This window comes from Haloarcula limicola (assembly GCF_010119205.1).
In the GTDB taxonomy this organism is placed as follows: Archaea; Halobacteriota; Halobacteria; order Halobacteriales; family Haloarculaceae; genus Haloarcula; species Haloarcula limicola.
This window is the reverse complement of record NZ_WRXM01000004.1, coordinates 221,481-266,620: the sequence shown is the minus strand read 5'-3', so window position 1 is coordinate 266,620 and position 45,140 is coordinate 221,481. Positions and strand designations below refer to the sequence as shown.

Here is a 45,140-nt window from a genome sequence, read left to right as displayed (position 1 = left end):
GAGGTGAAGTCGCGCTTGTCGATGTGATAGCGGTCGTCAGCCGGTGTGAGCACTTCGCTCTCGTCGATCATGTCGACACCCGTGGCTTCGAGAATCTGGGCCTCCTTCGTGTGGCCGATGCGGGACTTGCCCATCACGGGGATCGACACCTCGTCGATGATCTGCTCGACTTCCGCGGGGTCGGCCATTCGGGCGACGCCCCCTCGTTTCCGGATGTCGGCCGGGACGGCCTCTAAGGACATCACCGCAACTGCGCCGACGTCCTCGGCGATGCGGGCCTGTTCGCGCGTGACGACGTCCATGATGACGCCGCCCTTCTGCATCTTCGCGAAGCCGCGCTTGACGAGATCCGTTCCGCGGCGCAGCTCCTCTAGATCGGTAGCTTCGGGCATTGTCAGCGGCTTGGAACTGGATTTACCTAACGGTTGTCCTTGGCCGGAACTGAGAGACGGGACCGGCGTGAACCGGAGCGAAGCGTGACGGACTGCGGCGAACGCGGCGTGGCTACCCCTGTAGTCTTTTATAACATGATGCGCATACTGTGCGCAATGGGCACGGGCACGAAGTGGTCGCCGGTGGAGCGCGAGGAGCGCGCGCGAGTTTTGCACGTCGACGACAACGCCGACTTCCTGGACGTGTCGTCGGCGATGTTGGCACGCCAGTCCGACGCCCTCGAGATCGACACGCTCAGCGATCCCACGCAGGTCACGGAGCGACTGGCGACCACCGAGGTCGACTGCGTCGTCTCGGACTACGACATGGAGCCGATCGACGGGCTCGAACTCCTCCGAACCGTTCGAGCGGACCGCCCCGACCTCCCCTTCGTCCTCTTCACCGGGAAGGGCAGCGAGGAGGTGGCGAGTGCGGCGATCTCCGCGGGCGTCACGGATTACGTCCAGAAGAGCGGCGACAGCGAGACCTTCGAGATGCTGACGAATCGCATCGAGAACGCCGTGGACCTCGCTCGGACGGAGCGGGAACTCGCGTACAAGAGCTCGCTGCTCGATACGATCTTCGGAACAGATACCCCACCACATGTACGTCAAGGACAGCGAGGGCCGCCACCTCCGGGTGAGTCACGCTCACATCGACGACCCGGACGCCGCCGTCGGGAAGACCGACCGGGAACTGTACCCGGCGACTCACGCCGACGAGACGTACGCCGACGACATGCAAGTTATCCGGGACGGCGACCCGATCATCCACAAGGAGGAACAGACCATCGAGGAGGTCGGCGAGACGTACAGCTTCGATCACCTCCTCGACAACTACGAACAGGACGTCGTCACCACCAAGCGGCGATACAACGAGTGGGCGCTCACCTCGAAGGTCCCGTGGCGCGACGAGAACGGCGACATCGTCGGTCTCATCGGCCTCACCTTCGACATCAGCGACCGGAAGCACTACGAGCAGTCCCTGGAGCGACACACGGAACGGCTCGAACAGTTCCTCGCCGAGGTCGCACACGACCTCCGGTCGCCGCTGCAGGTAGCCGACGCCAACACCGAGCTACTCCGGGAGACCATCGGTGAGAACGAGCGACTGGACGCGATCGAACGCAGCCACGACCGCATCGCGGGGCTGGCCGAGGAGTTGGGGAGTTTCGCCCGCCACGGCGACCTCGAACCGGACCCCGAAGCGGTCGACCTCACCGACGCTGTCAGGGACGTCTGGACCAGCCACGCCGTCGGCGAGGCGACGCTCTCGGTGGACGACCTCCCGACCGTCGAAGCGGACCCGACGGAACTGACTCGGCTGTTGGACAACCTCGTCGACAACGCGATCGACCACGCCGGGCCGGAGGTGGCGGTCACCGTCGGACCGCTCGCTGACCGGACGGGCATCTACGTGGCCGACGACGGCCCCGGCGTCCCGGCCGCGGAGCGCGAGACGGTGTTCGCCACCGGTTACACGACCGCTTCCGACGGGACCGGGCTCGGCCTCGCCATCGTCGAGACCATCGCCGACCGACACGACTGGTCGGTGACCGTCACCGAGAGCGAGAGCGGCGGCGCGCGCTTCGAGATCCGGTTCTGAGTTCCCGACCGCTAGCGTTTTGCCGCCGCCTCCCTACCGCCCGGTATGGCAACGGAGCAGGGCGTCGGCGGGCGCATCGAGGCAGTCGTCGCGCGGTTCTTCGGCGGGCCGCTCCCCGACAGCGAGGGCCTTCCGCGCTACGTGGCCCCGCTCCCGACGTGGCTCGAGAACGTCGGCCTCCGGTTGGCGTGGCCCGTCGCCCTCGTCAACCTCGTCGGGACGCTCTTCGGCTTCTGGTACTACGCGGGCCGCCCGCTGAACCTCGCGCCGCCGCTGGTCGAGGGGCAACTCGGCGCGGCCCCGCTACTGGCGTATCCGCTCATCCCCGACTCGCCCGCCGCGACGATGTTCATCGGCCTCTCGCTGGTCGCGTGGAAGCGCGGCTGGAACGCCGAGTGGCTCCACGCGCTGGCCTTCTTCGGCTGTATCAAGCTCGGCCTCTGGACGCCGTTCGTCCAGTTGGTCGTCAACGGCCCCGGCGGCATCGCGGCGTGGCTCTACTGGTTCCTGATTCTGAGCCATCTCGCGATGGCGCTGGAGGCGTTTCTCATCCATCGCTACGCGAGCTTTTCCGTGCCCGCGGTCGCCGTCGCCGTCTTCTGGTACGGCTTCAACGACGTGGTGGATTACTTCGTCGCGGTGCTGGGCGGCCCGCACCACACGATTCTCCGGGCCGAGGTCGTCACGGGAGGGCTGGACCACACGCTCCCCGCCCACGACCTCGCGGCCGGGTGGGCGGTCGTCCTGACGATCCTGGCGACGTTTCTGGCGCTCGCGACTCGCATCGAGAAACTGAAGCGGCGGCGGGCGACCGCGTAGTCGCGTCGGCCGCGTCGGTCGTCTCAGTCTCGTCGGCCTCGCTTCCCTCCGTCTGCCGTCAGATGGTGAACGAATCGTCGTCGTCGCGCTCCTCGAGGACCCACTCCAGTTCCTCGATGGCGCGTAGGATCGCCACCTCCGCTTCGTCCTCCAGTCCGGAGGTCGGCGGGTCGTGGCTGTCGTACTCGTCTTGCAGCGCCTCGATGCGGTCGCGTATCTCTGCCTCCGATTGCATGCGCGGAGATACCGCGCCCCCCACATTGATGCTACTGGTCCCGGCGACGGCGGCGGGGTTCCTCGAAACGCAGTCGCTCGCCCGGCTCTCCCGCCGCGTTACCGCACCACGACGACGGCGTTCTCCGTCTCGGTCATCTCGCCCTCGCCGGAGTAGGTGCGGGACTCCTCGACCTCGAACATCTCGGCGGCGAGTTCGAACTCGCCGCCCGACACGACGAGCGTCCCGTCCTCGATCTCGTAGTCGCCCTGCGCGATCGCGCCCTCGATGGCACCCACGTCGTTGCCGAACTGCGGGCCGACGACGGAGTAATCGAGGTCGATGTCGCTGATCTCGGTCGTGATGTCGGGGGCGTCGTCGAACGTCTCCAGGGTCTCGACGTGCATCGCCTCGGCGACCGCGTCGGCGAAGCCCTCGACGTGGCCGTACACCTCGACGTGTTCGAGGTCGGCGTTCAGCGGCAGGCCGTTCTCGGTCTTGTATCGGCGGAGCGCGGAGACGACCTCCATCGCCGTCTCGCCCGCCGCTAAGTCCGCCTCGTAGCCGCCCGCGACGGGCCAGTCGGTCGTGTGGACCGACCCGTCCTCATCCACCGGGTCGGCTGTGTCTGCCGACCCGCCGGCCCGATACATCCGGTCCCACAGCTCCTCCGTGATGTGGGGGAGGAACGGCGCGAACAGCTGGAGGAACGTGCGGTGGGCGGTCAACAGCGTGTACTCCGTCGAGGCGTCGCCGCCGTCGCTGAGCCGCTGTTTGGCGATTTCGAGGTAGTCATCGCAGAACGTGTTCCAGAAGAACGACCGCAGTTCGTTGCGGGCCTTCGAGAACGCGTAGTCCTCGAACTTCGCCGTGACGGAGTCGATGGTCGCGTCGAGTTCCGCGAGCATCCAGCGGTCGACCGCGGCCAGTTCGTCCTCGGGGACGTCCTCGACGGACGTCTCCGCCGGCGTCAGCTGGTCGACCAGCCGCGAGGCGTTCCAGAGCTTCTGGAGCAGGCGCTCGCCCGCCTCCAGATCGCCCTCCTTGTACGGGAAGTCGTCGCCGATGGAGGTCCCGGCGGCCCAGTAGCGGGCGGCGTCGACCGGGAAGTTCTCCAGGACTTCGCTCGGCGGGATGACGTTGCCCTTGGACTTGGACATCGCCTCGCGGTTCTCGTCTAGGACCATCCCGTTGACCATCACGCTCTCGAAGGGCACCTCGCCGGTGTGCTCGTAGCACTTCACGACGGTGTGGAACAGCCAGAACGAGATGATGTCGTGGCCCTGCGGCCGGAGGTCGAAGGGGTACAGCTCGTCCATCGCCATCTCGAAGGACTCGCTGCCGGCGTTCCAGTCCCACTCGGCGTTGATGAGCGGCGTGAGCGAGGAGGTCGCCCACGTGTCGAAGACGTCCTCCTCGGGCGTGAACGTGTCGTGACCGCAGTGGCTACACTCGCCGACCGGCGGATCGTCCGAGAGGGGGTCGACCGGTAGCTGCTCGCGGTCGGCGAAGGTGGGCTCGCCGCACTCGTCGCAGTACCACACCGGGATCGGGATGCCGGAGTCGCGCTGGCGGGAGATACACCAGTCCCACTCCAGCCCCTCGATCCAGTGCTGGTAGCGGCTGTACATCTTCTCGGGGAACCACTCCATGTCCCGGCCCGCCTGCAGGTACTCGTCTTTCTTATCGAGGAGCTTGATGTACCACTGCTCGGTGACGAGGTACTCGACCTCGACGCCGCAGCGCTCGTGGACCTGCACGGTGTGTTCGTGGTCGCGCGATTCGAGCAGGGAGCCCTCGACGTCTAAGTCCTCGATGATGGCCGCGCGGGCCTGCGTGGTGCTCATGCCCTCGTACTGCTCGGCGAGTTCGGTCATCGTCGCCGACTCGTCGATGGCCAGCCGTAGGTCGAGGTCGTGGGCCTGGTACCACTCGATGTCGTTCTGGTCGCCGAACGTACAGCACATGACGAGGCCGCTGCCGGTCTCCATGTCGACGCGCTCGTCGGCGATGATGGGCACTTCCTGCTCGAACAGCGGCACCTTCGCCGTGCCGCCGACGAGGTGCTGGTTCTCGTCGTCGTCGGGGTGGACGAAGACGGAGACGCACGCGGGGAGCAGTTCCGGGCGCGTCGTCGAGATGGTGAACGTCTCCTCGGCGTCGCCCTCGCCGGGGGCGTCCCCGTTGCCGTCCTCGACCAGCTCGAAGGCGATGTCGTTGAACTTCGTGTGCTTGTCCTCGTCCTCCTGTTCGACCTGCGAGATGGCGGTCTCGCAGTCGGGACACCAGATGGTCGGCGCGCGCTGGCGGTACTCCCGGCCCTGCTCGTAGAGATCGAGGAACGAGAGCTGGGAGATGCGCTGGACGCGCGGCTCGATGGTCTTGTAGGTGTTGTCCCAGTCGACGGAGATGGCCAGCGACTGGACGTCCTGCGTGAACTCGTCCTCGTACGTCGCGCAGACGTCGCGGCACTTCTCCTGGAACACCCGCCGCTCGAAGTCCTGATGACGGATGTCCAGTTCGCGCTCGGTCAGGCGCTCGGAGGCGATGCCGTTGTCGTCGTAGCCGAAGGGGAAGTACACCGTGTCGTCGGCCATCCGATGGTAGCGGGCGACGAAGTCCTGTAGCGTGAACTGATAGAGGTGGCCCATGTGGAGGTTCCCCGACACCGTCGGCGGCGGCGTGTCGATGGTGAAGCGGGTGTCGGCGTCCCCGTCGTAGGCGTAGGTGTCCTCGGTCACCCAGTGGTCCTGCCACTTGGGCTCGATCTCGCCGGGGTCGTACTCCCCGTCGAGACTCTCTCGCTGGTCTGCTGTCGATTCCTCGGTCGGTGGGTCCTGTGTGTCACTCATGTCGAATCTGTGAACTCGCAGTCGGTCGAAAACGGTGCGGGCGTCGAGAGGTGGAGTTAGTGGGGCGTGGAGACCCCTACTACGGGTACGAGAACGGAGCGGGAGGCTGCTCGACGCGCCATTACGTGTACGTGGGCGAAGCGGGGGATTAACGACTTCGGTTTTCTGGTGCTGGATTCGTCGATGAGAGAACTACGACGGTGACCGGCTCGAACAGCCAGAAAGCCCCGCTAGCGATAGTCGAGCCGCCTGTTATCGGAGAAAAAGAGAGGACCGCGAACAGCCAGAAAGCCCCCGAGCGCTCGATTGCCGGGACTCGCTGTGCGCGCTCGCTTCGCTCGCGTGCTTGCGTCGTCCGGGCTAATCGAGCGCTCGGCCCCTTTCAGTCCCACCTGTGTCGACTGATTGATCATCTACGAGGTGGGGCTTTCTGGCTCTGCCGACCCATAGTGTCATACAAATTATCAATGGCGTTTCAAAGCAGGTCGTGTTCGCGTTCGTCCGCCGAGTGCGAGCGGACCCACAGCTCGCCGATGCGCGAGAGGCGCGTTCGATACGACTTGCCGTGTTCCTCCTGTTCGATGTAGCCTTTCCCGCCGGGGCCGAGGCGGTCGACGTTGTAGATGACCTTCGAGCGGAACGAGTCGGTGTACTCCTCGCCGAGTTCGCGGGCCAGTTCCTGTGCGAGTTCCGAGACCGACTCGAACTCGCCGTGTTCGCCGAGGAGAAAGAGGATGACCTCCTCGAAGGGCTTGACGTTCGAGAAGGAGGCGACGGGGAGTTCGACGATGTGCGAGCCGTCGATCTCCTTCGCGCCGATGGTCGTCCCGCGCTCGTCGAACTCGTCTAGGAGGTCGAGGGCGGTCTCCAGTCGCTCGTCGACGTCGGCGGCCACGTCCTCGCCGTCCTTGAGGCTCTCTAAGAGGGCGACCTGTTTTCGCAGTTCCTCGGCCAGTTCCGTCTCCAGGTACTTCTCGGGGACCGTGTAGTAGGTGTGGATGCGGTCGCGCTCGCCCTCGCGCTCGACCATGATCGAGTGGGCGGCAGTGGCGAACGCGAAGGAGACCGTGCGGGGCATCGCGGAGACGTTGACCCACACCTCGTTGCCGGCGTCGAGCTCGTCGTTGATGAGCTCGAACGCCTGCTCGAACGCCTCGTCGTAGGCGTAGACGTCGTCGACGACGAAGCTCTCGGTTTCGGCCCCGAGCAGGTTCCGGTAGTCCTTCTCCAACTTCTCGGCGAGGTGACGCGAGTACTCGACGTTGGCCTCGGAGCCGACCGCCCCCTCCAGGAGGATGACGCGGTCCACGTCGAGCTGCTCGCGCACCAGCGGCGCGATGAGCCGGTCGTAGTCGAAGCCGACCGGGACGATGTGGGTCTGCATACGTACTACACCTCCCGGCGGCTATAAAAGCGAACAGACTCGGTACGCGAGTCGTCGTCAGTTACAGGTCTCGTGGACGATGTCGCCGCTCTCGTTCGGGCCGCGCGCCTCGCCGGTGACGATGTCGTTACCGCAGGCGGCACAGGTCAGCGTCCAGCCCCGCTCCTTCTTCGAGCCGGCGATCGACTCTTCGTCGCTGCTCGCGTCGCCTTCGTCGCTCTCGCTGATGGAGACGACCGTTTCCTCGTCCTCGCTCTCGCCGCCGGCGGTGTCTCGGCCCAGCACGTCGTTCACGCCGCAGTAGCCGCTGGTCGCGTTGAAGCCGAACACGAGCGCGCCGATCCCGGCGAGCAGTCCGCGCAGGCGCTTTCCGTTCCGGAGCGAGCGAACCGCCGCGACGGTCAGTACGACGGCCAGCGCTGCGCGTGCGAGTCGGTCGCGGCCACCAACGTTCTCGTTGAGGTCCATACCGAACCGTCGGACTGCACGTCCTTGTAGGTTCACCTATCCGGACGGCCTGCCGGAAACGGGCGGGGCGGCCGGCCGCCGAAAACCGGCCGAGAGACGGCCCCGCTCACTCGCCGTACGGGTCCTCGTACCCGTTGCGGATGAAGTACCGAACGAAGTTCCCGTAGGTGCGGTCGGCGGCGTTGTCCGCGACCTGTTCGTACTGGACGGTCCCCTCCTCGTCGACGACGTACGTCCCGGCGATGCCGGTCAGGCCGTGGCTCGTCTCCTCGGTCCCGCTGTACTGCTCGGCCACCTCGCCGTCGGGGTCGGCGAGCAGCTGGATGTCGAGGTCGTAACGGTCCCGCATCTCGGTCACCTTCGGGAGCGGTGAGGTCACGACCGGGAGGACGTCCACGTTGTCGTGGAACCAGAGGTCGTAGGACACTTCGCTGAACGTCTGGAGGTGCTCCGCGCAGAAACTGCACCAGTGGCCGCGGTTGACGAGGATCACGGCGGGGCCGTCTTCGAGGTGTTCGGAGAGCGAGACCGTCCCACCGGCGGTGCTTTCGAGCGAGAAGTCGGGTGCCGCTGACTGTTCTAAGCTCATACGGGGGCCGTTCGCCGCTCCGCGTCATAACGGGCCTCCGGTTGTGGCGATCGGACGCACAGTCGGTCGCTCTCTCGACGGTGAACCGAGCCGCCGTCTCAGTCGGCCTCGACGCCGTCGACCTGATAGGCCGCGCGGTTCTCCCCGGGGGCGGCGCTGGTCGCGAGCGAGACGGCGACGGTCAAGACGGCTCCCAGCAGAATGCCGATGATACCCGGCGTCCAGCCGAGATAGGCGGTCGGGAGCGAGACGGCGAGCCCCGCGAGGCCGGCGAGCGTCTCGACGACGGGAAAGACGTGCAGGACGTAGAACAGCTGGCTCCCCACGACGCCGGCGTACATCCCGTCGCGGGTGGTCCCGCGCCAGTAGAGCGCGAGCGCGACGGGCAGGGTGAGCTGGGCGAACCCGCTGAACGCGGTGTCGCCGATCTGGACGAGCGTGCCCGGCGAGTAAAGGCTGGCGACGAAGGAGAGCGCGGCGAAGGCGACGACGCCCGCGCGGGCGACGAGCGTCTCCCGGGCGTCGTCCGTCTCGCCGCTTCCGAACGCGCGCTTCAGCGGCCGGTAGACGTCGCGGGTGAGATACGACGACCCCGACAGCAGCATCGAGTCGCTGGAGGACATCATCGCCGCCATCGCGCCGGCGATGACCAGCGCGGCGAACCACGCCGGCGTATATTCGCCCAGCAGCGCGGGGACGACGTTGCCGCCCTCCGGCACCGTCACGCCGAGCCCGGCGGCCCACGACCCCAGCATGAACGCCGGGACGAACAGGAGGAGGACGAGAATCGGCCACAGGGCGAACGTCCGCTTGAACACCGTCTTCGACCCGGCGGCGAAGAAGCGCTGGTTTATCTGCGGGAACATCGTCACGCCGAAGGCGATGCTCACGGCCGTCGAGACGATATACTGCCGCGTGTAGAGGCCGCCGCCGAGCGCGAGGAACTCCGGGTCGCTCTCGGCGACTGCGGCGGTTGCCGCGCCAGCGCCGCCGACGGACGTGAGAATCCACGCGACGGCGGCCCACACGAGTGACAGCATGAACAGGCCCTGAATCGTGTCGGTCCAGGCGACGCCGCGCATCCCCGAGACGGCGACGTACAGGATCATGAACAGCGTGATGCCGCCCGCGCCGACCCAGAAGGGGATCTGCCCGTCCGTCAGGCCGACGATGGCCTGTCCGGCTCCCTTCTGCTGGAGCATCACGTACGGGAACAGCCAGACGAGGCTCACGCCGGCGACGAGGACGCGAAGTCGCGTCGAGCCGAAGCGGTCGCCCAGCATCTCCCCGAGCGTGACGTAGCCGTGGCGCTTGCCGACGAGCCACTGCTTGTAGCCCAACACGTACCAGAGGACGGCGAAGACGATGCCGTCCATCAGTCCCATCACCAGAATCCACTCAGGGCCGGCGCTGAAGGCGAGGTTCGGTCCGCCGAAGAACGTGAAGGCCGAAAGCAGGGTCGCGAAGGTCGTGAAGAGCAGGACGACGGTGCCCAGCGTGCGACTGGCGAGGTAGTAGTCCTCGGCGTTCCGCTCGGTCAGGCGGTAGGCGACGACGCCGACGGCCAGCGCGACGACCATGTACGCGCCGACGATGCCCAACTGGAGCGCAGTGTCGGCCATCTCAGCGCACCTCCTCGACGCCGAGACCCCAGTCGGTTCGGGCGAAGACGGCGAAGACGATACTCGCCAGCACCATCCAGCCGACGTGCCACCAGAGCCACACCGGCAGGCCGAACGCGACGCTCGCGTTTCGCCAGAGGAACCACGGGACGGCAAGCGCCATCAGCACGAGCGCGACGGCGGCCCAGCCGGCGGTTCGAGCGGACGTCATGATTGGGTTTCGTATCCGCTGGCGATACTAATAGGTTTCGAACCTTCACACGGCGGATGTGAAGAAAATTCCTTTTCAGTAGACGCGCGTTCCGGGCTCGACGTCGCGTTCGGTCGTCAGGTGGACGACGCCGTCCTCGCCGTCGACGCCCGTGACCAGACACTCGCTCTCGAACCCGGCGACGGTGACCGTCCCCAGGTTCACGACGGCGACGACCTGCGCCCCCAGTAAGTCCTCGGGGTCGTAGACGTCGGTGAGCCTGGCCGCAGACTGCAACGTCTCCTCGCCGAAGTCCACGTCGAGTTTGTACACGTCCTTTCGCGCTTCGGGGAACGGTTCGACGTCGACGACCTCGCCGACGCGCATCTCGACGTCTTCGAGGAACCGCGTCGGATCGATCTCGGCTTCGGTGAACGTCATGGGTGCTTCTTGTGCACGGTTATTTATCAATCGCGGCCACAGGACCCGGCATGCGCACGGCAATCCAACTGTGGACGCTTCGGAACGTCGACGCACCTCTCTCCGCTCTCTTCCACCGTCTCGCGACCGCCGGGTACGAGGGCGTCGAGTTCGCCGGGCTCGGCGACTCGTCCGAGCGAACGCAGTTGCTCGACGCCGCCGGCCTGTTGCCCGTCGGCGTCCACGTCGACGCCGACGAACTCCGGGCGGACCCGGCGGCTATCAACGGCGATCTGGAGACGCTGGACGCCCCTTACGCCGTCGTTCCCTACCTCGACGACGACCACTTCGCCGACGCGGCGGCCGTCGACGAGACGGCGGCGACGCTCGACCGCATCGCCCGCGACCTCGACCGCCCGCTCCTCTATCACAACCACGTCCACGAGTTCGTCCCGGTCGGCGACGAGACGGCGTTCGACCGGCTCATCGAGCGGACGACGGTGGGTTTCGAACTCGACGCCGGGTGGGCGCAGGCCGCCGGACGAGACCCGGTCTCTCTCCTCCGGAAACTCGACGGACGCGCCCCGGTCGTCCACCTGAAAGACGTCACCGTCGACGGCGACCCCACCGACCTCGGCGAGGGCGTCGTGGACCTCCCGGCCGTCGTGGCCGCCGCCCGCGAGGCCGGGACGGACTGGCTCGTCTTCGAGTACGACGATCCGGACGACCCGCTCGCCGCGATGGAACGGGGCATCGAGGCGATGGACCGGTTACTGGCCGAGGCGTGAAGCGACGGCGACGCGGGCGCTGTCGGGTGGTAGACAGTCACGGACGCGGCGGCGACGCCAAGCTTATTTAGAGCGGCGTCGCGTACCCCGGCGTAGTGACAGCAGTCCGTCGCGTGGGCGAGCGACGGACAGGAACGGAGCTATGCACGATACAGCGAAATATCTCATTCACGCGGACATCACCGCCGCCGGGGTCGTCGAGCGGAGCGACGTCGTCGGCGCGGTGTTCGGGCAGACCGAGGGGTTACTGGGCGAGGAGATGGACTTGCGGGACCTACAGGAGTCGAAGAAGGTCGGACGGATCGACGTCGAGATCCGGTCCGAGGGCGGGCAGTCGTTCGGCCAGATAACGGTCGCCAGCGGGCTCGACCGGGTCGAGACCGCCATCCTCGCCGCGGCGCTCGAAACCATCGAACAGGTCGGTCCCTGCAGGGCGCAGATAGAGGTCTCGGACATCGAGGACGTCCGGAGCGCCAAGCGGCGCGAAGTGGTCGACCGGGCGACGGAGCTACTGGCCTCCTTCGAGGCGGACTCCATCCAGACTGAGGACATCGTCGAGACGGTGCGCCAGCGCGCCCGCGTCGACGACATCACGGAGTACGAGGGGCTGCCCGCCGGCCCGCGGGTGGCCGACTCCGACGCCATCGTCGTCGTCGAGGGGCGGGCCGACGTGCTCCAACTGCTGAAGTACGGCGTCAAGAACGCCATCGCCGTCGAGGGCACCGACGTCCCCGAAGCGGTCGCGGACCTGACGACCCGTCGGACCGTCACCGCCTTCCTCGACGGCGACCGCGGCGGCGACCTCATCCTCAAGGAGCTGGCACAGGTCGGTGATGTGGACTACGTCGCCATCGCCCCGCGCGGCCGCTCCGTCGAGGAACTCTCCCGCAGCGAGGCGATGAAATCGCTCCGCGATAAGGTCCCATACGACGCCGTCGCCGACGCCGACTCCCCCGCCGCTGCGATCGAGGAGAACGAAGCACGCGACGACGCGACCGCCGTCGACAGCGACCGAGGGCCGGTCACGGACGAAGACGGTGGCGAAGCCGCGGCCGTCGCCGGCGTCGACGGGGGAACGGCGGCGAGCGAGGCCGACTCGACGGAAACGGCGTCGACCGCCGGACCGAGCGGCGACGGCGACGCGACGACCGACGCGACGGCGGCCGACGAGGCGGACCGCGAGCGCCCGACGCTCTCGGACCACGTCGACGCCGTCATCCGCGCCGACAGCGGGACCGTCCGGCTACTCGATGACGACCTGCGGGTCCTCGCGGAGGGGGACGCAGACGAGGTGGTCTCGATGGTGGGCGACTGCGACGAGACGCCCCGAACCGTCGTCGTCGACGCCGACTGTTCGCAGAAGATTCTCGATGTCGCCGCCCAGCGCGGCGTCGGCACGGTCGTCGCCACCGGCGACGGCGAGTACGTCAAGCAACCGACGAGCGTGCAGGTCAGGACCGTCTCCTAGAGGTCACGCGACAGCAGGACGCCGTCGCCGTCCTCGTAGTGGTCGTCGATCCGCTCGACCATCTCGAAGTCGAACGTATCGTAGAACGAGCGCGCCCGCTCGTCGTCCTCGCGGGCGGTGAGTCGAACCGTCTCGAACCCATCGTTTCGGAGGCGGACGAGCAGCGCTCGCATCAGCCGAGTTCCGTAGCCTCGGCCCTGCATTCCCGGCGCGACGGCGAACTCCGCGACGTAGGCGACCGGCGAGTCCGGGACGACCAGCGCGTACGCGATCGGGCCGTTCTCGTCGAGGACGACCACGATCGGCGGGCCGGTGATGGCGACGTCCAACAGCCCCGGCCACGGCTCGTCGAGGGCGGCCGTCTGAATGGCGCTGAGTCGGTCGCTGTCCTCCGAACGCGCCTCGCGGATCATACGAGCCCGACCGCGAGCGCGACGCCGCTGCCAGCCAGCGCCGCCGCGAGCGTCGCCAGCATGTTGACGCCCTGATTGCCGACGACGGTTCCCTCGACGGTCGCGCCCAGCAGGCTGTCGACGGTCATCCCGACGAGCCCGCAGCCGACGACGACGACGGCCCCGACCGGGCCGACCGTTTCCAGCGTCGCGGCGGCGATCCCGGCGATGATGGCCGCGCCGGCCAACCCGGCGACGACTCCCTGCCATGTGACGCCGCCGTCGGTGCCGGGCTCGACCCGCCGGAGAGTGGTGATGAGCCGCGGGTTGTCGTAGAGGCCGCCGAACTCGCTGGAGAAGGTGTCGGTCATCGCCGCGGCCACCGCCCCGGCGAAGGCATAGAGGAACAGCCCCGGTTCGACGGCGATGTGGCTCGGACTGGCGACCCACGCGATGACCGCTACCAGCGCGACGATGGAGTTGGCGAGGACGTTCCCGCTCCCCCGCGCGCCCTCGTCCTCCTGTGCGATGCCGCGCTCCAGTTTCTCGTCGTAGCGGAACTTCGACGAGAGGCCGCCCAGCCCGAAGAACGTGATGAGCATGGCGAACCAGCCGTACCCGCCGAGCACGATTGTCAGCAGCGAGAGGAGGACGCCGGTGAGCATCCCCGGGAGCGAGGCGGTGTCGAGCGCGTAGGCGACGTAGCCGAGGACCGCCGAGACGCCGAGCGCGATGAAGACCCGCTGGGTGCCGACGGTCGGATCGAGTTCGAAGAAGAGCCACAACAGTAAGCCGACCGACAGCATCACCAGCGGGTCGTCGCGCTCGAACAGCACCGACCGGAGCAGCGCCGCGACGAGCGCGCCGGTCCCGGCGAGGAACAGCGCTTCGGCCGAGTCGATGGCGACGCCCTGAATCCGGGCGGCCACCAGCTGCGCGACGACGCCGGCGGCGAACCCGACGACGACGAACCCGGCGGCGGCGACCACCTCGTCGCTGTGGACACGGTGGGCGAGTCGCTGCCCGAGGTTGCCGTAGGAGACGAGGACGACCGTCGCGACGAACACCCGCACCGGGAGCCCGAACTGCACCGCGAGCAGGGCCAGCCCGGCCGCGGCCAGCGCGAACGCCGCCAGCCCGTAGAGCTTCCCGTCCTCGTAATCGCCGGGGCGGGCGAACAGTTCGAACAGCGCGGTCCCTTGGCCAACGGCGGTCATGGCGAGCAACGCGACCAGCGCGAACGGGCCGGTCGCGGCGACAGTCGCGAGCGCGGGCGAATCCAGGCCGGTGGCGACCGGGACGGCGAACGCGAGGGTCCCGACCGCGGCGAACGCGCCGGCACGCCGGACTGTCGAAGGCACGTCCCACCGGTATCCCCGAGAGCCACTTACCCTTTCCGAACTGACCGGGTCGCCGTCGGGCGCTCCGTTCGGGGATTCGGCGTCGTTGGTCCGCGTACCGTGGCTTTTAGGCGAACGCTCGATATACTCCCTCTCGTGGGTCTCTACGACCGCTATCTCGCCGCCCGCCTCCGCCGGAGCGACGCCACCTTACCGGAGACCGTCGCGCTCGTCATCACCGAACGGGACCTGCTGACCGACGGCGCGTACGCCACCCTAGAGCAGTTCTTCGAGTGGGCGGTCCAGTACGGAGCCGAGACCGTCGTCGTCTACGTCAGCGTCTTGGACGAGGAAGCCGTCCCGACGCTGCGCCGGGAACTCGCGGACCTCCGCACGCCTGAACCCGTCGCCGTCCGCGGCCCTGACGACGCGGCGGCCGTCGACGCGCCGATACAGATCTCCATCGGACTGGGCGGCCAATCCGAGTTCGCCACCGCCGTCCGGAAACTCGCCGAGGACGTCGATAGCGGTGACCTCTCCCCCGAGGAGATCGACGAGGCCGCCGTCGAAGAACACCTCGTCTTCCCGACGGTCCCGGACCTCGTCATCAAGACCGGGGCCGAGCGCCTCTCCGATTTCATGATCTGGCAGTCGGTCTACTCCGAACTGTACTTCACCGACGTGAACTGGCGGAACTTCCGCCAGCGAGACTACCTGCGGGCGCTGCGGGACTATCAGGAACGGCAGCGGCGGTTCGGCCGATAGGCCGAATCATGTCGGGCTTCGCTCGACAGCGGTTCGAACGGGAAGCGAACGGCCGACTATGGTTTGATTACCCCGTAGCGAGTATCGATGGTGTGACCGTTATCGCGGAGTTCACTATCGATTCGGACGAGTTCATCCTCGGACAGGTACTCGCTCGGAGCCCGAACACACACGTAGAGATGGAGCGAGTAGTACCGGCTTCCGGAAAGGTGATGCCCTACGTCTGGGTCCACGGCGGCGGGTTCGAGGAGTTCGAACAGTCCGTCCGGTCGAGTAAGTACGTCGAGCACCTCCATGCCCTCGACACTGTCGGCGAAAGCGCCCTCTATCGGGTGGAGTGGACCGACGACATCGAGAGCCTCGTCTACGGGATGGCGGAGACCGACGCGACGATCCTCGAAGCGCGTGGGAACGAAAAGTGGTTCTTCCGAATTCGATTCGACTCTCATCAGGGTCTGACCGATTTCCACAACTTCTGCATGGAACACAACATCGTATTCCGCCTCGAACGCGTGTACACGTTAGCCGAGGAACACGGCGACGGCCACAAGTTCGACCTGACGGATGCGCAACGCCGGGCGCTCCTGCTCGCCGTCAGAGGCGGGTACTTCGAGGTGCCGCGCGGGACGACGCTCGGCGAGCTCGGGGGCGAGATCGGTATCTCCGAACAGTCCGTCTCGGAAAACATCCGACGGGGAACGAACAAGATACTCACGTCGGTCCTGTTCGATTCTTGATGGTCTGTCGAGCGTGATCGATAACTCGATCATTACTTAAGTGGCTGAAATATCAGGTACAGGACCCTTACTACCGTGTGTCGAAGGTATCGATAGATGTCCGAGATAGAGTCTATCGACTGGGATGGGGTATTCAGGTCGCTGGCGAACTCGAAGCGCCGCGAGATACTGAATTTCGTCACTCGCGAGCAGGGGGCGACGACCGATATCGACATCGCTAGACATCTGGCGAACGACGCCCGCGACGAAACGGTGGAGCGGACTCGAATCTACCTGCATCACCTCCACCTCCCGAAACTCGATGAGTCCGGCCTCGTCGTCTGGAACCGCGATCGGGGGACGGTCGAGGAGACGGCGCTCACGTATCAACTCCCGCACGGTGCCCTCGTGTCTGCTCCCGGGACTGCCTCTCGTCGTGCCGAGAACCAGCAAGCGAACGACTGAGCGCAGCAGATGTCCAAGAAACAAGACAAAATAACGGAGCGAGTGTCGCTATCCGGTTCCGATAGAACCGTCGTCGTGGGGATAGTCGAAAGCGTCGCCGCCGTAACTGGCCGCGATCCCCTAGACCTCCCGCCGATCGTCGAAGTGATCGACTGCGACGCCCTCGAAACGCTCTTCTTCGAACCGGACCCCAGTTTGTTCGTCTCCTTCGAGTACGCCGGAGCGAGCGTCGAACTCCGGCGCGGAGGGGACTTGGTCGTTTCGCTGATAGATGCCTGAGAGCGGATTTGGTAGTCTCTACCCACAGAGAAGCGGGAAGTTGCGAGTTTCGGCTAAAGTCGAGAAACCGTAGCGGAGGAGAGTACGCTAGAGCGACTCTTCGTCTTGGTCGTCATCCCCTGCCGATTCGTCGGAGCGGTCGGAGTAGTTCTCGCGGCCGACGTGGTCGGCGTCGAGGTAGTTCATCATCGTGGTGTGGAGCTCCTCGGCGGACTCGAACTCCTCCGTCTCGCTGCGCTCGACGATCTCCTCGACGGTATCGTTGTCCCCGCCCTGGGATTCGATCTCGCGGTCACCGACCGTCTCGACGACGGTCTCCTTCTCGGCCGGGAAGTCCAGTTCCTCCTCGAACAGCTCTTGGGCTTCGGACTCTTCGATAGCCATGACAATCTCCCGTTCACTCCCGCTCCTCATACGCCCTGGGCCTGCATAAGCAGGGGTTCAGTCCGCCGTATCGTATTCCTCGACGGTTTCGCGCTCGCCACTCGGGAGAGCGTCGCGGAACCGACCGAGGACCCGTTTGGCCTGCGGGACCTCGGCGTCTTCGAGGGCGCGAACGAGCGTGAGGGCGCGCCGGGCGCGGGTGGTTCGCCAGGACTCCTCGCGGTTCTGGTAGGTCCGGATGGCCCGTAGGAAGTCGATCTTGCGGAACTCCGGCCAGTAGGGCGCACAGAAGAACGTCGCGGCCTCGTTGCCGTTGGCGTGCCACGGGAGGAAGTTGGAGGTCCGCTCGTCGCCGCCGGTGCGGATGATGAGGTCCACGTCGCGGGTCGGCCCCTCGTAGAGGCAGTCCTCGATCGCCTCGACGGAGACGTCCTCGGGGGCCAGCTCGCCCGACTCGACCGAGCGGGCGACGCTGCGGGCCGCGCCGAGCAGTTCCGCGCGGCCGCCGTAGGCCAGCGCGACGTTGAGATTCAGGCGGTCGTACTGGCCGGTCCGGGTCTCGGCGTAGTCGATGGCGTCTCGGACCCGCTCGGGGAGCAGCTCCGTCTCGCCGATGGCGCGGATGCAGACCTCGGCGTCGTGGACGCGGTCGGCGTCGGCGAACGTCCGGAGCTTCTCCTCGACGAGGTCGAAGATGTACTCGCGCTGGTCCTCGGGCCGGTCGAAGTTCTCCGTCGAGAAGGTGTAGAGCGTCACTTCGCGGATGCCGAGTTCGTCGCACCAGTTCAGCAGTTCCTCGGTCGTCTCCGCGCCCGCGCTGTGTCCCTGCCTCGTCTCGACGCCCCGCTTGCGGGCGTATCGTCGGTTGCCGTCCTGAATGACGGCGACGTGACTGGGCGCGCCCGAGAACTCCCGGTGGAGTAAGCGTTCGTACGCGGCGTAGCCGAGACGACGGACCCGTTCTCGCATCACCAGTAGCATATCAACGAACCGATAAGGCGTTTGTGGCTCCGACCGCCCGTGCCAACCGGCCGCATGGTTTTAATAGTTCGGGCGCGTACCCCCGTCTGCAATGGCGACCGGTACGGTAGACTTCTTCAACGACACGGGCGGTTACGGCTTCATCGAGACGGACGACGCGGACGAGGACGTGTTCTTCCACATGGAGGACGTCGGCGGCCCGGACTTAGAGGAGGGACAGGAAGTCGAATTCGACATCGAACAGGCGGACAAAGGCCCGCGGGCGACGAACCTGAAACGGCTGTAAGCGAGCGCGCTCGCTTCTGAGGAGGCGTCGCGGCAGCGAGAGCGGCTGCCACCACAATTTGATTCCGAAGTGCATTAGGGACTCGCCGGCGAGGGTCCCGTATGAGCGACGCCGACGCACTCGACGACGACCTCTACCGCCGGACCAAGCAGCTGCTGGAGCCCGGCGAGATCCAGCTCAACGGGGCCGTCGTCCACACGGAGTACGACGGGGACGACGAGATAGAGATGATGCAGGCCACCATCGACGTCGGCGACGCCATCGCCGAGGGGTACGGGATGGACCCCGAGGACACGTTCGTCTACTCGGGCAGCGACGACCCGGAGTTCGCCTCGAACCAGCATCAGGGGCTCACGCTCGACGGCGAGGAGTTCGTCTGGGAGTGTCAGCAACTGCTCCGAGAGGGGTCGTTCGATCTCGTCTTCTACTACGAGGCCAGCGCCGACCACGAGGCTATCCTCGACGACATCGAAGAACGGGGCTTCGACGTGACCGGCGTTCGCGGGGATTGAGTCGGCGCGAGTACGGCGACTGAGTCGGCGCGGGTACGGCGATTGAATCGGGTTTTTCAGTTCGGCAGCCGCTCCTGACAGTTGTGACAGTACGCGTAGTCCGGCCCGTTGGCGGATCCGCAGAAGGTACACGTCGTCGCCTCGACGCCCGCTCGCTCGAAGTAGGCGTTTAGCTGGCCCGTGTCGCGCCCGTTCCGCCGACCGCTGAACTGCGCGACGAGCGTGTCGTTCGCGGCGTAGTCCATGATGCGGAACATGACGACGAAGGAGAGGGGGACACCCACCAGTACGAACAGGAAGACCAGCAACCGCACGGCCAGTTCGGCGGTGGATATCGTCACACGGTAACTAGGGACTCGGAGAGCTAAAGCGCTCCGGAGCGCTCGCTGTGAGACGGTCTCCCGAAATGTTGTGACTCCCGCGCCGCTTTTATCCGCAGGCGTCTGAGCGTTGGTATGAGCGAAGATCTGGGGACCGTCGACCGAGCCATCTTGAACGCGTTTCAGGGGGGGTTTCCGGTCGTCGAACGGCCGTTCGAGCCGGCGGCGGCGACGCTTTCGGACCACGGAATCGACGTGAGCGCCGACGAACTCCTCGACCGCGTCCGCCGACTGGACGACGAGGGGGCCCTCACGCGCTTCGGCGCGCTCATCGACGCCGAGGAGATCGGCGGAACGGCGACGCTCGTGGCGACGCACGCGCCCGAGGACGACTACGACGCCCACGTCGAGTTAGTCAACGCCCACCCGGAGGTCGCCCACAACTACGAGCGCGAACACCCGTATCTCAACATGTGGTTCGTCCTCTCCGTGGTCGACGAGGATCGCGTCGAGGAGGTCCTGGCCGAGATCGAAGACGAGACCGGCGAGCCGACGTTCAATCTGCCCAAGCAGCAGGAGTTCCACGTCGGCGCGAAGTTCCCGGTCGAGGGACCGCAGACGCAGGCGGTGGACTGCTCGGGGGCCGGTCCCGACGTGACGCCGACCGACCGGCAGTCGCTGACGCCCGAGGAACTGGACCTCGTCCTGGAGATTCAGGGCGGCCTCCCCGTCACCGAGACGCCGTACGCGGACGTGGCCGACGCCATCGGCGCGGAGACGGAGTGGGTCGTCGAGACGATCAAGCGATTCGATCTTGAGGGGAAGGTGCGCCGGGTCGGCCTCATTCCGAACCACTACGCGCTGGGCTACTCGGAGAACGGGATGACCGTCTGGGACGTGCCCGACGACGTGGTCGACGAGGTCGGCCCCGCCATCGCCGAGTTCGACTTCGTGACCCACTGCTACGAGCGGCCGCGTCACGAGGGCGTCTGGCCGTACAACTTCTTCGCCATGACCCACGGCCGGAGCGAGGCCGAGAGCGAAGAACGCATTCAACAGGTCCGCGACCGGATGGCCGAACACTGGGACGTCTCGGCGGACGACTGGGACACGCTGTTCTCGACGCGCATCCTGAAGAAGACCGGCATCCGACTGGACGACCGCGCGGCGGCCAACGTCGAGTCGGCCTGAGAGACCACAGCTACCGATGATTCCGTTACTGCACGACTTCACGGGCGAGACGGTGCTGGTCTTCGGCGGCGGTCCCGTCGGCGCGCGGAAGGCCCGCCGGTTCGCCGCCGAGGCCGAAGTCGTCGTCGTCAGCCCCGACTTCGCCGACCGTGAGTTCGGCGGGGCCGAGCGAGTGCGCGCGGCCCCCGACATCGACGCGGTCCGCGAGTGGGTCGACCGAGCGGACCCGGCGCTCGTCGTCGCCGCGACGGACGACGCCGCCCTCAACGACGCCGCGGAAGCGGCCGCCCGAGACCGGGGCGCGCTCGTCAACCGCGCCGACGACCACGGCGAGCAGTCGGTCGGCAACGTCGTCGTCCCGGCGACCGTCCGCGACGACCCGGTGACGATTGCCGTCGCCACCGGCGGGCGCTCGCCCGCGCTGTCGAAGCACCTCCGCGAGCGCTTCGAGGCGGAGTTTTCCGGCGCTGGCGAGATGGCCGAACTGACCGGCGACATCCGAGAGGAACTGAAAGCGGCGGACGTCCCACCGACCGAACGCCGGAACGCTGTTCGCGCCGTCGTCAGGAACGACGATGTTTGGAAGGCTTTAGATAGTGGCAGGTCCAAGGCACGACAGGTAGCCACAGACGTGATCGGGGATATCTCGGGTGATTCGTCGTGAGAGAGCAGACGGGTGTCATCGTCGGCGTCCGCGTCACCCACGAGGACGCGACGGTCGACCAGTTGGAGGCCGCCGCCGCGGACAGCCAGCGCCACGCCGTCGAGTCGCTGCTCTCCCGTCGGTTCATCGAGGAGGCGTTCGTCCTCCAGACGTGTAACCGGACCGAGTCGTACGTCGTCGCTCCGGACCACGAGACCGGGCTGTCGGCGCTCTCCCCCGTCGTGGCGGACGTCCCGGAGGACGTCGTCCTCGAAATGGACCACGAAGAGAGCCTGCGCCACCTCCTGCGGGTCGGCGCGGGGCTCGAATCCATCGTCCTCGGCGAGGACCAGATCCTCGGCCAGCTGCGCGACGCCTACGAGGACGCCCGTGGCGTCGGCGGCATCGGCACGCTGCTCGAAGACGGCGTGACGAAGGCCATGCGCGTCGGCGAGCGCGCCCGCAACGAGACGGCCATCAACGAGGGGGTCGTCTCGCTGGCCTCCGCGGCCGTCCGACTGGTGAACAGGGAGTGCGCGCTCGCCGGCGAGACGGCGCTCGTCGTCGGTGCCGGCGAGATGGGACAGCTCGCCGCGAGAGCGCTCGCCGAGCGCGTCGACCGGGTTCTCGTCGCCAATCGGACGGTGCCGCACGCCGAACACGTCGCGGAGACGATCGACGTCGACGCGAGCGCCGTCGCGCTGAACGCCGTCGAGGCCGCCGTCGAATCGGCCCGGATCGTCGTCTCGGCGACGGGGAGCAACGACCACGTCTTCGACGCCGACACCTTCGCGGAGTCGGGCGAGACGTACGTCGTCGACATCGCCCAGCCCCGCGACGTCTCCGCAGACGCCGCCGAGGTCCCCGGCGTCAGCGTCTACGACCTCGACGCGCTGGAGTCGGTCACCGAGGAGACGCGCGCCCAGCGGAAGCGGGCCGCCGAGGAGGTCGAGGAGATCGTCGACGAGGAGTTCGACCGCCTGCTGGCCCAGTACAAGCGAAAGCGGGCCGACCGCGTCATCTCCGCGATGTACGAGAGCGCGGAGCAGGTCAAGGCCGCAGAGCTCAACCGAGCGATGGCCAGCGAGGAGTTCGACGAGGCCCAGCGCGATGTGATGGAGTCGATGGCCGACGCCATCGTCTCGCAGCTGCTCGCGGCCCCGACCCGGAGCCTGCGCGACGCCGCCGAGGACGACGACTGGTCGACCATCCAGACCGCACTGGAGCTGTTCGACCCCGACTTCGGTCCCGATTCCAACGACCCGCCGGCCTTCGTCGAGGACATGGCCGTCGAGGACATCCCCGAGGGGATGCGCGAGGAGATCCCGGCGTCGGTCCTCGACCAGTTGGCCGACGACTGAATGGTCTCGATCGTCCCGTTCCTCGTCGGCGTCGGCTTCGTCGCGGCGGCCGTCGGCGGACTCCTCGAGGTGACGAACTACACCGAGCGGCAGCGCAGCGACGAGCGCCGACTGGTGCAGGCGTTCACGTACGGCTGTCTCTTCCTGCTCGCGTTGGGGCTGGCGGCGGTGTGGTTCGGCCTCCGGAACGCCGACCTGCCGGTGTGGTTGGTCGGGGGCATCGCCGTCACCGTCCTCGCCGTCGTCCTCGTCCAGCGGCGGCTTCGAAGCCGACTGGGGCTTGACGACTGAGACGGCCGACCCGGGCCGACCCAACTGATTTGAGTCTGGCAGGCCACCGGTCGAGTATGGCAGACCTGCTATCCGACGAGGAGATAGCCGAGCGCATCCCCGACGGCTGGGAGCGAGAGGACGACGAGATCGTCCGGACGTTCGAGTTCGACGAGTACCTCGACGCCTCCGGGTTCCTGAGCGCGGCCGCGGGCGTCGCCGAGGACGCCTTCCACCACCCGGAGATGACGATCACTTGGGGCGAAGTCGAGGTGCGCCTGACGACCCACGACGCGGGCGGGATCACGGAGAACGACACGGACATGGCCGAGCGGTTAAACGGCATCTACGAGTGATGCGGATTGTTGTAGACTATTTCTGGATAGCGCCGACCCCGAGGTCGACGCGTACCGGTAAATCGCTACAACAAACCGTATAAGCCGATGATGGAAGACGGGACCGACCCGAAGGCCGCGCCGGCCCGATACGTCTTCCGCGTGACCTTCCGACTCGACCCGAAGCAGGGAGTGACTACCGAGCCGGACCGCTTCGAAACGGTCCTGTACCGGGCGGCCGACCCGCCGGGCGAAGACGGGTGGCTGTTCTTCCGCGACAACTGCTGGCGGGGCAACGTTGCCGACGAGAGACACGTTCGGCAGTTGGCGGAAGACGCGCTGGGAGTCCCCGTCGAGTCGGTCTCGTTCAGCGAACTCCAGACGAGCGAGGCGTACTTAGACGACCTCAAGGAAGCTATCGCGGCCGATCTCGGCGTGTTCAACGCCGACGACGTGACCGAGGTGCTCTCGAAGTACCTCGGTAGCTCTATCCGCGTCGAGTGATCCGCGGTACCACGACCCACGCATTGTTATACGCTTGTTAAACAGGTTTTAGGGCCAACAAGACTATACAGGAATCTCCCCTATACCTGTAATCCCATGGCACACGACTATGACTTCTGGCTGTTCGACCTCGACGGGACGCTCATCGACGTCGACCCCGGGTATCCGCCAGCAGTCATAGCCCGCGTGGGCGAGCGACTCGGCCACGGGTTCAGCGACGAGGAGGCGACCCGCCTCTGGTACGGGCAGGGCGACGCCCGCGAGGACCTCCTCGCCGAACGCGACATCAGTCCCGAACAGTTCTGGAGCGCCTTCCACGAGGAGGAAGATCCGCGCGAACGGGCCGAAGCGACGTACCTCTACGACGACGCCGAGCGGTTCCTCGCCGACCGGGCGGAACCCGTCGGTCTGGTCACTCACTGTCAGGAGTACCTCACCGACCCGGTCCTCGACGCGCTGGACATCGCCGACTGGTTCGACACCGTCGTCTGCTGTGACGACGACATCGGCTGGAAGCCCGACCCCGCGCCGCTGTACCGCGCCATGGACGAGATGGGCGTCGGCCACAACGGCCACGTCGGCGCGATGGCGGGCGACAACCCCGGCGACATCGGCGCGGCGCGAAACGCCGGACTCGACGGCATCCACGTCGCTCGGGAGGAAGACACCGATCGAGACCGTTGCGTGCGCGGCGACCACCGCGTCACGTCGCTGCTCGACCTCTGAAGCCGGGCGCTACGGGAGGTAGTCCCAGTCCTCGACGGCGACGCGCTCCCCGGCGGCCACCGCCTCGGTCCCCTCGGGTACCGCCACCCAGCCGTCGGCCCGCGTCGCCGATCCGAGGTCGATCCCCGAGAGCGGCGTCGCGGTCCCCTGTTCGTGCGAGACGGGGACGAACGCCCGCCGCGACGCCGTCGTCGCTACGTCCTCGGTGAGCGTCGCGTCGGCCGTCGGATGCGACGAGAGCGGTGCGCCGGAGAAGGCCTTCACGAGCGGCCGGAGCAACTGGACGGCTCCGACGCGGGCGGCGACGGGCGACTCCGGCAGGAGGAGGACGGGTCGGTCCTCGACGACGGCCAGTCCGGTCTCGCGGCCAGGCGTGATAGCGACCCGCTCGGCGATCAGATCACCGAGATCCGCGACGACGTCCCTGAGCGCGTCGCCGGGTTCGGTGCCGGTGAGGACGACGACGTCGCGGGTCAGGTCCCGCTGGACGGCCGCCCGCAGGGCCGGGGCGTCGTCGGCGACCACGTCCCGATAGGTGGCCTTCGCGCCCCAGCGGTCGGCGTACTGCGCGAGGGTGAACCCCGCCGTCTCGACGCGTTCGCCCTCGGCCGCCTCGCGCTGGACGAGTTCGTCGCCGGTCGGGACGATGCCCACCTGCGGGCGCTGGCGGACGTGCAGTTCGTTCCGACCGGCGGCCTTCAACAGGCCGAGGTCGGCGGGCCCGAGCTGCCGGCCGCGCTCGAAGACCGCGTCGCCGACGGCGATGTCCGACTCGGGAACGGCCTCGGCGGCCGTCGCGTCCTCCGCGAGCACTCGGCCGACGGCGACGGAGAGCGGGACGCGGTCTGTTCGGTCGACGGGGACCGCGTAACTCCCGAGTTGCCGACGCGCGGTCTCGAGGCTACATTCGTCCCCGTCCGTCGGTGAAGGGCCGGTCATACCGGGTCGTGGTACCGAACGTGCAAAAGATTCCGGAGTCCGTCGGTACTGGTCCCGGATCGGATTCTCGTCCCCTCTCACCGATAACGCTTTTTGCGTCTCCCGGACAGGGACGGCGTATGGTCCTCCCGCAGCTGGTCGCGCTGGGCTTCGCCGCCGTCGCCGCCTACCTCCTCTACACCGGCGGTCGCGAACTCACGACGGTGTATCACGTCCTCCGAGACGACCCGGTCGAAGTCCGGACCCTCCACGGCCACACCGGCCCGGTCGAGATAGAGGGGACGGCCGTCGAGGGCGACGAGGGAACGGTGACGGCCCCATTCACCGGGTCGCCGTGCCTGGCCTACACCTACGAGGTCGAGGAGCTTCGTTCCTCGGGGAAGAGCGAGTCGTGGCACACGCTGGACGAGGGGATGGGCGGCGTCGACTTCGTCGTGGACGACGGCACCGGTCGCGTCCGCGTCGACCCCTCCGGCGCGGACGTGCGCCTCGAAGACCACACCGTGACGGTACCGCCGGGGACGGAACTACCGGACCGGCTGGCCGAGTACGTCGCCGCGACGGACGCCGTCGACGCGCAGGACAGGACGGTGAACCTGCTGGTCACGGAGATCAACGTCGGGAACAAGCAGCGGTTCACCGAGCGCCGGCTCGACGTGGGTGAGTCGGTGTACGTCTACGGGCAGGCGCGGCGCGGCCCCGCGGTCGAGTGGGGGAGCAACCTCGTCGATGCCCTGGTGGGCGACGGGAACGGCACGCCCGTGTTCGTCATCTCGGACACGTCGGAGCGCGGGACGGCGTGGCGCATCGCCCGCGGCGGTCTCTGGCGGGTGGGGCTGGCGCTCGTCGTCGGACTGCTCGGGGTGGTCTTTCTCCGGCCGTTCGTCCCGTAGCGAGCGTCGAACGACACCCGTGCCCCGCTGCCGACACCGCCGGGTTTAACGCTCCGCCGCTCCTACGTCGGCGCATGTCAGCGCTGCGTGAGGCGTTGCGGGACCTCCCCGACGCCGTGTTCGCGGACGTGCTCGAATCCGAGGAAGCGTACCTGCTCGTGCTGGACCTGCCGGGCGTGACCGCGGAGACGCTCGACGTCAGCGTCGAGGGCGGCCGCCTCGTCATCGAAGGGCAGCGCGCGAAGGACGCTCCCTCGGAGTTCCGCTTCGTCCGCGAGGACCGCTCCGTATTCCTCGACGTCGAACTGCCGCTCCCGCCGGACGCGACCGGGCGGGGGGGCGAGGGGACCGTCGAACGCGGCGTCCTCGAACTCCGCCTCCCGAAGGCCAGCGCCGCGCCGAGCACGACGATTCCCGTCGAAGAGGCCTGACTTCGGGGTGCCCTGTCGGTGAATCTCCGCGCGTACTGGCGGTTCTTCGTCGTCGTTCGCCACTTCCTGCCGCTGATGCTCGCCTACGCACGCGACCGAAACCGCTTCCTCCTCTTCGGCCGGTCCCGGCAGGTCACGGGCGAACAGCGGCGAGAGCGGGCGACGACGCTGCTGGACTCGCTGCTGACGCTCGGCCCGACCTTCATCAAACTCGGGCAGTTGCTCTCGACGCGTCCCGACATCCTCCCGCCGGAGTACATCGACGAGTTCTCGAAACTGCAGGACCGCGTCCCGCCGGCCGACTGGGAGAAGGCGAAGCCGGTCCTCGAAAGCGACCTCGGGAGCGTCGAGGAGCGCTTCGCGGAGTTCGACACCGACGCGATAAGCGGCGCGTCGCTGGGGCAGGTCTACCGCGCCGAGGTCGACGGCGAGCCCGTCGCTGTGAAGATCCGCCGGCCCGGCATCGAGGACCTCGTCGAGGCCGACCTGCGGGTCATCCGCTGGTCGCTCCCCCTTCTGATGTACTTCATCGACGAGTCCCGGTCGTTCTCCCTGGAGACGCTGGCCGACGAGTTCGCCAAGACCATCCGCGAGGAGATGGACTACGAGCGCGAGGCCCGCATGCTCGGCGAGATCCGGGAGAACTTCGCCGGCGACGGCGCGGTCCGCATCCCGCGGGTGATAGACACCCACTCCACCCAGCGCGTCCTGACGATGGAGTACGTCCCGGGAACGAAGATCAACGACATCGAAGACTTAGACGCCCGCGGCATCGACCGAACCCGGTTGGCCGAGACGCTCCAGCGCTCGTACCTCCAGATGATCATCGAGGACGGCGTCTTCCACGCCGACCCGCACCCCGGTAACCTCGCCGTCCAGGAGGACGGGACGCTCGTCTTCTACGACTTCGGGATGTCCGGCCGGGTGGACCCGTTCGTCCAGGACAAGATCGTCGATTTCTACGCGGCCGTCGCCGAACAGGACATCGACGCTATCCTCGACGCCCTCATCGAGATGGGAACCCTGAGTCCCGAGGCCGACCGGCAGGTGATGGGCGACGTGATGGAGCTGGCCATCGCGGACGCCCGCGGCGAGGACATCGAGCAGTACCGCGTCCAGCAGATCGTCCAGCAGGTCGAGGACACCATCTACGAGTTCCCGCTTCGCCTGCCGTCGAACCTCGCGCTCGTCCTGCGCGTGGCGACGGTCGTCGAGGGAGTCTGCGTGACCTTGGACCCCGAGTTCGACTTCATCTCGGTGGCGACCGAGTACCTCCGCGAGGAGGGGTACATCGCCGCCGGGGTCAGGAACTACGTTGAGGACCGGGCGACGGAGGTACAGGACGCCGCCCAGTCGGCGGTTCGCATCCCGCCGAAACTCGAATCGGTCCTCGACCGGGTCGAACGCGAGGACCTGCAGGTCCGGGCCGACATCGAGGACTCGGACCGCCTGCTCGCGACGATGACCAAGCGGCTGATCCTGGGGATGATGCTCGCCAGTTCGATATTCTCGACGGCCTTCCTCTACGCCGAGGCGACGCCGCTCGTGGCCGCGGTCACCGGCGTCGCCGTCGTTGCGCTGACCGTCGCGCTCTGGTGGTCGTTCCGGTCGCGGAAGAACGTCCGCGCGAAGCCGCAGTTCACCAGACAGAGCATGCGCGAACGACAGCAACAGTCGGGGTCGGGGAGCGTCGGCGGTGCCGGCGGGCTCCCGACCTCCTTCGACGACGAGGACGCCTAAGTTCGGCGTTCGATGACGCGGTCGGCCCAGGAGCGGAGCGTCTCCAGCGCCGCCTGTTCGTTGTGCGAGACCGGGTCGTCGCGGCCGAGTTCGTCACTTTCGAACGCGTTGAGCACGGCGACCTCGGCCCGGTCGCAGCAGGCCGTCAATCGCTCGATCCATTCGGGGTCGGCCTGCGCGGGGATGGTGGCGTCGTTGACGAAGACGGCCCGCGGGTCCGTCGGCGCGGCGTCGAGTCTGACCGACGCCATCGCCTCGTTCTCGCGGGCGATTTCGACCGCCTCGCCGTCGCTCTCGCTGTCGGCCCGGGGGGCGTGTGCGTCCACGACGCCGTACCAGACGTCGTCGGGGACGCTCGTGAACTGCGTGAGATGGCCGCCGAGTACCTCTCCGTCGCGCTCGACTTCGGGCGCGAAGTCGAGGACGACACAGCCCTCGGGACCGTCGGCCGCGAGCCACGCCTCCATCGCCCGCGCGGTGAGCCGCGTCTTCCCGGCGTTCGAGGGGCCGACGACGAGCGTTCGCCCGGAGAACGGGACGGGATCGTCCGCCATCTCAGTCGGCCGGAACCGCGCGCTCACCTTCGTCTCGCAGCCGGTCCCGGACGAACAGGGCCGCGAGACCGACCATCGCGGCGGCGAGGACCGCGGCGAACGCGAGGATGGCGAGCGACACGGGGTCGGTGACGCCGCCCGACGCCACCCGCCTCACCCACTGCCCGGCGACGACCGTACTGATGCCGACCACCAGCAGGCCGCCGACGTTCTCGAGGAGCGAGTTCGTCTCCGGGACGGCGGTCGGGTCGTTGAGGAGGTAGAGCACGAGCGCCAGCACGAACGGCGTCCCGACGAACCCGATCGCCAGCGCCTGGACGAGCAGGCCGAACACCGCGCCGGGAATGAACACGCCCAGAGCGCTGAGGAGCGCGAAACCGGCGATGGCGGCCCGATAGCGCGAGTCGGCGGTGTCCTGTGCCCAGCCCATCTTGTCCGCGAGGACGTACGGCGGGACGACGGTGTTGCCGCCGAGCGTCGTCACGGCCGCGCCCCAAAGTCCGAGCAGGAACAGCCACTTCGCATTCGACCCGACGAGCGGCCCGAGCGCCGTCGCAGCGCCCACCGCTCCGAGGCCCGGATCGCTGAGGACCGACGCGGCGACGAGGAAGATGGCGAGGCTGGCGACGCCGAAGGCGACCAGCATCGACGCGCCCACGTCGAAGACGGCGAGGTCCGCGTCGTCGATGGTCCAGCCGCGGGCGCGCATCGTGTAGGACTGCATCGTCACGAGCGCGATGTGGACGGCACCGCCGAGGATGCCCGCCGCGAGCAGCGCCCCTTCGACGCCGGCCGGGATGGCGGGAACGAGGCCCGCCGCCGCCGCGCCGTAGTCGATGGGGACGACGAACAGCGACGCGACGAACAGGACGACCACGAGCGAGACCAGCACCTTCGCGCCGCGTTCGGCGTACTCGTAGCCGCCGCCGGCGAGGCCGACGGCCAACACGACGCCCCAGAACACCGCCCAGACGACGGGGCTGAAGCCCGCGACCTCGGCCGAGACGCCGGCGAGCGTCTTCATGATGACGAGTTGGGCGACCCCCGCCGCGACGACGGTGTCGGCGACCAGCAGCCACGCCCAGGCGTCGCCGAGGTTCTCCTCGACGGCGGCGACGATGCCGGCCTCGGTCAGCAGGCCGAGACGCATCGCCAGGTACTGCGCGGTCGCGCCCATCACCGCCGAGAGGACGACGACCCACAGCAGCGCGTAGTCGAAACTCGCGCCGGCGGTGACGAGCGCGCCGATGGTCGCCGGCCCGGTGGCGATGGCCCCGGCGAGCCACGTCGGCCCCATCCCCGAGAGGCGCTCGCGGAGGGAGCGCGTGTCCCTCGTCGCCATCTCAGACGCACCCCGGGAACGATTCGACGACGACGTAGCCGTCGCGCTGGTACTGTTCGAACTGCTCGTCGGTAAGTGCCATACCACTTGCTACTATTCGTTAGTGATAAGCGCTTCCAACTGCGGTTTCGTCGGCGCGTCGGTCGGATCGTCGATGGGCAACCGGTCAGTCCGATGACCTCCCGATCCGCGCGGGTCGCGACTGCGCAATTCCAAACCGTTTATACTACGACAGAGGTAACGCGGCGGTATGGCAAGAGAGCAGACAGAAGTTCGCGAACTGGACGAGGGCAGTTACGTGATGATCGACGACGCGCCGTGTAAGATCGACTCCTACAGCACGGCCAAGCCCGGCAAACACGGCAGCGCCAAGGCGCGAATCGACGCCCGCGGCGTCTTCGACAGCAAGAAGCGCTCGCTGTCCCAGCCCGTCGACGCGAAGGTCTGGGTCCCCATCATCGGCCGAAAGCAGGGACAGGTCGTCTCCGTCGACGGTAGCGACGCACAGGTCATGGACCTAGAGACCTACGACACGTTCACGATGCTCATGCCCGAGGACGTCGACCTCCAGCCCGACGACGAGATCGAGTACCTCGAATACGAGGAGCAGCGCAAGATCACGCGGTCGTAACGATGTTCCCCGGCGCGGCCGCCGACCGCGAGGACGCGGCCTACGCCCTCGTGGGGGCACCGCTGGACGCTTCGACTTCTTTCCGTCCCGGTGCCCGCTTCGGCCCGCGCCGCGTCCGCACGTTCGGCGAGCAGTTCGACGACTACGACCGCCACACCGGTCGGCACTTCACCGACCTCTCTGTGTACGATCACGGCGACGTCGGCCCGACGGCCGACACCGCCGAGTACCTCGACTTCCTGACGAGCGCCATCGCCGAGTTCGACAGGGACGGGGCCGTGCCGCTGCTGGTCGGCGGCGAACACACCGTCACCGTCGCCGCCGTCCGCGCGCTCTCCCCGGACGTCTTCGTCTGTCTCGACGCCCACCTCGACCTGCGCGAGTCCTACGCCGGCGACGAGTACTCCCACGCGACGGTGACCCGCCACGCGCTCTCGGTGGCGGACCGCGCGATCGTCCTCGGCGCTCGCACCGGGAGCGAAGCCGAGTGGGACCGCGCCGACGCCGAAGACGTGACCGTCGTCCCGCCGGAGGAGGTGCCCGGCTGGACGCCGGACTTCGACGGCACGGCCTACCTCTCCGTGGACATCGACGCCGCCGACCCCGGGTTCGCGCCCGGAACCGGTACCCCCGAACCGTTCGGCCTCTCTCCCCGCGAGATGCGCGACGCGGTCCGATCGGTCGCTCCGCAGACTGTTGGTTTCGACATCGTGGAAGTGAACGACCGCGACGACGGGCAGGCCGCCACGCTGGCGGCGAAACTCCTCCGCGCGTACGTGTTCGCCCACGCGGACGCGTAGCGCTTCGCCGCTTTAACTCCGCGGAGTCGCCTCGTCCGCCGTGAGACCGACGAAAGGTTCTTTCTGTCGGCGTCGGTACGTCCGTTCGATGCGCCGCTCCGCCCTCCACGTAGCCCTCGCGCTGTCGCTCGTTCTCGCCGGCTGTTCCGTCTTCGGCGACGAACCCGTCCGAGAGGAACGGGCCGTCGAACGGCTCGACGCCGCCCGCGAACGCGCCGAGACCGTCGAATCCTACCGCTACGAGGTCGACATCGACGCCTCGACGACCGCCGGCGGCGAGCGGATCGACGGCTCCGGGTCCGGTCGCGTCAACGTGACGACCCGCCGGCAGGCCGCCAACGTGACCGTAGATGGCAGCGTCACCGGAAGCTACGTCGATAATCGGACCGCGTTCAAGCAGTGCCAACCGGGCGGCCCGTTCTGGGGCGAGGAGAACGTCTCGGCCGGGGGCGACTGGGCCGAACTCACGCCGTTCGGTCGACAGCTCTCCCTGCTCTCGACGGGCGACCTCTACCACAACGGAACCGAGACCGTCGACGGTCGGCGAACGGTCCACCTCTCGGGCCGCCCCGCGCCGTCGGCGCTCGAAGAATCGGGCGACGGCGCGGGGAACCGACCGGTGTTCGGTTCGCCCGACGTCGACAGCGTGACAGTCGATCTCTGGCTGAACGAGACGACGGACCTCCCGGTTCGGAGCCGGGTGACCGTGCGCGCGAGCGGCGGCGGCGAGACGGCCACCGCGACGATGACCACGCGCTTTCGCGACTACGGCGACCGGGTCGAGGTGACGATTCCCCCCGACGTTCGAGCGGACGCGATGGCACTCGGCTGTCCCGGTGACTGACCGACCGTCGACGCTCGACCCCGTTGCTTTCACCGACCGCGCCCCGTTTTATTAGCGATGAGCGCACAAGCGGGCGTATGGACCGACTCTCCTCGTGTTACTTCTGTGGCGGCGCGCTGGACGCGTCGCTGGCCGAGTATCCCGTCGTGCCGAAACGGCTCCGGTCGCCCGATGCCGAACGGCGGACGGTCGTCCTCTGTCAGACCTGCCGTCGAAAACTCGGGACAGTAGTGGAGGAAGTCGTCGCCGCGGCGGAGGGTGAGTCCGACGCAGCCGGCACGGCCGACGCACGCGACATACACGACGCGAGCGGCGACCGAGAGGCCCAGTCCGCTTCCGAGGCCGACCCGATGGCGACGGACGAGACCACCGACGCCGGAGACCCCGAGCGCGGTGACCCTCTCCTCGAAGACGCGACGGGAGCGACGGGCGTCGAGACGGCCGAGGACGAAGCAACTGATTCGACCGGCGCGGCCGCCACAGAGACGCCGCCCGCGGCCGGCGAGTCGCCGTCCGGGGCCGACGCGCAGGCGAGCGACGACGCCGAGCGCGCGGGATCCGACGAGGGCGACAGCGGCGGCGCGTCGCTGACGCGGCTGGAGTACAACAGGGTGATGCGCCTCGTCCAGAACCGACAGCTCCCGGTCGAGAAGGCGGAGATCCGCGAGGTGGCGGTCAACGCCTACGACATCGAACCCGAGGAGTTCGACGCGATAACCGACGCCGCCGTCGAGCGCGGTCTCATCGGCGAGGCGGACGGGCGGTTCGTCCCGGCGGAGTAAGACATACGACGCCGGCGGCGAAACGACGGGGCATGCACGCAGGCGAACTCGCCGCCAGACTCGACGAGGAGCTCGCCGTCGACGCCTACGCCGATATCGACGCGAGCCCCAACGGACTGCAGGTCGGCCCGGCCGACCGCGACGTCGACCGCGTCGCGCTCGCCGTCGACGCGGCCGCCGAGACCATCGACCGAGCCGCCGACGCCGATGCGGACCTCCTGCTCACTCATCACGGCATCGTCTGGGGGAGCGTCGAACGCGTCACCGGGACGACCTACGACCGAGTCGCACCGCTCATCGAGGGCGGCCTCGCGCTCTACGTCGCGCATCTCCCGCTCGACGGTCACCAGACGCTCGGCAACGCCGCCGGCGTGGCCGACCTCCTCGGTCTCGACGACCGCGAGCCGTTCGGTACCGTCGGGAGCGAACGCATCGGTCAGCGCGGGACGCTCCCCGAACCGACGCCGCTCTCGGACCTCACCGGGACGCTCGAATCGTCGCTCGACACCGGCGGCCGGCCGGTTCAGACGCTCGATTTCGGCCCCGAGAGCGTCGAAGACGTGGCCGTCGTCACCGGGAGCGGGGCCGACTGGGTCGGTGAGGCCGACGAGGTTGACGCCGACGTGTTGGTCACCGGCGAGGGCAAACAGCAGGTCTACCACGAGGCCCGCGAGGCCGGTATCAACGTCGTGCTGGCGGGCCACTACGCCACCGAGACGTTCGGCGTCCGGTCGGTCGGGTCCCTGCTCTCGGAGTGGGGGCTGGAGACGACGTTCATCAACTGCCCGACCGGGTTCTGATGGACGCCGTCGCCTACGGGGACGTCGCGACCGATGCGGACCTCGTCGCGTGGTCGCGGGCCTACTGTCGGGACGTGCGCCGCGAGCGGGCCGTCTCCGTCCGCTTCGACCTCGTCGACTGGGAGGTGTCGAAGCGGGCGAAGCGCCGAGCGGCCGCGGTCAAGCGGCCGAAACTGCCCGACGCCGCTGTCGGGACGCCCTACGACTGGGAGCGAATCGAGAGCGCCGACGGCCGGCCCCTGCCCTGTACGCTGTCGCTGACCCGTGAGGCCTTCGAGTCGTTCGACCGCGCGGAATGGGAGGCGACCCTGCGGCACGAACTCGTCCACGTCGAGCAGTACCAGCGCGACGGGACGACCGACCACGGGCCGGCGTTCCGCGAGCGAGCGGCCGACCTGGAGACAGAGGTTCACTGTCCGGCCTTCGCCGACGCGAAGTACGTACTCGCCTGTGACGCCTGCGGCGACCTGGTCGCCCGCCGCTACCGCGAGTGCAAACTGGTCCGCGAACGCGAGCGCTATCGCTCCGACTGCTGCGGCGCGGGCCTGGCGCTGGAGTGAACACCTTACGACCCCGCCGCCCGTAGCGACAGTATGGACGTTCCGCTGATCTGCTACGACTGTGGGAACACGGCGACCCTCGCGGTCGGCGCGCGCTGTGACTGCGGCGAACCGTATTGGGTGGCGACCGATCCGAAGGGTTTCGCGTGGCCCGAGAGCGGGGAGCGGTCGCTGTGGCGTTATCGCGACCTGCTGCCCGACGCGGACCCGACCGGCCTGGCCGCCGGGGCGGGCGGGACGCCGCTCGTTCGCACGCCGCGATTGGACGACGATATCGGCGCGCGGGTCCACGCGAAGGTCGAAGGGTCGAATCCGACGGGGACGTTCAAGGACCGCGGGAGCGCCGTGGGAGTCGCGGCCGCCGCCGACGCCGGCTACGAGACGGTCGGCACCGTCTCGCACGGCAACATGGCGCGGTCGATGGCCGCTCACGCCGCCAGCGCCGGACTGGACTGTCTGGTGCTCGTTCCGGCGGATGCCCCCGCCGAACGCCTCTCGCTCCTCGCCCGGCACGACCCGACGATACTCCGCGTCGAGGGGGACTACGGCCGGCTCTACGACGAGTCGCTCCGCGTCGGCCGCGAACGGGGGATCGCGTTCGTCAACTCGGACACGCCGTTGCGGGTCGCCGGCCAGAAGACGACGGCGCTGGAAATCGCGGAGTCGTTCGCGCCGAGCGTGCCCGACGCGGTCGTCCTCCCCGTCTCCAGCGGCGGCCACGGGAGCGCCGTCTGGAAGGCCTTCCAGGAACTGCGCGAGGCCGGCCTCGCGACCGAACTCCCGCGCCTCTACTTCGTCCAGACGGCGGCCTGTGGCCCAATCGCCGAAGCCTGGGAGCGGGGCGACCGGACGGCGACGCCCGTCGACGGCGGCGAGACGGTGGCGTACTCCATCGCCAACGCCGACCCGCCGAGCGGTAACCGGGTGCTGGCGGCGGCGCGAGCGACCGGCGGCGGCGTCATCGCCGTCGACGACGACGCGATCCTCGACGCGCGACGGGCGCTCTCGACCGACGCGGGCCTGTTCGTCGAGAGCGCGTCTGCCACGGCGCTCGCCGGCGCGCATCGGCTCGCCGAGAGAGGTGCCTTCGAGGGTGACGACGACGTGGTGCTGATCGCGACCGGAACGGGGTTCACCGAACGCGACGTGGACGCGCCGGCCGTCGACGCCGCGACGGTGGAACTGGGAGCGCTGGACGACGCCGTCTCCGAGCGGATGGACTGATGCCGCGACATCGCGGACGACGAATGTCGCCTCGCGGAGATTCGGAACGCCGGCGAGAAACGTCGTCATCGGAACGACGAGAGTTCCCGGAGTCGCCGGAGCGCGCGCACGCTCAGACTCGCCCCGCGAGCGGCCACTCGATTCGGGAGGGGGTTCGCCGGCACCAGCGGATGGAGCCGCTGGGTCGCTACCGTCTGGGATTCGGTGTACTTCCGAATCCCCTCGCGGCCGTGTCGTCGGCCGATACCCGAGTCGCCGACGCCGCCCATCGGCGCGTCCGTCGAGGCCCACATCCCGAGGTAGGCGTCGTTGACCGAGACGGAGCCGGCGTCGATGCGCCGGGCGAGCGATTCGCCCCGGTCGGCGTCCGCGGTCCAGACGCTCCCGTGGAGGCCGTAGTCGGTGGCGTTCGCGCGCGCGACGGCCTCGTCGGCGTCGGCGACGGGCGTCACCGAGACGACGGGGCCGAACGTCTCCTCGCTGGCGGCGGTCGCGTCTTCGGGCAGATCGGTGAGAACGGTCGGCTCGTAGAACAGCGGCCCCACGTCCTCGCGGCGCTGTCCGCCCGTCTCGACGGTCGTGCCACGCTCGCGGGCGTCGGCGACGTGCGCTTCGACCGTTTCCAGTTGGTGATCGGCGACGAGCGACCCCACGTCGGGACCGAAGTCGAGCGCCGCGCCGAGTTCGAGCGACTCGGTCGCCGCGACGAATCGGTCGAGAAATTCGTCGTAGACGCCTTCGTGAACGAAGATTCTCTCGAAGGAGATACACAGTTGGCCGGCGTTGGCGAAGCTCCCGTGGACCAGCCCGCGGACCGCCTTCGAGAGGTCCGCGTCCGGGAGGACGACGGCGGCGTTCTTCCCGCCCAGTTCCATCGAGGCGTCGATCAGGTGCTCGCCGGCCAGCGACGCGACGGTCCGTCCCGTCTCCGTGCTCCCGGTGAAGGTGAGGTAATCCACCGAGGCGACGAGCGGTTCGCCGACGGTCTCGCCGTCGCCGGTGACGACCTGCACGAGGTCCTCGGGGACGCCGGCCTCGGTCAGCAGTTCGACCGCGCGCAGCGCGGTGAACGGCGTCGCCTCGGCGGGTTTGAGCACCGCGGCGTTGCCCGCGAGCAGGGCCGGTAACATGTCCGAGATAGCCAGCGTCAGCGGGTAGTTCCACGGTTCGATGAGCCCGACGACGCCGACGGGGTCGCGGTGTTCGACGGTTTTCGTCACCAGCGGGAATCCGCTGCCCCGCCGGGTCGAACGAAGGTGGTCCGGCCCCTCGCGGGCGTAGTAGTCGGCGGTCAATACCACGTCCAGCGCTTCGACGTGGGCGTCGAGGCGGGACTTCCCCGCCTCCGCTTGGACGATGTCGAGCAACTCCTCGCGGTTCGAGAGCATCTCGTCCGCGACGGACTCCAGTACGGACGCGCGTTCGTCCAGCGGCCGGTCGGCCCACGCCGACTGCGCCGCCCGCGCCCGCTCGACGGCCGCGGTCACGTCGGCCGGTCGGCACGCCGGCACCGTCCCGAGAGCCGTGTCGGTAAACGGCGATCGGACCGTCATCGATTCCCGGTCGCCGACGCGGGTGACCGCCCCGGCGAGGCGCTCTCCGGTCCGCGCTGGCAGTACGGCCGAAACAGTCGACGCGTTCACGGTTTCTCGAACGGACGGGACGTACAATGTAGTTTCGCCGCGGCGGCCGTGCCCCGTGTCGGGACGGCCGCGCTTCGTCGGGCATCGAACGGTTCAAGTAGCCGCTGGGTCATGAAACGGGTATGAAAGACCAGGGACGCTCCCCTCGCAAGCGGACGGGCGGTCGACGACGCCCGAACCACAAGAAGAAAAAGCAGCAACTCGGCCGGGAGTCCACCGAGACGCAGGTCGGCGACCGGAAACTGAAGGTCGTCGATTCGCGGGGCAACACCCAGAAGGTCCGTGCGGTCACCACGAACGTCGCAAGCATCGCCGACGGCGCGGAGACCCGCGAAGCGACCATCGAGACGGTCGAGGAGAACCCCTCCAACCCGAACTACGCCCGCCGAAACATCATCACGAAGGGCGCGGTCATCGAGACCTCCGAAGGCATGGCTCGCGTCACCTCTCGTCCCGGTCAGGACGGCCAGGTCAACGCCGTCCTCGTCGAGTAGCGCGCGCTCGGTAGTTTTCGGTAGCCGCTCGTCGCCTGCATAGCGACGCGTCTCTCGAGACGATTCGGAAACAGCCCGTAGCGACGGCGGCCGGTGCGTGCCGCCGTCGAAGCGACGTGCAGCTGGCGACTGACGAAGTGCTGGCGAACCGACCGCACGTCGCCGTAATATACACTATCGTTCGTAATAAATCCGCGGGCCGGGCACGGTCGCCCGTCCGACTGCACTACTGGCACGTGAATGGCGACTGATGGGGTTTGGAGACGAAAATCGGTCGAGAGACGCGCTGCGCCGATACTACGGCTACGGGCGTGGTGCCGCTTTCTGGAGGGCGCTCTCGGCGATGTTGCCGCCGTAGTCGGCCGTCCGCGAGAGCGAGTCCACGACGCGACCGAGGATCTGTGCGCTCTGTGGGTCCAGTTCGCGGACCTTGCTATCGACGTCGCGGGCCGTCTCGTCGACCTGCGGGATGCCGCTGCGCGCTTCGTTCGCGAGCTCGACCGCCTCCTCCGAGTCGTCGGCGAGCAGCGCGTCCATCGCCGTCTCGGGGATGGCCGTCGCCTCCGATTCGAGTTCCCGGAGGAGGTCGGCCGTCTCGCCGGTGATCTCGCCGATCTCGCGGGAGAGCCCGGCGATCTTCGTCGCGTGGTCCGCGATGCGCTCTAGCTGTCTGGCGCTCGACTGGTAGTCGAAGACGGTCTCGCGGGGGAAGCCGATCTCGTTCGCGGCGGTGGGGTTCCGGAGGACGGTGCGGAACACCCGAGAGACCATGTACCAGAGGCGGTCGACGTCGTCGTCGCGCTGGATGACGTCCTGTGCGAGGTCGTCGTTGTCCTCGATGAGCGCCTCGACGGCGTCCGAGAGCATCGTGAGCGCGACCAACCGCATCCGCGTAATGGCGTTGTGAACCGACAGTTCCGAGGAGTCGAGTAAGTCCTGTAAGACGACGCGGTCGGAGGTCTCCTCGATGACCTCCAGTCCCACGAGCCCCTGCGTCGCGTCCCGAATGATGCGGCGCTGTTCGGCCGTGATCCGAGGCGCTTCGAGTCGGATGACGTCGAAGCCGCTCACGTACATCGTCATCACGGCGCGGGTGAGCTCGTGTTTGTTGTCCAGTCCGCCGACGTCGAGAGTCCCCTCGACGCGGTCGTCCTCGCGCTTGGGCGCGAGCAGTAACAGGTCCTCCTCCGCGTGAAACTCGACGACGCTACCGGCGCTGACGTCGTTCTCGGTCGCCCAGTCCTTCGGCAGCGAGACCGTGTACGTCGAACCGCCCGTCACCTGGACCTTGCGGGTCTCCATGTAAGTCCATATCGCACCTTCCTCCGTATAAATCCATCTCTATCTATATATTCGGCTGTGCAGTTCGCACCTACCGTATCGAAGGCCCGTAGAGACGCGTTACCGCAGATATAGTATCGCGATTCACCCGGGAGCTCGAAACCAGCATCGGCTCGATACGATGGTCTCGAAACGGCCTCGCGTGCCAGATATCGAACGAATCAGATATGTATCCCGCTCATAGCGAAAATAGTGGGTACGTTTTACACAGCTGTGCTATATATTCTGACGCTGAGTTCTATCTTTTAATCCTCGTTTCCGTCTCGGCCGGTCAGTGTCGCTTCGGTGTCGATGCCGTACACCGCCTCGGGCGTCTCGACGTGAGCCGTTCGAACCGCGTCGTCGTGGTTCGCTTCCAGTAACCAGCGGACGCGTCGCGGCACCGTCTTCGGTCCCAGCACCGCGCCGGGGCGGTCCGGGTCGTCGATGTAGTCCGTCTCCATCAGGAACGGCTCGTCCTCCTCGATGGCGATCTCCAGCTCGTCCTTGTCGGCCAAGACGGATTTCGTCGGCCCGACCAGCCGCCCGCCGGAGTAGTGCTTGACGACCTGCGTTCGGTCCAGTCCCCGCTCTTCGGCCCAGCGGGCGACCTCCGCGAAGTCCTCGCCGCTCTCGGTGTGGAGTTGGATGGCGAAGTCGCCGTCGGCCGCGAGTTCGAACCCGTGGCGCATCACCTCGTTCGAGGCCTCCCACACCGCGTCGTCGACGTCGTAGTGGGGACGACCGGATTTGATCGCCAGCGCCGGGCCGTCGCTGACGTACTCGGCGGCCACGTCGAGTCCGGTCTGCATGATATCGCGCGCCTCCTCGGGCGTGTGACCGTCTTCGACGAGACGCGAGACGAGCGCCGGATGGACGCCGAGGACGGGCCACGCCCGGCCCGGCAGTATCTCCGTCGCGCCCTCGACGGCCCCGACGGTCAGGTCGAACACCTCGCGGAACGTCGATTCGTCCGCGGCCGCCTCTGTCAGGTGCCACGACGGCTTGTTGAGGACGAGCAAGTGCGTCCCGCCGTGTTCGGCGAACTCCTCGACGGCCTCGACGTTCCGGCCGTTGACCGGATCGAGATGCAGGTGGTTGTCGAGCACCGGTGTCTCCTCGATGTCCATATCGGGCCTCGGAGCGCCCCCGGCAAAACCGTTCTCCTCCGATAATCCGCCTCACTCTACGTCGGCGTCCAGCGAGAGGGCGTCCTGCGCGGCGTTCCGCAGGGCGTCCGAGCGGCCGTGCTCCCCCGGCGCGAGCGCGACGGTGCGGACGCCGTTCCGAGCGGCGACTTCCAGTACCGGCTTGAAGTCCGTGTCCCGCGAGGCCACGACGAGGACGTCGATGCGGCCGGACGCGACCGCCTCCGTCGCGTCGACCGCGAGGCGAACGTCCACGTCGCCGCTGGTCGTGATCACTTCGAAGCCGCGGGCCTCGCCCGCCTGGATGAGTCCCGGTGACGCGTTCTCGTCGAGGTAGAGCCGCGTCGTCGCGAGCGGCCCGTACGACTCGGCGATGGTCCGCACGTCCTCTAAGTCGACGTCGAACTCTGAGCGCAACACGTTCGGCCCGTCTACGTACAACCCCACCCGCTCCGTATCGTCGCTCTCGCCATCCCGGAGCCGACGAAATAGGTTCATGTGCCGTCTCTCCGGCCGCTGGGCTTATTTGTGGCGTTTCTTGCCGCTCGCATCTACAGAGGTGATAAACTAAAAACGGCTATACAGAACCCATCTTCGTAGTCGCCGCTTCGGCGAGGCAGCCGTCGAACGGTTCATGGACGGGACTGTGCTATCGGCCGCTCGTACCTCGTCTCGCCTGTTCGAAGTGGCGTGTGTCGACTTCGCACTCTCGATGATCGCTATGGATTGACGCGTGCGCGGCTCTACGTCGCTTGCCCGGTCGAACGAGCCCCTACTTTGGTACGCCGCGGAGCTCGGACGAACGTAGCTGCACGACCGGAGTGTGAACGACGTCTCTCGGACGAATCGAATCCGGGTTCGACGGCTACCGCGTGACCTCTGTCCGTCTGGACAGGACGACCCGTCCGTAGCGGTGTGGTCGACGATGCGAAGCGGATCGATATTCGCAGTTCGTTCCGCGCAGTACGAGGGGGCTCCGAAACTGTCGCGGCGAACAGCGGAGTCACCTCCGACTAGTCTGGTCCACCGAGACATCTCCGAGTTCAACTGGGTCTTGCTTTCGGTTTACCTTCGGCTGGAGAGCGTGAGTCTGACAGCTCGGTCACGACTACCACGTCCGCTAACGGAACCCGCCGGGTACGATACGACACAGTTGTCGGGTCAGAGGGTGGCTGGCCCTCGATGCGGTCGCTATCGTTCGGGTCGTCTCGAAATTGTCCGGACAGTGATCGAACCCGACCGGATAGTGGACCGTGACCAACGGCGACTGGCACGGTTCGTCCTATCAGACTCCTACGTCGTGCCGATCGCCGCAGCAAATCACCGGTAGGGGAGCTGAAACGCCTACTGAACTGCCAGAGCGTCGTCTCGCACGGAAGGACGTACACACGAGCGACCGTGCGGAGAAAGCCGGCGGTCCCGGACAGAAGCGTATTTGCTATCGCGCTATTCGGTTTATCAGTTGGCGCTTCGTCGCCGCCGAACGCCGTCAGAGGCCAAGTAGTAAGGTTGTTGGGGTCGATTTCACGCCCATGACGCTACGATCGCCTCCGCTGTCGGAGGCTCACGAAGCGGCCGACGCCCGCTTTACGGACTTCGGCGGCTGGGAGATGCCGGTCGAGTTCGCGTCGATTCGGGAGGAACACGCCGCCGTCCGGTCCTCGGCGGGGAAATTCGACGTCTCGCACATGGGACAGGTGGCCGTCTTCGGGTCGGACGCCGCGGCGCTCACCCAGCGGTTGACGACCAACGACGTGACCGCGTTGGATTACGGGGAAGCGCAGTACGGCGCGATCACCGACGAGGACGGCGTCATGCTCGACGACACCGTCGTCTATCGGCTCCCCGAGACCGAACACGACGACTTCCTCTTCGTCCCCAACGCGGGCCACGACGGGGAGATGACCGAGCGGTGGGAGGACCACTGCGAGGAGTGGGGTCTCGACGCGGCGGTGACGAACCGCACGACGGAGTACGCCATGATCGCGATACAGGGACCGGACGCGCCGGAACTGCTGGCTGAACAGACGAACGCCAACCTCGGCGAGTTGGACCGCTTCGACATCGGCGGCGGCGCGGTCGCCGGGGTGTCGTCGCTTGTCGCGCGCACCGGATACACGGGCGAACGGGGCTTCGAGATACTCTGCCCGTCCGAGAGCGCGGTGACAGTGTGGAACGCTATCGAGTGCCAGCCCTGCGGACTGGGGGCGCGTGATACGCTTCGGCTGGAGATGGGCTTTCTCCTCTCCGGGCAGGACTTCCATCCCGAGGACGAACCCCGCAATCCCTACGAGGCGGGCATCGGCCGGACGGTCAAACTGGACACGGAGTTCGTCGGCCGCGACGCCCTAGAGCGGGTCGACGCGGAGGGCGTCTCGGAGAAGCTCGTCGGCGTCGAACTGATCGACCGCGGGATTCCGCGCCACGGCTACGAGGTGGAATCGCCGGACGGCGACCCGTTGGGCCACGTCACCAGCGGGACGATGAGTCCGACGCTCGGCGAACCCATCGCGCTGGCGTACCTCCCGGTCGAGTACAGCGAGCCCGACCGGTCTGTTCGGGTGGTCGTCCGCGGCGAACCGAAGAAGGCACGTACCAGGACGCCCCCATTCCTCGACAGATGAGCTTCGACGTTCCCGAGGATCGGCGGTATCTGGAGTCCCACGAGTGGGTACGGCCCGACGACGGCACCGCGCGCGTCGGCATCACCGACTTCGCACAGGACGAACTGGGCGACGTGGTCTTCGTCGAACTCCCCGACGAGGGCGAGGACGTGACCGCGGGCGAGGAGTTCGGCGTCGTGGAGTCGATCAAGGCCGTCTCGGACATCTACGCGCCCGTCTCGGGCACGGTGGCGGCGGTCAACGAGCGGCTGTTCGACGAGCCGGAACTGGTCAACGAGGACCCCTTCGGCGACGGGTGGATGCTCGAGATCGAGCTGACGGACGAAGACGAACTGGAGGACTTGCTCTCGCCCGACGAGTACGCCGACCAGATCGCGTAAGCCGGCTGCCGCTTCGCTTCGCCGATCGCGTGTGACTCCCTCGCGCGCGTTCGGTCAAGGAATACGCTAATGTACCGGCCGTAGGTAGGGTATACTATCATGTCCACCGTGCGGATGGGCGTTATCTACCATGAGTGAGAGTGACGAATCGACGACCGGCAGTCCGTACGCACCGCAGACGCCGTCGGAGACCGCGGCGATGCTCTCGGCGGTCGGCGCGGACGACGTCGAGTCGCTGTTCGACGTGCCCGAATCGGTCGCCTTCGACGGCGATTTCGGCATCGAATCGCGAAGCGAGCGGGAGACGCGCCGGGAGGCCGCCCGCCTGCTGAAGCGAAACGACGACCTGACGGAGTTCCTGGGTCGCGGCCACTACGCGCACTACGTGCCGGCCGTCGTCGACGACTTATCGAGCCGATCGGAGTTCCTGACCTCCTACACGCAGTACCAACCGGAGGTCGCGCAGGGGTTCCTGCAGGCGCTGTTCGAGTTCCAGTCGATGCTGGTCGAGTTGACCGGACTGGATATCGCCAACTGCTCGATGTACGACGACGCGACGGCGCTGGGCGAGGCGGCGACCCTCTCCCAGCGAGTGCGCTCGGTATCGGGCGATCGGATTCTGGTCCCCGAGCAGTTGCGCGACGGGAAACGCGCGGTGCTGGAGAACTACGCGGACGGACCGGGCCTCTCCGTCGAGTCGTATCCGATGGACGACGGGCAGGTCGACGTCGACGCGCTCGCCGAGACGGCAGACGCGGACGTGGCGATGGTGTACGCCGAGACGCCGACGGTCCGGGGCATTGTCGCAGAGCGCCTCGGCGACGTGGGCGAGGTCGCCGACGACAACGACGCGCTGTTCTGTCTCGGCTCGGACCCGGTGGCGCTCGCGCTGCTGGAACGGCCCGCCGACGTGGGCGCGGACGTGGTGGTCGGCGACGCCGCGTCGCTGGGCACCGGCACCGCCTTCGGCTTCGGGCTCGGCATGTTCGTCACGCGCGAGGAGTTCCTCCGACAGGTCCCCGGTCGACTCGTCGGCGCGAGCGAGGACGCCGACGGGCGGCGCGCGTACACGCTGACGCTGCAGACCCGCGAACAGCACATCCGCAAGGAGCGGGCGACCTCGAACATCTGCACGAATCAGGCGTGGGTCGCGCTGCGGACGGCGATACACGCCGCGTGGCTCGGCCCGCGGGGACTGGTCGACCTCGCCGAGGACTGTGTGACCCGCCCCCGCGACCTCGCGGCCCGCTTGGACGAGGTGGTCGGCGTGCAGGCACCAGTCCACGACGGCCACCACTTCCGGGAGTTCGTCGCCCACACCGACCAGCCGGCGCGAGCGGTCGTCGAGGACCTGGCGGCCCGCGGGTTCGCGGTCCACGCCGTCGGCGAACACCTGATTCAGGTGTGTGCGACAGAGGTGACCGCCGAGAGCGAGGAGGCGTTCGTCGAGGCGGTCGCGGAGGTGGCCGGATGATCTTCGACCAAGCGCGCTGGACGGCCGACGACGACGAGCGCTACGAGCCGCTGCTCTCGGAGAAGGCCGACCGCGAGGTCGAGATCGAGGACTCGCCGCTGCCCGACGAACTGACCCGCGATTCGCTGTCCCTGCCGGACCCCGCCGAACCCGAACTCGCCCGGCACTACACGCGGCTCTCGCAGATGAACTACGG

At 67.7% G+C, this 45,140-nt stretch carries 53 protein-coding genes and 1 pseudogene (1 of these 54 only partly in view); 33 read left to right on the top strand and 21 right to left on the bottom strand.

All coding sequences use genetic code 11. The annotated features are described in order from the left end of the window. Nucleotides 1–392: beta/alpha barrel domain-containing protein (locus GO488_RS18235; RefSeq protein ID WP_479682646.1), on the bottom strand; the 392-nt coding region annotated here is incomplete at its 3' end. A gap of 135 nt (nt 393–527) precedes the next feature. Between GO488_RS18235 and GO488_RS20260 the strand changes: the two are divergent. The 3 genes and pseudogenes from GO488_RS20260 to GO488_RS18220 all read left to right on the top strand — a co-directional run. Next, nucleotides 528–908: pseudogene (locus tag GO488_RS20260) on the top strand (response regulator); the annotation flags it as partial. A gap of 127 nt (nt 909–1,035) precedes the next feature. Then, entirely contained in the window at nt 1,036–2,037 is a 1,002-nt protein-coding gene (locus GO488_RS18225; protein ID WP_162319274.1) for a sensor histidine kinase, read from the top strand. A 45-nt stretch (nt 2,038–2,082) separates the two neighbouring features. Beyond that, entirely contained in the window at nt 2,083–2,856 is a 774-nt protein-coding gene (locus GO488_RS18220) for a DUF1405 domain-containing protein (RefSeq protein WP_162319273.1), read from the top strand. Nucleotides 2,857–2,914: 58 nt separating this feature from the next. Here GO488_RS18220 and GO488_RS19745 read toward each other — a convergent pair whose 3' ends face one another. The 8 genes from GO488_RS19745 to GO488_RS18185 form a co-directional block, all read right to left on the bottom strand. Beyond that, nucleotides 2,915–3,091: a hypothetical protein gene (locus tag GO488_RS19745; RefSeq protein ID WP_164509660.1), complete on the bottom strand. Its 177-nt coding sequence runs from the start codon at nt 3,089–3,091 to the stop codon at nt 2,915–2,917. Between the two features lie 98 nt (nt 3,092–3,189). Continuing rightward, nucleotides 3,190–5,922, bottom strand: a complete 2,733-nt coding sequence (locus GO488_RS18215) for a valine--tRNA ligase (RefSeq protein ID WP_162319272.1) — start codon at nt 5,920–5,922, stop codon at nt 3,190–3,192. Nucleotides 5,923–6,397: 475 nt separating this feature from the next. Next, a complete protein-coding gene (locus GO488_RS18210; protein WP_162319271.1) occupies nt 6,398–7,306 on the bottom strand; it encodes an HFX_2341 family transcriptional regulator in 909 nt (302 codons plus the stop codon). Between the two features lie 57 nt (nt 7,307–7,363). Then, nucleotides 7,364–7,774, bottom strand: coding sequence for a YgaP family membrane protein (locus tag GO488_RS18205; protein WP_162319270.1), 411 nt, complete (start codon nt 7,772–7,774; stop codon nt 7,364–7,366). A 106-nt stretch (nt 7,775–7,880) separates the two neighbouring features. Further along, complete coding sequence (locus GO488_RS18200; RefSeq protein ID WP_162319269.1) at nt 7,881–8,363, bottom strand: peroxiredoxin family protein; 483 nt, start codon at nt 8,361–8,363, stop codon at nt 7,881–7,883. Nucleotides 8,364–8,461: 98 nt separating this feature from the next. Then, complete coding sequence (locus GO488_RS18195) at nt 8,462–9,985, bottom strand: sodium:solute symporter family protein (protein ID WP_162319268.1); 1,524 nt, start codon at nt 9,983–9,985, stop codon at nt 8,462–8,464. A gap of 1 nt (nt 9,986) precedes the next feature. Further along, entirely contained in the window at nt 9,987–10,196 is a 210-nt protein-coding gene (locus GO488_RS18190; protein ID WP_162319267.1) for a DUF3311 domain-containing protein, read from the bottom strand. 75 nt (nt 10,197–10,271) lie between these two features. Then, complete coding sequence (locus GO488_RS18185) at nt 10,272–10,616, bottom strand: tRNA-binding protein (protein ID WP_162319266.1); 345 nt, start codon at nt 10,614–10,616, stop codon at nt 10,272–10,274. A 50-nt stretch (nt 10,617–10,666) separates the two neighbouring features. On the opposite strand from GO488_RS18185, the gene GO488_RS18180 reads away from it, so the two are divergent. Continuing rightward, entirely contained in the window at nt 10,667–11,383 is a 717-nt protein-coding gene (locus GO488_RS18180) for a sugar phosphate isomerase/epimerase family protein (RefSeq protein ID WP_162319265.1), read from the top strand. Nucleotides 11,384–11,525: 142 nt separating this feature from the next. Continuing rightward, nucleotides 11,526–12,851 (top strand): DNA primase DnaG, encoded by a 1,326-nt coding sequence (gene dnaG, locus GO488_RS18175; protein ID WP_162319264.1) that lies wholly within the window; start codon nt 11,526–11,528, stop codon nt 12,849–12,851. On the opposite strand, the gene GO488_RS18170 is transcribed toward dnaG, so the two are convergent. Both GO488_RS18170 and GO488_RS18165 read right to left on the bottom strand, forming a co-directional pair. Continuing rightward, nucleotides 12,848–13,264, bottom strand: coding sequence for a GNAT family N-acetyltransferase (locus GO488_RS18170; protein WP_162319263.1), 417 nt, complete (start codon nt 13,262–13,264; stop codon nt 12,848–12,850). The genes dnaG and GO488_RS18170 overlap by 4 nt on opposite strands. Further along, nucleotides 13,261–14,604, bottom strand: coding sequence for a DUF92 domain-containing protein (locus GO488_RS18165; RefSeq protein WP_162319262.1), 1,344 nt, complete (start codon nt 14,602–14,604; stop codon nt 13,261–13,263). Before GO488_RS18165 ends, GO488_RS18170 begins: the two co-directional genes overlap by 4 nt. Nucleotides 14,605–14,739: 135 nt before the next feature. On the opposite strand from GO488_RS18165, the gene GO488_RS18160 reads away from it, so the two are divergent. From GO488_RS18160 to GO488_RS18145, 4 genes are all read left to right on the top strand, one after another. Further along, a complete protein-coding gene (locus tag GO488_RS18160) occupies nt 14,740–15,348 on the top strand; it encodes an undecaprenyl diphosphate synthase family protein (protein ID WP_162319261.1) in 609 nt (202 codons plus the stop codon). 92 nt (nt 15,349–15,440) lie between these two features. Continuing rightward, entirely contained in the window at nt 15,441–16,085 is a 645-nt protein-coding gene (locus GO488_RS18155; RefSeq protein WP_162319260.1) for a helix-turn-helix domain-containing protein, read from the top strand. Between the two features lie 96 nt (nt 16,086–16,181). Next, nucleotides 16,182–16,529, top strand: coding sequence for a DUF7344 domain-containing protein (locus GO488_RS18150; RefSeq protein WP_162319259.1), 348 nt, complete (start codon nt 16,182–16,184; stop codon nt 16,527–16,529). A gap of 9 nt (nt 16,530–16,538) precedes the next feature. Next, nucleotides 16,539–16,808, top strand: coding sequence for a HalOD1 output domain-containing protein (locus tag GO488_RS18145; protein ID WP_162319258.1), 270 nt, complete (start codon nt 16,539–16,541; stop codon nt 16,806–16,808). Between the two features lie 87 nt (nt 16,809–16,895). On the opposite strand, the gene GO488_RS18140 is transcribed toward GO488_RS18145, so the two are convergent. Then, nucleotides 16,896–17,192: a DUF5789 family protein gene (locus GO488_RS18140; RefSeq protein ID WP_162319257.1), complete on the bottom strand. Its 297-nt coding sequence runs from the start codon at nt 17,190–17,192 to the stop codon at nt 16,896–16,898. 57 nt (nt 17,193–17,249) lie between these two features. Next, on the bottom strand, nt 17,250–18,161 hold the full coding sequence (gene uppS / locus GO488_RS18135) for a polyprenyl diphosphate synthase (protein ID WP_162319256.1): 912 nt from the start codon (nt 18,159–18,161) through the stop codon (nt 17,250–17,252). Between the two features lie 103 nt (nt 18,162–18,264). Here uppS and GO488_RS18130 point away from each other — a divergent pair, with 103 nt between their 5' ends. Together GO488_RS18130 and GO488_RS18125 are read left to right on the top strand one after the other, a co-directional pair. Continuing rightward, nucleotides 18,265–18,459: a cold-shock protein gene (locus GO488_RS18130; protein WP_162319255.1), complete on the top strand. Its 195-nt coding sequence runs from the start codon at nt 18,265–18,267 to the stop codon at nt 18,457–18,459. A 101-nt stretch (nt 18,460–18,560) separates the two neighbouring features. Then, nucleotides 18,561–18,971 (top strand): DUF5778 family protein, encoded by a 411-nt coding sequence (locus GO488_RS18125; protein WP_162319254.1) that lies wholly within the window; start codon nt 18,561–18,563, stop codon nt 18,969–18,971. A 56-nt stretch (nt 18,972–19,027) separates the two neighbouring features. Here the strand turns inward: GO488_RS18125 and GO488_RS18120 are convergent, their stop codons facing one another. Further along, nucleotides 19,028–19,312, bottom strand: coding sequence for a DUF7577 domain-containing protein (locus GO488_RS18120; protein WP_162319253.1), 285 nt, complete (start codon nt 19,310–19,312; stop codon nt 19,028–19,030). Nucleotides 19,313–19,426: 114 nt separating this feature from the next. Here GO488_RS18120 and ahbB point away from each other — a divergent pair, with 114 nt between their 5' ends. From ahbB to GO488_RS18085, 7 genes are all read left to right on the top strand, one after another. Then, nucleotides 19,427–20,482, top strand: a complete 1,056-nt coding sequence (ahbB, locus tag GO488_RS18115; RefSeq protein WP_162319252.1) for a siroheme decarboxylase subunit beta — start codon at nt 19,427–19,429, stop codon at nt 20,480–20,482. A 16-nt stretch (nt 20,483–20,498) separates the two neighbouring features. Next, complete coding sequence (locus tag GO488_RS18110) at nt 20,499–21,146, top strand: precorrin-2 dehydrogenase/sirohydrochlorin ferrochelatase family protein (protein ID WP_162319251.1); 648 nt, start codon at nt 20,499–20,501, stop codon at nt 21,144–21,146. After that, on the top strand, nt 21,143–22,486 hold the full coding sequence (gene hemA / locus GO488_RS18105) for a glutamyl-tRNA reductase (protein WP_162319250.1): 1,344 nt from the start codon (nt 21,143–21,145) through the stop codon (nt 22,484–22,486). Before GO488_RS18110 ends, hemA begins: the two co-directional genes overlap by 4 nt. After that, nucleotides 22,487–22,777, top strand: coding sequence for a hypothetical protein (locus GO488_RS18100; protein WP_162319249.1), 291 nt, complete (start codon nt 22,487–22,489; stop codon nt 22,775–22,777). 56 nt (nt 22,778–22,833) lie between these two features. After that, complete coding sequence (locus GO488_RS18095) at nt 22,834–23,112, top strand: 4a-hydroxytetrahydrobiopterin dehydratase (RefSeq protein WP_162319248.1); 279 nt, start codon at nt 22,834–22,836, stop codon at nt 23,110–23,112. An 87-nt stretch (nt 23,113–23,199) separates the two neighbouring features. Next, nucleotides 23,200–23,595, top strand: coding sequence for an LWR-salt protein (gene lwrS / locus GO488_RS18090; RefSeq protein WP_162319247.1), 396 nt, complete (start codon nt 23,200–23,202; stop codon nt 23,593–23,595). 96 nt (nt 23,596–23,691) lie between these two features. Beyond that, nucleotides 23,692–24,321: an HAD family hydrolase gene (locus GO488_RS18085; protein WP_162319246.1), complete on the top strand. Its 630-nt coding sequence runs from the start codon at nt 23,692–23,694 to the stop codon at nt 24,319–24,321. 9 nt (nt 24,322–24,330) lie between these two features. Here the strand turns inward: GO488_RS18085 and GO488_RS18080 are convergent, their stop codons facing one another. After that, on the bottom strand, nt 24,331–25,260 hold the full coding sequence (locus GO488_RS18080; RefSeq protein WP_162319245.1) for a molybdopterin-binding protein: 930 nt from the start codon (nt 25,258–25,260) through the stop codon (nt 24,331–24,333). A gap of 119 nt (nt 25,261–25,379) precedes the next feature. Between GO488_RS18080 and GO488_RS18075 the strand changes: the two genes are divergently transcribed. The 3 genes from GO488_RS18075 to GO488_RS18065 all read left to right on the top strand — a co-directional run bounded on the left by GO488_RS18075 (nt 25,380) and on the right by GO488_RS18065 (nt 28,324). Continuing rightward, entirely contained in the window at nt 25,380–26,153 is a 774-nt protein-coding gene (locus GO488_RS18075) for a GIDE domain-containing protein (RefSeq protein WP_162319244.1), read from the top strand. A gap of 74 nt (nt 26,154–26,227) precedes the next feature. After that, nucleotides 26,228–26,584 (top strand): Hsp20/alpha crystallin family protein, encoded by a 357-nt coding sequence (locus GO488_RS18070; protein WP_162319243.1) that lies wholly within the window; start codon nt 26,228–26,230, stop codon nt 26,582–26,584. Nucleotides 26,585–26,602: 18 nt separating this feature from the next. After that, nucleotides 26,603–28,324 (top strand): ABC1 kinase family protein, encoded by a 1,722-nt coding sequence (locus tag GO488_RS18065; RefSeq protein WP_162319242.1) that lies wholly within the window; start codon nt 26,603–26,605, stop codon nt 28,322–28,324. Here GO488_RS18065 and GO488_RS18060 read toward each other — a convergent pair. Together GO488_RS18060 and GO488_RS18055 are read right to left on the bottom strand one after the other, a co-directional pair. Then, entirely contained in the window at nt 28,321–28,878 is a 558-nt protein-coding gene (locus GO488_RS18060; RefSeq protein WP_162319241.1) for a hypothetical protein, read from the bottom strand. The two genes, GO488_RS18065 and GO488_RS18060, sit on opposite strands and share 4 nt — an antisense overlap. 1 nt (nt 28,879) lies before the next feature. Further along, a complete protein-coding gene (locus GO488_RS18055; RefSeq protein WP_206674437.1) occupies nt 28,880–30,220 on the bottom strand; it encodes an NRAMP family divalent metal transporter in 1,341 nt (446 codons plus the stop codon). Between the two features lie 250 nt (nt 30,221–30,470). Between GO488_RS18055 and GO488_RS18050 the strand changes: the two genes are divergently transcribed. From GO488_RS18050 to thrC, 7 genes are all read left to right on the top strand, one after another. Continuing rightward, nucleotides 30,471–30,851 carry a translation initiation factor IF-5A gene (locus GO488_RS18050; RefSeq protein ID WP_162319240.1) on the top strand — a complete coding sequence of 127 codons (381 nt, stop codon included), beginning with the start codon at nt 30,471–30,473 and terminating at the stop codon, nt 30,849–30,851. A gap of 2 nt (nt 30,852–30,853) precedes the next feature. After that, nucleotides 30,854–31,651 (top strand): agmatinase, encoded by a 798-nt coding sequence (gene speB, locus GO488_RS18045; RefSeq protein WP_162319239.1) that lies wholly within the window; start codon nt 30,854–30,856, stop codon nt 31,649–31,651. Nucleotides 31,652–31,739: 88 nt separating this feature from the next. Further along, nucleotides 31,740–32,495: a LolA-like protein gene (locus GO488_RS18040; RefSeq protein ID WP_162319238.1), complete on the top strand. Its 756-nt coding sequence runs from the start codon at nt 31,740–31,742 to the stop codon at nt 32,493–32,495. A gap of 77 nt (nt 32,496–32,572) precedes the next feature. Next, entirely contained in the window at nt 32,573–33,277 is a 705-nt protein-coding gene (locus GO488_RS18035) for a hypothetical protein (RefSeq protein ID WP_162319237.1), read from the top strand. A gap of 32 nt (nt 33,278–33,309) precedes the next feature. Further along, nucleotides 33,310–34,077: a Nif3-like dinuclear metal center hexameric protein gene (locus GO488_RS18030; protein ID WP_162319236.1), complete on the top strand. Its 768-nt coding sequence runs from the start codon at nt 33,310–33,312 to the stop codon at nt 34,075–34,077. Next, nucleotides 34,077–34,637, top strand: coding sequence for a SprT-like domain-containing protein (locus GO488_RS18025; RefSeq protein WP_164509659.1), 561 nt, complete (start codon nt 34,077–34,079; stop codon nt 34,635–34,637). Before GO488_RS18030 ends, GO488_RS18025 begins: the two co-directional genes overlap by 1 nt. Nucleotides 34,638–34,670: 33 nt before the next feature. Continuing rightward, the gene (gene thrC, locus GO488_RS18020; protein WP_162319235.1) at nt 34,671–35,861 is read left to right on the top strand and encodes a threonine synthase; all 1,191 of its coding nucleotides are present in this window, start codon (nt 34,671–34,673) and stop codon (nt 35,859–35,861) included. Between the two features lie 65 nt (nt 35,862–35,926). Here thrC and GO488_RS18015 read toward each other — a convergent pair whose 3' ends face one another. Beyond that, nucleotides 35,927–37,504, bottom strand: a complete 1,578-nt coding sequence (locus GO488_RS18015; RefSeq protein ID WP_162319234.1) for a succinic semialdehyde dehydrogenase — start codon at nt 37,502–37,504, stop codon at nt 35,927–35,929. Between the two features lie 122 nt (nt 37,505–37,626). Here GO488_RS18015 and GO488_RS18010 point away from each other — a divergent pair, with 122 nt between their 5' ends. Then, the gene (locus tag GO488_RS18010) at nt 37,627–37,998 is read left to right on the top strand and encodes a 30S ribosomal protein S8e (protein ID WP_162319233.1); all 372 of its coding nucleotides are present in this window, start codon (nt 37,627–37,629) and stop codon (nt 37,996–37,998) included. A 303-nt stretch (nt 37,999–38,301) separates the two neighbouring features. Here the strand turns inward: GO488_RS18010 and GO488_RS18005 are convergent, their stop codons facing one another. The 3 genes from GO488_RS18005 to GO488_RS17995 all read right to left on the bottom strand — a co-directional run bounded on the left by GO488_RS18005 (nt 38,302) and on the right by GO488_RS17995 (nt 40,964). Beyond that, entirely contained in the window at nt 38,302–39,300 is a 999-nt protein-coding gene (locus GO488_RS18005) for a phosphate signaling complex PhoU family protein (RefSeq protein ID WP_162319232.1), read from the bottom strand. Between the two features lie 284 nt (nt 39,301–39,584). Then, on the bottom strand, nt 39,585–40,448 hold the full coding sequence (locus GO488_RS18000; RefSeq protein ID WP_162319231.1) for a TatD family hydrolase: 864 nt from the start codon (nt 40,446–40,448) through the stop codon (nt 39,585–39,587). Nucleotides 40,449–40,499: 51 nt separating this feature from the next. Beyond that, nucleotides 40,500–40,964, bottom strand: a complete 465-nt coding sequence (locus GO488_RS17995) for an NYN domain-containing protein (protein ID WP_162319230.1) — start codon at nt 40,962–40,964, stop codon at nt 40,500–40,502. A gap of 1,034 nt (nt 40,965–41,998) precedes the next feature. On the opposite strand from GO488_RS17995, the gene gcvT reads away from it, so the two are divergent. From gcvT to gcvPB, 4 genes are all read left to right on the top strand, one after another. Beyond that, nucleotides 41,999–43,090 carry a glycine cleavage system aminomethyltransferase GcvT gene (gene gcvT, locus GO488_RS17990; protein ID WP_162319229.1) on the top strand — a complete coding sequence of 364 codons (1,092 nt, stop codon included), beginning with the start codon at nt 41,999–42,001 and terminating at the stop codon, nt 43,088–43,090. Further along, on the top strand, nt 43,087–43,470 hold the full coding sequence (gene gcvH, locus GO488_RS17985) for a glycine cleavage system protein GcvH (protein ID WP_162319228.1): 384 nt from the start codon (nt 43,087–43,089) through the stop codon (nt 43,468–43,470). Before gcvT ends, gcvH begins: the two co-directional genes overlap by 4 nt. Nucleotides 43,471–43,600: 130 nt before the next feature. Next, nucleotides 43,601–44,944 (top strand): aminomethyl-transferring glycine dehydrogenase subunit GcvPA, encoded by a 1,344-nt coding sequence (gene gcvPA / locus GO488_RS17980; RefSeq protein WP_162319227.1) that lies wholly within the window; start codon nt 43,601–43,603, stop codon nt 44,942–44,944. Further along, nucleotides 44,941–45,140, top strand: the 5' end (the start) of a protein-coding gene (gcvPB, locus tag GO488_RS17975) for an aminomethyl-transferring glycine dehydrogenase subunit GcvPB (RefSeq protein WP_162319226.1). The gene runs 1,219 nt beyond the window's last position; 200 of the gene's 1,419 nt are visible here — the first part of the coding sequence; the start codon lies at nt 44,941–44,943; its stop codon lies beyond the right edge, outside the window. Before gcvPA ends, gcvPB begins: the two co-directional genes overlap by 4 nt.

Coding starts and splice junctions, on each gene's coding strand:
- GO488_RS18095 (WP_162319248.1), top strand. CDS start 22,834: ATGGCAGACCTGCTATCCGACGAGGAGATAGCCGAGCGCATCCCCGAC.
- ahbB (WP_162319252.1), top strand. CDS start 19,427: ATGAGCGAAGATCTGGGGACCGTCGACCGAGCCATCTTGAACGCGTTT.
- gcvPA (WP_162319227.1), top strand. CDS start 43,601: ATGAGTGAGAGTGACGAATCGACGACCGGCAGTCCGTACGCACCGCAG.
- thrC (WP_162319235.1), top strand. CDS start 34,671: ATGGACGTTCCGCTGATCTGCTACGACTGTGGGAACACGGCGACCCTC.
- gcvT (WP_162319229.1), top strand. CDS start 41,999: ATGACGCTACGATCGCCTCCGCTGTCGGAGGCTCACGAAGCGGCCGAC.
- GO488_RS18170 (WP_162319263.1), bottom strand. CDS start 13,264: ATGATCCGCGAGGCGCGTTCGGAGGACAGCGACCGACTCAGCGCCATT.
- GO488_RS18185 (WP_162319266.1), bottom strand. CDS start 10,616: ATGACGTTCACCGAAGCCGAGATCGATCCGACGCGGTTCCTCGAAGAC.
- lwrS (WP_162319247.1), top strand. CDS start 23,200: ATGATGGAAGACGGGACCGACCCGAAGGCCGCGCCGGCCCGATACGTC.
- GO488_RS18035 (WP_162319237.1), top strand. CDS start 32,573: ATGGACCGACTCTCCTCGTGTTACTTCTGTGGCGGCGCGCTGGACGCG.
- GO488_RS18215 (WP_162319272.1), bottom strand. CDS start 5,922: ATGAGTGACACACAGGACCCACCGACCGAGGAATCGACAGCAGACCAG.
- gcvH (WP_162319228.1), top strand. CDS start 43,087: ATGAGCTTCGACGTTCCCGAGGATCGGCGGTATCTGGAGTCCCACGAG.
- uppS (WP_162319256.1), bottom strand. CDS start 18,161: ATGCGAGAACGGGTCCGTCGTCTCGGCTACGCCGCGTACGAACGCTTA.
- GO488_RS18000 (WP_162319231.1), bottom strand. CDS start 40,448: ATGGACATCGAGGAGACACCGGTGCTCGACAACCACCTGCATCTCGAT.
- GO488_RS18180 (WP_162319265.1), top strand. CDS start 10,667: ATGCGCACGGCAATCCAACTGTGGACGCTTCGGAACGTCGACGCACCT.
- GO488_RS18110 (WP_162319251.1), top strand. CDS start 20,499: ATGATTCCGTTACTGCACGACTTCACGGGCGAGACGGTGCTGGTCTTC.
- GO488_RS18005 (WP_162319232.1), bottom strand. CDS start 39,300: ATGGAGACCCGCAAGGTCCAGGTGACGGGCGGTTCGACGTACACGGTC.
- GO488_RS18200 (WP_162319269.1), bottom strand. CDS start 8,363: ATGAGCTTAGAACAGTCAGCGGCACCCGACTTCTCGCTCGAAAGCACC.
- GO488_RS18050 (WP_162319240.1), top strand. CDS start 30,471: ATGGCAAGAGAGCAGACAGAAGTTCGCGAACTGGACGAGGGCAGTTAC.
- GO488_RS18220 (WP_162319273.1), top strand. CDS start 2,083: ATGGCAACGGAGCAGGGCGTCGGCGGGCGCATCGAGGCAGTCGTCGCG.
- GO488_RS18075 (WP_162319244.1), top strand. CDS start 25,380: ATGGTCCTCCCGCAGCTGGTCGCGCTGGGCTTCGCCGCCGTCGCCGCC.
- GO488_RS18060 (WP_162319241.1), bottom strand. CDS start 28,878: ATGGCGGACGATCCCGTCCCGTTCTCCGGGCGAACGCTCGTCGTCGGC.
- GO488_RS18190 (WP_162319267.1), bottom strand. CDS start 10,196: ATGACGTCCGCTCGAACCGCCGGCTGGGCCGCCGTCGCGCTCGTGCTG.
- GO488_RS18085 (WP_162319246.1), top strand. CDS start 23,692: ATGGCACACGACTATGACTTCTGGCTGTTCGACCTCGACGGGACGCTC.
- GO488_RS18055 (WP_206674437.1), bottom strand. CDS start 30,220: ATGGCGACGAGGGACACGCGCTCCCTCCGCGAGCGCCTCTCGGGGATG.
- GO488_RS18010 (WP_162319233.1), top strand. CDS start 37,627: ATGAAAGACCAGGGACGCTCCCCTCGCAAGCGGACGGGCGGTCGACGA.
- speB (WP_162319239.1), top strand. CDS start 30,854: ATGTTCCCCGGCGCGGCCGCCGACCGCGAGGACGCGGCCTACGCCCTC.
- GO488_RS18040 (WP_162319238.1), top strand. CDS start 31,740: ATGCGCCGCTCCGCCCTCCACGTAGCCCTCGCGCTGTCGCTCGTTCTC.
- GO488_RS18195 (WP_162319268.1), bottom strand. CDS start 9,985: ATGGCCGACACTGCGCTCCAGTTGGGCATCGTCGGCGCGTACATGGTC.
- GO488_RS18070 (WP_162319243.1), top strand. CDS start 26,228: ATGTCAGCGCTGCGTGAGGCGTTGCGGGACCTCCCCGACGCCGTGTTC.
- GO488_RS18210 (WP_162319271.1), bottom strand. CDS start 7,306: ATGCAGACCCACATCGTCCCGGTCGGCTTCGACTACGACCGGCTCATC.
- GO488_RS18140 (WP_162319257.1), bottom strand. CDS start 17,192: ATGGCTATCGAAGAGTCCGAAGCCCAAGAGCTGTTCGAGGAGGAACTG.
- GO488_RS18030 (WP_162319236.1), top strand. CDS start 33,310: ATGCACGCAGGCGAACTCGCCGCCAGACTCGACGAGGAGCTCGCCGTC.
- dnaG (WP_162319264.1), top strand. CDS start 11,526: ATGCACGATACAGCGAAATATCTCATTCACGCGGACATCACCGCCGCC.
- GO488_RS18145 (WP_162319258.1), top strand. CDS start 16,539: ATGTCCAAGAAACAAGACAAAATAACGGAGCGAGTGTCGCTATCCGGT.
- GO488_RS18125 (WP_162319254.1), top strand. CDS start 18,561: ATGAGCGACGCCGACGCACTCGACGACGACCTCTACCGCCGGACCAAG.
- GO488_RS18225 (WP_162319274.1), top strand. CDS start 1,036: ATGTACGTCAAGGACAGCGAGGGCCGCCACCTCCGGGTGAGTCACGCT.
- GO488_RS18150 (WP_162319259.1), top strand. CDS start 16,182: ATGTCCGAGATAGAGTCTATCGACTGGGATGGGGTATTCAGGTCGCTG.
- GO488_RS18080 (WP_162319245.1), bottom strand. CDS start 25,260: ATGACCGGCCCTTCACCGACGGACGGGGACGAATGTAGCCTCGAGACC.
- GO488_RS18130 (WP_162319255.1), top strand. CDS start 18,265: ATGGCGACCGGTACGGTAGACTTCTTCAACGACACGGGCGGTTACGGC.
- GO488_RS19745 (WP_164509660.1), bottom strand. CDS start 3,091: ATGCAATCGGAGGCAGAGATACGCGACCGCATCGAGGCGCTGCAAGAC.
- GO488_RS18100 (WP_162319249.1), top strand. CDS start 22,487: ATGGTCTCGATCGTCCCGTTCCTCGTCGGCGTCGGCTTCGTCGCGGCG.
- GO488_RS18205 (WP_162319270.1), bottom strand. CDS start 7,774: ATGGACCTCAACGAGAACGTTGGTGGCCGCGACCGACTCGCACGCGCA.
- GO488_RS17995 (WP_162319230.1), bottom strand. CDS start 40,964: ATGAACCTATTTCGTCGGCTCCGGGATGGCGAGAGCGACGATACGGAG.
- GO488_RS18025 (WP_164509659.1), top strand. CDS start 34,077: ATGGACGCCGTCGCCTACGGGGACGTCGCGACCGATGCGGACCTCGTC.